Source organism: Haloechinothrix alba (genome assembly GCF_900188115.1).
GTDB lineage: Bacteria > Actinomycetota > Actinomycetes > Mycobacteriales > Pseudonocardiaceae > Haloechinothrix > Haloechinothrix alba.
In genome coordinates, this window is sequence record NZ_FZNW01000012.1 from 113,417 (window position 1) to 170,388 (window position 56,972).

53 protein-coding genes, 1 tRNA gene and 1 pseudogene (1 of these 55 cut by a window edge) are annotated in these 56,972 nt (G+C 68.8%); 20 read left to right on the top strand and 35 right to left on the bottom strand.

The window, feature by feature from the left end; translation table 11 throughout:
• Positions 1-36: 36 nt before the first annotated feature.
• Positions 37-1,125: a septum site-determining protein Ssd gene (gene ssd, locus CHB84_RS13245; RefSeq protein ID WP_089301902.1), complete on the bottom strand. Its 1,089-nt coding sequence runs from the start codon at positions 1,123-1,125 to the stop codon at positions 37-39.
• A 184-nt stretch (positions 1,126-1,309) separates the two neighbouring features.
• On the opposite strand from ssd, the gene CHB84_RS13250 reads away from it, so the two are divergent.
• Positions 1,310-2,143 (top strand): HAD family hydrolase, encoded by an 834-nt coding sequence (locus CHB84_RS13250; RefSeq protein ID WP_089301903.1) that lies wholly within the window; start codon positions 1,310-1,312, stop codon positions 2,141-2,143.
• A gap of 399 nt (positions 2,144-2,542) precedes the next feature.
• Here the strand turns inward: CHB84_RS13250 and CHB84_RS13255 are convergent, their stop codons facing one another.
• Positions 2,543-3,280: a Fic family protein gene (locus CHB84_RS13255; protein ID WP_089301904.1), complete on the bottom strand. Its 738-nt coding sequence runs from the start codon at positions 3,278-3,280 to the stop codon at positions 2,543-2,545.
• A 298-nt stretch (positions 3,281-3,578) separates the two neighbouring features.
• On the opposite strand from CHB84_RS13255, the gene acs reads away from it, so the two are divergent.
• On the top strand, positions 3,579-5,576 hold the full coding sequence (gene acs / locus CHB84_RS13260; protein ID WP_089301905.1) for an acetate--CoA ligase: 1,998 nt from the start codon (positions 3,579-3,581) through the stop codon (positions 5,574-5,576).
• A gap of 83 nt (positions 5,577-5,659) precedes the next feature.
• Here the strand turns inward: acs and mnhG are convergent, their stop codons facing one another.
• Genes mnhG through CHB84_RS13290 form a run of 6 tightly spaced genes read right to left on the bottom strand, consistent with a single transcriptional unit; the run spans position 5,660 to position 11,318 of the window.
• Positions 5,660-5,986, bottom strand: coding sequence for a monovalent cation/H(+) antiporter subunit G (gene mnhG, locus CHB84_RS13265; RefSeq protein ID WP_089301906.1), 327 nt, complete (start codon positions 5,984-5,986; stop codon positions 5,660-5,662).
• Positions 5,983-6,243: an MrpF/PhaF family protein gene (locus CHB84_RS13270; RefSeq protein ID WP_089301907.1), complete on the bottom strand. Its 261-nt coding sequence runs from the start codon at positions 6,241-6,243 to the stop codon at positions 5,983-5,985. The genes mnhG and CHB84_RS13270 overlap by 4 nt, the downstream gene beginning before the upstream one ends.
• Positions 6,240-6,635 (bottom strand): Na+/H+ antiporter subunit E, encoded by a 396-nt coding sequence (locus CHB84_RS13275; protein WP_089301908.1) that lies wholly within the window; start codon positions 6,633-6,635, stop codon positions 6,240-6,242. The genes CHB84_RS13270 and CHB84_RS13275 overlap by 4 nt, the downstream gene beginning before the upstream one ends.
• Positions 6,632-8,128, bottom strand: coding sequence for a monovalent cation/H+ antiporter subunit D family protein (locus CHB84_RS13280; protein ID WP_089301909.1), 1,497 nt, complete (start codon positions 8,126-8,128; stop codon positions 6,632-6,634). Before CHB84_RS13280 ends, CHB84_RS13275 begins: the two co-directional genes overlap by 4 nt.
• A complete protein-coding gene (locus tag CHB84_RS13285; RefSeq protein WP_089301910.1) occupies positions 8,125-8,436 on the bottom strand; it encodes a sodium:proton antiporter in 312 nt (103 codons plus the stop codon). The genes CHB84_RS13280 and CHB84_RS13285 overlap by 4 nt, the downstream gene beginning before the upstream one ends.
• Entirely contained in the window at positions 8,433-11,318 is a 2,886-nt protein-coding gene (locus tag CHB84_RS13290; protein ID WP_089301911.1) for a DUF4040 family protein, read from the bottom strand. The genes CHB84_RS13285 and CHB84_RS13290 overlap by 4 nt, the downstream gene beginning before the upstream one ends.
• Positions 11,319-11,850: 532 nt before the next feature.
• Between CHB84_RS13290 and CHB84_RS13295 the strand changes: the two genes are divergently transcribed.
• Both CHB84_RS13295 and CHB84_RS13300 read left to right on the top strand, forming a co-directional pair.
• Complete coding sequence (locus tag CHB84_RS13295) at positions 11,851-12,345, top strand: phage holin family protein (RefSeq protein ID WP_089301963.1); 495 nt, start codon at positions 11,851-11,853, stop codon at positions 12,343-12,345.
• Positions 12,346-12,370: 25 nt separating this feature from the next.
• Positions 12,371-13,315 (top strand): alpha/beta fold hydrolase, encoded by a 945-nt coding sequence (locus tag CHB84_RS13300; protein WP_089301964.1) that lies wholly within the window; start codon positions 12,371-12,373, stop codon positions 13,313-13,315.
• Positions 13,316-13,337: 22 nt separating this feature from the next.
• Here CHB84_RS13300 and CHB84_RS13305 read toward each other — a convergent pair whose 3' ends face one another.
• The 5 genes from CHB84_RS13305 to nth form a co-directional block, all read right to left on the bottom strand.
• Positions 13,338-14,375: a fatty acid desaturase family protein gene (locus CHB84_RS13305; RefSeq protein WP_089301912.1), complete on the bottom strand. Its 1,038-nt coding sequence runs from the start codon at positions 14,373-14,375 to the stop codon at positions 13,338-13,340.
• Between the two features lie 174 nt (positions 14,376-14,549).
• Positions 14,550-15,731, bottom strand: a complete 1,182-nt coding sequence (locus tag CHB84_RS13310; protein ID WP_089301913.1) for a MarP family serine protease — start codon at positions 15,729-15,731, stop codon at positions 14,550-14,552.
• A 173-nt stretch (positions 15,732-15,904) separates the two neighbouring features.
• Positions 15,905-16,636, bottom strand: a complete 732-nt coding sequence (locus CHB84_RS13315) for an NUDIX hydrolase (RefSeq protein WP_089301914.1) — start codon at positions 16,634-16,636, stop codon at positions 15,905-15,907.
• Positions 16,633-17,268, bottom strand: coding sequence for a TlpA family protein disulfide reductase (locus tag CHB84_RS13320; RefSeq protein ID WP_176439938.1), 636 nt, complete (start codon positions 17,266-17,268; stop codon positions 16,633-16,635). The genes CHB84_RS13315 and CHB84_RS13320 overlap by 4 nt, the downstream gene beginning before the upstream one ends.
• Positions 17,265-17,984 carry an endonuclease III gene (nth, locus tag CHB84_RS13325; RefSeq protein WP_245818727.1) on the bottom strand — a complete coding sequence of 240 codons (720 nt, stop codon included), beginning with the start codon at positions 17,982-17,984 and terminating at the stop codon, positions 17,265-17,267. The genes CHB84_RS13320 and nth overlap by 4 nt, the downstream gene beginning before the upstream one ends.
• Before the next feature lie 188 nt (positions 17,985-18,172).
• Between nth and CHB84_RS13330 the strand changes: the two genes are divergently transcribed.
• Entirely contained in the window at positions 18,173-18,424 is a 252-nt protein-coding gene (locus CHB84_RS13330; RefSeq protein ID WP_089301916.1) for a hypothetical protein, read from the top strand.
• A gap of 294 nt (positions 18,425-18,718) precedes the next feature.
• The gene (locus CHB84_RS13335; RefSeq protein ID WP_089301917.1) at positions 18,719-19,393 is read left to right on the top strand and encodes a Crp/Fnr family transcriptional regulator; all 675 of its coding nucleotides are present in this window, start codon (positions 18,719-18,721) and stop codon (positions 19,391-19,393) included.
• Between the two features lie 403 nt (positions 19,394-19,796).
• On the opposite strand, the gene CHB84_RS13340 is transcribed toward CHB84_RS13335, so the two are convergent.
• The 4 genes from CHB84_RS13340 to sp36 form a co-directional block, all read right to left on the bottom strand.
• Positions 19,797-20,591 (bottom strand): MBL fold metallo-hydrolase, encoded by a 795-nt coding sequence (locus CHB84_RS13340; RefSeq protein WP_245818721.1) that lies wholly within the window; start codon positions 20,589-20,591, stop codon positions 19,797-19,799.
• Positions 20,588-21,373, bottom strand: coding sequence for an NUDIX hydrolase (locus CHB84_RS13345; RefSeq protein WP_089301918.1), 786 nt, complete (start codon positions 21,371-21,373; stop codon positions 20,588-20,590). The genes CHB84_RS13340 and CHB84_RS13345 overlap by 4 nt, the downstream gene beginning before the upstream one ends.
• The gene (locus CHB84_RS13350; RefSeq protein ID WP_089301919.1) at positions 21,370-21,825 is read right to left on the bottom strand and encodes a RidA family protein; all 456 of its coding nucleotides are present in this window, start codon (positions 21,823-21,825) and stop codon (positions 21,370-21,372) included. Before CHB84_RS13350 ends, CHB84_RS13345 begins: the two co-directional genes overlap by 4 nt.
• Positions 21,826-21,911: 86 nt before the next feature.
• A complete protein-coding gene (sp36, locus tag CHB84_RS13355) occupies positions 21,912-22,076 on the bottom strand; it encodes a Sp36 family protein (protein WP_089301920.1) in 165 nt (54 codons plus the stop codon).
• 306 nt (positions 22,077-22,382) lie between these two features.
• Between sp36 and CHB84_RS13360 the strand changes: the two genes are divergently transcribed.
• Genes CHB84_RS13360 through bagB form a run of 3 tightly spaced genes read left to right on the top strand, consistent with a single transcriptional unit; the run spans position 22,383 to position 25,615 of the window.
• Positions 22,383-23,363 carry an esterase/lipase family protein gene (locus tag CHB84_RS13360; RefSeq protein ID WP_089301921.1) on the top strand — a complete coding sequence of 327 codons (981 nt, stop codon included), beginning with the start codon at positions 22,383-22,385 and terminating at the stop codon, positions 23,361-23,363.
• Between the two features lie 60 nt (positions 23,364-23,423).
• The gene (gene bagA / locus CHB84_RS13365) at positions 23,424-24,446 is read left to right on the top strand and encodes an ATPase BagA (protein ID WP_089301922.1); all 1,023 of its coding nucleotides are present in this window, start codon (positions 23,424-23,426) and stop codon (positions 24,444-24,446) included.
• A 2-nt stretch (positions 24,447-24,448) separates the two neighbouring features.
• Positions 24,449-25,615 carry an ATPase BagB gene (gene bagB / locus CHB84_RS13370; RefSeq protein ID WP_089301923.1) on the top strand — a complete coding sequence of 389 codons (1,167 nt, stop codon included), beginning with the start codon at positions 24,449-24,451 and terminating at the stop codon, positions 25,613-25,615.
• 27 nt (positions 25,616-25,642) lie between these two features.
• Here bagB and CHB84_RS13375 read toward each other — a convergent pair whose 3' ends face one another.
• On the bottom strand, positions 25,643-25,945 hold the full coding sequence (locus CHB84_RS13375; RefSeq protein ID WP_089301924.1) for a WhiB family transcriptional regulator: 303 nt from the start codon (positions 25,943-25,945) through the stop codon (positions 25,643-25,645).
• A gap of 378 nt (positions 25,946-26,323) precedes the next feature.
• On the opposite strand from CHB84_RS13375, the gene CHB84_RS13380 reads away from it, so the two are divergent.
• From CHB84_RS13380 to CHB84_RS13395, 4 genes are all read left to right on the top strand, one after another.
• A complete protein-coding gene (locus CHB84_RS13380; RefSeq protein ID WP_089301925.1) occupies positions 26,324-28,507 on the top strand; it encodes a transglycosylase domain-containing protein in 2,184 nt (727 codons plus the stop codon).
• A 26-nt stretch (positions 28,508-28,533) separates the two neighbouring features.
• The gene (locus CHB84_RS13385) at positions 28,534-29,505 is read left to right on the top strand and encodes a metallophosphoesterase (protein WP_176439940.1); all 972 of its coding nucleotides are present in this window, start codon (positions 28,534-28,536) and stop codon (positions 29,503-29,505) included.
• Between the two features lie 27 nt (positions 29,506-29,532).
• Positions 29,533-29,606: transfer RNA gene (locus CHB84_RS13390), tRNA-Pro, on the top strand.
• 84 nt (positions 29,607-29,690) lie between these two features.
• Positions 29,691-31,529, top strand: coding sequence for a S9 family peptidase (locus CHB84_RS13395; protein ID WP_089301926.1), 1,839 nt, complete (start codon positions 29,691-29,693; stop codon positions 31,527-31,529).
• A 7-nt stretch (positions 31,530-31,536) separates the two neighbouring features.
• Here CHB84_RS13395 and CHB84_RS13400 read toward each other — a convergent pair whose 3' ends face one another.
• From CHB84_RS13400 to CHB84_RS13435, 8 genes and pseudogenes are all read right to left on the bottom strand, one after another.
• Entirely contained in the window at positions 31,537-32,331 is a 795-nt protein-coding gene (locus CHB84_RS13400) for a DUF2470 domain-containing protein (RefSeq protein WP_089301927.1), read from the bottom strand.
• Between the two features lie 231 nt (positions 32,332-32,562).
• Positions 32,563-33,189, bottom strand: coding sequence for a vitamin K epoxide reductase family protein (locus CHB84_RS13405; protein ID WP_089301928.1), 627 nt, complete (start codon positions 33,187-33,189; stop codon positions 32,563-32,565).
• On the bottom strand, positions 33,186-33,899 hold the full coding sequence (locus tag CHB84_RS13410) for a DsbA family protein (RefSeq protein ID WP_245818722.1): 714 nt from the start codon (positions 33,897-33,899) through the stop codon (positions 33,186-33,188). Before CHB84_RS13410 ends, CHB84_RS13405 begins: the two co-directional genes overlap by 4 nt.
• Before the next feature lie 489 nt (positions 33,900-34,388).
• Complete coding sequence (locus CHB84_RS22915) at positions 34,389-35,303, bottom strand: TauD/TfdA family dioxygenase (RefSeq protein ID WP_176439941.1); 915 nt, start codon at positions 35,301-35,303, stop codon at positions 34,389-34,391.
• Between the two features lie 134 nt (positions 35,304-35,437).
• Positions 35,438-36,412 carry a ThiF family adenylyltransferase gene (locus tag CHB84_RS13420; protein ID WP_089301931.1) on the bottom strand — a complete coding sequence of 325 codons (975 nt, stop codon included), beginning with the start codon at positions 36,410-36,412 and terminating at the stop codon, positions 35,438-35,440.
• Entirely contained in the window at positions 36,397-37,233 is an 837-nt protein-coding gene (locus CHB84_RS13425; RefSeq protein ID WP_089301932.1) for a hypothetical protein, read from the bottom strand. The genes CHB84_RS13420 and CHB84_RS13425 overlap by 16 nt, the downstream gene beginning before the upstream one ends.
• Positions 37,230-38,439, bottom strand: a pseudogene (locus CHB84_RS13430) (acyl-CoA dehydrogenase family protein). Before CHB84_RS13430 ends, CHB84_RS13425 begins: the two are co-directional and overlap by 4 nt.
• Before the next feature lie 4 nt (positions 38,440-38,443).
• Complete coding sequence (locus CHB84_RS13435) at positions 38,444-38,782, bottom strand: SCP2 sterol-binding domain-containing protein (protein ID WP_176439942.1); 339 nt, start codon at positions 38,780-38,782, stop codon at positions 38,444-38,446.
• 219 nt (positions 38,783-39,001) lie between these two features.
• Between CHB84_RS13435 and CHB84_RS13440 the strand changes: the two genes are divergently transcribed.
• Positions 39,002-39,313, top strand: a complete 312-nt coding sequence (locus tag CHB84_RS13440) for a winged helix-turn-helix transcriptional regulator (protein ID WP_089301935.1) — start codon at positions 39,002-39,004, stop codon at positions 39,311-39,313.
• Between the two features lie 170 nt (positions 39,314-39,483).
• Here CHB84_RS13440 and CHB84_RS13445 read toward each other — a convergent pair whose 3' ends face one another.
• Positions 39,484-40,965: an MFS transporter gene (locus tag CHB84_RS13445; RefSeq protein WP_217898538.1), complete on the bottom strand. Its 1,482-nt coding sequence runs from the start codon at positions 40,963-40,965 to the stop codon at positions 39,484-39,486.
• Positions 40,966-41,129: 164 nt separating this feature from the next.
• On the opposite strand from CHB84_RS13445, the gene CHB84_RS13450 reads away from it, so the two are divergent.
• Positions 41,130-41,567: a MarR family winged helix-turn-helix transcriptional regulator gene (locus tag CHB84_RS13450; RefSeq protein ID WP_176439943.1), complete on the top strand. Its 438-nt coding sequence runs from the start codon at positions 41,130-41,132 to the stop codon at positions 41,565-41,567.
• A 68-nt stretch (positions 41,568-41,635) separates the two neighbouring features.
• Here CHB84_RS13450 and CHB84_RS13455 read toward each other — a convergent pair whose 3' ends face one another.
• Entirely contained in the window at positions 41,636-43,153 is a 1,518-nt protein-coding gene (locus CHB84_RS13455) for an MFS transporter (RefSeq protein ID WP_089301937.1), read from the bottom strand.
• A gap of 109 nt (positions 43,154-43,262) precedes the next feature.
• Here CHB84_RS13455 and CHB84_RS13460 point away from each other — a divergent pair, with 109 nt between their 5' ends.
• The gene (locus CHB84_RS13460; RefSeq protein WP_089301938.1) at positions 43,263-46,559 is read left to right on the top strand and encodes an ATP-binding protein; all 3,297 of its coding nucleotides are present in this window, start codon (positions 43,263-43,265) and stop codon (positions 46,557-46,559) included.
• 157 nt (positions 46,560-46,716) lie between these two features.
• Positions 46,717-47,322: an NADPH-dependent FMN reductase gene (locus CHB84_RS13465; RefSeq protein WP_089301939.1), complete on the top strand. Its 606-nt coding sequence runs from the start codon at positions 46,717-46,719 to the stop codon at positions 47,320-47,322.
• A gap of 85 nt (positions 47,323-47,407) precedes the next feature.
• On the opposite strand, the gene CHB84_RS13470 is transcribed toward CHB84_RS13465, so the two are convergent.
• From CHB84_RS13470 to CHB84_RS13490, 5 genes are all read right to left on the bottom strand, one after another.
• Complete coding sequence (locus tag CHB84_RS13470; protein ID WP_089301940.1) at positions 47,408-48,286, bottom strand: ThuA domain-containing protein; 879 nt, start codon at positions 48,284-48,286, stop codon at positions 47,408-47,410.
• A 1-nt stretch (position 48,287) separates the two neighbouring features.
• The gene (locus CHB84_RS13475; protein ID WP_089301941.1) at positions 48,288-50,009 is read right to left on the bottom strand and encodes a GMC family oxidoreductase; all 1,722 of its coding nucleotides are present in this window, start codon (positions 50,007-50,009) and stop codon (positions 48,288-48,290) included.
• Positions 49,999-50,958 carry a gluconate 2-dehydrogenase subunit 3 family protein gene (locus CHB84_RS13480; protein ID WP_089301942.1) on the bottom strand — a complete coding sequence of 320 codons (960 nt, stop codon included), beginning with the start codon at positions 50,956-50,958 and terminating at the stop codon, positions 49,999-50,001. Before CHB84_RS13480 ends, CHB84_RS13475 begins: the two co-directional genes overlap by 11 nt.
• A 165-nt stretch (positions 50,959-51,123) precedes the next feature.
• Complete coding sequence (locus CHB84_RS13485) at positions 51,124-51,546, bottom strand: Ohr family peroxiredoxin (RefSeq protein ID WP_089301943.1); 423 nt, start codon at positions 51,544-51,546, stop codon at positions 51,124-51,126.
• A gap of 272 nt (positions 51,547-51,818) precedes the next feature.
• Positions 51,819-52,385 (bottom strand): NADPH-dependent FMN reductase, encoded by a 567-nt coding sequence (locus tag CHB84_RS13490; protein WP_089301944.1) that lies wholly within the window; start codon positions 52,383-52,385, stop codon positions 51,819-51,821.
• Between the two features lie 238 nt (positions 52,386-52,623).
• Between CHB84_RS13490 and CHB84_RS13495 the strand changes: the two genes are divergently transcribed.
• Positions 52,624-53,691 carry an alpha/beta hydrolase gene (locus CHB84_RS13495; protein WP_089301945.1) on the top strand — a complete coding sequence of 356 codons (1,068 nt, stop codon included), beginning with the start codon at positions 52,624-52,626 and terminating at the stop codon, positions 53,689-53,691.
• Positions 53,692-53,840: 149 nt separating this feature from the next.
• On the opposite strand, the gene CHB84_RS13500 is transcribed toward CHB84_RS13495, so the two are convergent.
• Positions 53,841-54,452: a hypothetical protein gene (locus tag CHB84_RS13500; RefSeq protein WP_141134679.1), complete on the bottom strand. Its 612-nt coding sequence runs from the start codon at positions 54,450-54,452 to the stop codon at positions 53,841-53,843.
• Positions 54,453-55,077: 625 nt separating this feature from the next.
• On the opposite strand from CHB84_RS13500, the gene CHB84_RS13505 reads away from it, so the two are divergent.
• Both CHB84_RS13505 and CHB84_RS13510 read left to right on the top strand, forming a co-directional pair.
• Positions 55,078-55,962, top strand: a complete 885-nt coding sequence (locus tag CHB84_RS13505; RefSeq protein ID WP_089301947.1) for an alpha/beta hydrolase — start codon at positions 55,078-55,080, stop codon at positions 55,960-55,962.
• A 9-nt stretch (positions 55,963-55,971) separates the two neighbouring features.
• Entirely contained in the window at positions 55,972-56,856 is an 885-nt protein-coding gene (locus tag CHB84_RS13510) for a DUF2797 domain-containing protein (protein WP_089301948.1), read from the top strand.
• A gap of 26 nt (positions 56,857-56,882) precedes the next feature.
• Here CHB84_RS13510 and CHB84_RS22920 read toward each other — a convergent pair whose 3' ends face one another.
• Positions 56,883-56,972 carry the 3' portion of a hypothetical protein gene (locus CHB84_RS22920; protein WP_176439944.1) on the bottom strand. The gene runs 60 nt beyond the window's last position, so the window shows 90 of its 150 coding nt (coding positions 61-150); its start codon lies off the right edge, out of view; it ends in the stop codon at positions 56,883-56,885.

The window sequence follows — 56,972 nt, forward strand, 5'->3', positions numbered from 1 at the left end:
ACGCCGCTCCCGCGTTGCCGAGCCGTTCCCCACGCATCACGCCGCTCCCACCTGCTCGTCACACGCGCCCGACAACGCGCGCAGGACGTCCCGCGCGCCGGTGGCGAGCGGTCCGCGCTGCCGGGGATCGAACTGGCCCCGTTCGAGCGCGCTGCCCAACCGCGGTTCCGCCCGCATCACCGTGAGCACAGGCAGTCCGACCACCTCGGCGATCGCCTCTGCCGACAACGCTTCCGGCGCGGGCCCGCGCACCACGAGGGCGAGCCGATCGGACAGTGGCCGCAGCCGTTCGAGCACCCGCGTTGCCGCGGTACACGCGCGCACCTCAGCGGGAACCACGAGGCACACCAGGTCGGCCAGCTCGGCCGCGCGGCGATCGCACGGCGCGAGCTCGCGAGAGAGGTCACACGCAACGGTGGCGCCGGAACGCCTACCGGCGTCGACGACGGCGGCCACCCCGTCCGGCTCCGGTCTCGCGCCGTCCCTGGCGCAGGAGAGCACCGAGAGCTCGCCGCTACCGTAGGAAATCCGGGGTAGCGCATCACGCAGCGAGCTCATCGACACCCGACCCGAGCCGAGGCTCAGATCCGGCCACCGCGAACCGGCGTCGAACTCCGCGCCGAGCACCAGGTCGATCCCTCCGCCGAGCGGGTCACAGTCGACAAGCACGGCCTCCCCTCCCGAACGGCTGGCAGCCACGCCGATGCTGGCCGCGAACACCGAGGCGCCCGCGCCGCCGCGCCCGCCGACCACCGCGACCACGCGGCCGTCCCCGCCGCTCGGCCCCTCCGCCACATCGGCGAACACGGCGACTAGGGAGGACTCCTCGCCCGGCAACGTCAGCACGTGCTCGACCCCGGTACGGAAGACGAGCTGCCAGGTGTGCGCGGCGAGCTCGGCGGCGCACACCAGCACGACCGAGCTCGCCCGCGGCAGATCCCTGCCTGCACACTGCGTGAGAGCGGTCTCGTCGAGCACCACAAGCGGAGCCCGCGACCAGCCTCGTCGCACCGCCTCGGCGTCCGGCGCGCACTCCACCTCGCAACCGACCGACGCGGCGATCCGCAGGACGTGGTCGAGAAGGTCCTCGTCGTCGACCACGACCAGTGGCAGCTGTCCCGTCATGGCGTCCCCCGTTCTCCGGCTGTGCTCGGTTCGACCGAACGGACACCGCACACCGTCGCGCCTGCGCGGTCCCGCTCCCAACAGCCCGACACTCCGGTTGTGGACAACAGGGGTGTTGTGGACAACCTGTGGCCCGATCGCCGCCCCGAACGTCACACCCGACGCGAGAACCTATGCTGTTGACATGGGTCCCCTCCCCGACACGGCGGCCGCGGCCTCGGCGACCGAGCCTGCCGGCCGCATCGCGGCGTTCTTCGACCTCGACAAGACCGTCATCGCCTCGTCCAGCGCGCTCGCGTTCAGCAGGCCGTTGCTACGGCAAGGCCTGATCAACCGGCGTGCGGCTCTCAAGAGTGCCTACGCCCAACTGATGTTCTCGCTGTCCGGAGCGGACGCCGCCAAGACCGAACGGCTCCGCGAGCAGATCTCGGCGCTGTGCGCAGGCTGGGACGTCGCCCAGGTCAGCGCGATCGTGCACGAGACGCTGCACGACGTGGTCGATCCGCTGATCTACGCGGAGGCCGTCGAGATGATCGCAGGCCACAAGGCCGAGGGGCACGACGTCATCGTGCTGTCGGCGACCGGCGCGGAAGTGGTCGAACCGATCGCCGAGCTGCTCGGCGCGGACATGTGCGTCGGCACGCGCATGGAGATCTCCGACGGAAGGTATACCGGCGAGGTCGAGTTCTACTGTTACGGCGAGGAGAAAGCCACCGCCGCGCGCAGGCTGGCCGAGACACACGGCTACGACCTCGACCGCTGCTACGCCTACACCGACTCCAGCACCGACCTGCCGCTGCTCGAGGCCGTGGGGATCCCGTGCACGGTCAACCCGGACAAGGCACTACGCCGCACAGCCATCGCACGCGAGTGGCCCGTGCTGCTGTTCACGAAGCCGGTCTCGATGCGGACCAGGATCCCGAGCGCGACCACGGTGGCGCTGGGTGTGGGCGTGGGTGCGGTCGCCGCGGGAGCCACCTGGTACGGCTTCCGGCACCGCAGGAAGGGCACGTCCTGAGGATCCTGAGGGTGATACCTCCCCAGGCACATGAACAGCATCCTAGCAGGTCAGCAAGGTCGAGTCACGGGATCCGCGCACTGTACCGGTGCACCGCACCACGCCCTTGCAGTGGCAGAGATCACTGGGTAGAAAGAAGGTGCGGACTCCTGGAGGCCAGGGAGGAGACAAGGAGAAGTCTCATCCACCCCGAAGGGACTCCGTGCGCGGACTTCGGGCACCCACGCGGAGCACGCCGCGGGAGGCTTGTCGTGAAACGGACTGCGTACCGGGACGCCGGGCGCCGAGTCCTACTGAGTACGACACGAAACGCACGCATGGTAACCCGATAGCCTGCGCCACGCGGCGGCGTCAGCCGGTTCCGGCCGGCGGGCGCCGCCATCTTTTTGCGGCGCGAGGTCATTCCTCGGCCGCGGCATCGGCGATGCTGAGCCCTTCCTTCGCTCCGGCCTCGAAGGCCTCGCAGCACAGCAGCAGCCATGTCCCGACGCCCTCCGGCTCGCCACCCGCGAACCCCTGGGCGGCCTCGCGGTAACGACGCATCCGACGCAGGAAAGCGACCTCCGGGACGCACAGCCCCTTCGGGTCCAGCCCCGTCGCGATCATGGTCAGCCTGCCTGCCGCGCGGGCGACCACGCCGTCCGCCGTACCGAACGGCTCGAGCGCGAGAAGCTCACCGTGCACGACAGCGGCCAGTACCGGCCCCGGAACCGAGGTGCTCCCGCTGAGCAGCTGCGCCAGCATCTCGATACGTTCCGGGGCGTCACCGGACCGGCGCGGTCTGCCCAGCTGCTCCGAATCGGGCTGCAAGTCGGAGGCCGCCAGCACGTGCAGCCTGGCGAGGACCTGCAGCGGCGCTCGCTGCCAGGTGGGAAGCAGCGACCCGAGGGCCTCGCCCACCCGCAACGCCCCCGCCAGGATCGGCTCGTCCACCTCGCCGCCCTCCGGCAGCTCCACGTCGGCGCCCTCGATCGCCGCCGAGGCGCGGGCGGCGCGCACCGTGGCTTCCGCGGCGGTCGTCGGCCACCCCCGCCGGTTGACGGGATGGTTGTGCACCGCGTCCACCGCGTCGCGGGCCGCGCGCACCGCGTCGGGAACGTCCGGGAGGTCCAGGAGAGGGGCAAGTGGGTCGCTCACAGCGGTCAACGCTATCGGCCGCCCGGCACGCTCCGCGTATCAACCCCGTGCCGGCGCCGGTCAAGCCCCGGTCAACCACCACTCGCCGAGAAACCACCGGCCACGTTCCACCGGGCTGGCGATTCGGACCAGCCGTGCGGCGAGATCAACCGCTCGCATGCGATACGGGTGCAACCGTTCCGCTGGAGTACTAGCGTCAGTACTGTACCGGCATCACCGATGGCTTGTGTCACAGTGGCATTCCGGCATTCGGCCGACACGGTCACTGGCATCGAAGATCTCGAGGAGGCCCCGCACCATGGCAGAGCAATCCCCCGCGCTCGACAACCTGCTCAGCGAAAGCCGCACGTTCCCGCCGAGTGCCGAGTTCGCGGCGCAGGCGAACGCGACCACGGACGCTTATGCCAAGGCCGACGCCGACCGCGAAGGGTTCTGGGCGGAACAGGCCGAGCGGCTGCACTGGGACACCCGGTGGAGCCAGGTGCTCGACTGGTCCGGGGCACCGTTCGCGAAATGGTTCGTGGGCGGCAAGCTCAACGTCGCGTACAACTGCGTCGACCGGCACGTCGAGGCGGGACACGGCGACCAGGTGGCGATCCACTGGGTCGGCGAGCCCGGCGACACGCGCGACATCACCTACGCGCAACTGCAGCGCGAGGTCTGCCGGGCAGCCAACGCGTTGACCTCGCTCGGAGTGTCGGCTCACGACCGGGTCGCCATCCAGCTCCAGATGATCCCCGAGGCCATCATCGCGATGCTGGCCTGCGCCCGGATCGGCGCGATGCACAGCGTCGTCTTCGGTGGGTTCTCCCCGGCCGCACTGCGGACCAGGGTGGATGACGCCAGCGCCAAGGTCGTGATCACCTCGGACGGCCAGTACCGCAGGGGCAAGGCCGCTCCCATGAAGTCCGCCGTCGACGAGGCACTGGACGGTGCCGAGAGCGTGGAGAAACTCCTCGTCGTGCGCCGCACCGGCGACGAGATCGGCGAGATCCCGTGGCAGGAGGGCCGCGACCTCTGGTGGCACGAGCTGCTCGACTCGCAGCCCGACGAGCACACCCCGCAGCCGTTCGACTCCGAGCACCCGCTGTTCATCCTCTACACCTCGGGAACGACGGGCAAGCCGAAGGGAATCCTGCACACCTCCGGTGGGTACCTGACGCAGGCGGCCTACACCCATCACACGGTCTTCGACCACAAGGCAGGGGAGGACGTGTACTGGTGCACGGCCGACATCGGCTGGGTCACCGGGCACACCTACATCGTCTACGGTCCGCTGGCCAACCGGGCGAGGCAGGTGGTGTACGAGGGGACGCCCAACACCCCGCACGAGGGCAGGCACTGGGAGATCGTGCAGAACTACAGGGTCTCCCTGTACTACACCGCGCCGACCCTGATCCGCACGTTCATGAAGTGGGGGGACGACATCCCCGCCCGGTACGATCTGTCCTCGCTACGGTTGCTCGGCACCGTGGGCGAGCCGATCAACCCGGAAGCCTGGATGTGGTACCGCGAGCACATCGGCGGCGGGTCGGCACCGATCGTCGACACGTGGTGGCAGACCGAGACCGGCGCGATCATGATCTCCCCGCTACCCGGTGTCACGCATACCAAGCCCGGCTCGGCGCAGCGCCCGATTCCCGGCATCTCCGCGAAGGTCGTCGACGACTCCGGCACCGAGGTGCCGTTCGGCTCCGGTGGCTACCTGGTCATCGACAAGCCGTGGCCCGGTATGTTGCGCACGATCTGGGGCGACGACCAGCGTTACAAGGACACGTACTGGTCGACCTTCGCGGACGCGGGCTACTACTTCGCGGGCGACGGCGCGAAGTACGACGACGACGGCGACATCTGGCTGCTCGGCCGGGTCGACGACGTCATGAACGTCTCCGGGCACCGGATCTCCACCACGGAGGTGGAGTCGGCGCTGGTCTCCCACCCCGACGTGGCCGAGGCCGCCGTGGTGGGAGCGACCGACGAGACCACAGGGCAGGGCGTGGTCGCCTTCGTCATCCTGCGCGGCGGCACCGCGGGAGGGACCGCCTCGGACGCCGACAACAGCGAGACGGTGAACGCCCTCCGCCAGCACGTCGCGGGCGAGATCGGGCCGATCGCGAAACCGCGCCAGATCATGGTGGTACCGGAGCTTCCCAAGACCCGTTCCGGCAAGATCATGCGGCGCCTGCTGCGGGACGTGGCCGAGAACCGGGAGGTCGGCGACGTGACCACGCTCGCAGACTCCTCCGTGATGGATCTGATCTCCGCGGGCCTGCACAAGGGGTCCGACGAGGACTGATCCCTCGCCGTGCCGACCCGCTCAGCCCGCCGTGTCGGGTTCATGGCGCCCGACACGGTGGGCCGGCGGGCCCGGCACACGGGCTACTGGCTCAGGTGGTCGTAGCGGGTCCGGTCGCTGAGCCGGGCGCCGGTGAGGTAACCGGCCCTGCCGAGCGCGTGCCCGCCCACCGCGGCCGTGGCGAGGTTGACCACGATGGCCAGCAGCGCCTTGGCAGCATTGAGCGTGCTCGGCTCGTGCAGCAGCACGCCGAGCAGGATCAGTGCCAGTCCGAGCCCCGATGCCGTGGTGATCGCGCTGATGCGCGAGTACAGATCGGGCAGCCGCAGCAGCCCCACACCGGCAAGGGCGAACACCACGGCGCCGAGCACGATCAGGAAGGTGCCGGCGACGTTCAGCGCGAAACTCATCGGTACCCCCTGGTCACCAGGCGAGCGATGGACAGCGTCGCGAGGAACCCGACGATGGTGGCCACCAGCACGACGTCCAGCACGATGTCCGTTTCCATCCGCAGGCCGAGCAACGCGACGACCCCGATGAAGCCGAAGAACACCAGATCGGCCGACACCGCGCGGTCACTGTCGTTCGGACCGGTAATCATCCGGTAGCTCGCGGGCAGCAGTGTCAGCGCGACCACCACCAGCGCGATATCCAGCACGATGCTCATGACCCGCCTCCCATCCGGCCGCGCATCTCGGCCGGTAACTCGCCCACATCGCCGTACCGGCGCATCCCGATAAGCATCCGGGTCTCCAGCTCGTACAGCTGGGCGCGGAACTCGTCGACATCCGGGGCGTACATGCCGTGCACGTACAGCTCCGGCGGGTCGTTGGACACCGACAGGGTCAACGTCCCCGGAGTCAGGGAGATCATGTTGGCGAGCATGGTGATCTCCAGGTCCGACCGGCAGCGCAGTGGCAGCCGCGCAATCCCTGCCGACATGTTGCTGCGCGGGGTCACGATGTCCCAGGCCACAGCGATGTTCGAGCGCAGGAGCAACCAGATGAAGTACAGCAGGCAGCCCAGCGCCCGCATGGGCCAGCTCAGCAAACTGATCACGAACCGATCACCGCCTCGATGTAGCCACTGACGTCGAGCAGCCCGGCTGCGGCCTGCTCCGAAAGCACGAGCATGCCCTGGCCACCGAGCCCGATTCCCAACGTCACCACGGTCAGGACCAGGCCAGGCAGGGCAAGGGTCCGTGGGGCGTGGGTGAGCAGCGCGCCGGGACGGCGGGCACTCACCGCGTGCACCTCGTCCTCGTGTGCCCGGCCCCAGAAGACGCCCCGCCAGATCTTGAGTACGGACATCAAGCTGAACAGGCTGACCACGACGGCGACCACGGCGATCGCGATCTGCTGCTCGTCCACGGCCGCCTTCACGATGGCGACCTTGCCGACGAACCCGGAGAACGGCGGTATCCCCGCCAGCGACAGTGCCGACCCCATGAACGCGGCAGCGATCAGCGGTTCCGTCCGGGCGATACCGCTGACCGAGCCGAGCCGGTCCGTTCCGTAGCTGACCTCGATCGCGCCGGTCGACAGCAGCAGCGACGCCTTCACGATCATGTGGTGCACCAGGTAGAAGATGCCGGCCATCAGGCCGAGCGGCCCGAACAGCGCCACACCGAGCAGGATGTACCCGATACCGCTGACCATGTTGAACACCAGGATCGAGCGCATCGACTCCTGGCCGACGGCACCGAACACGCCCACCAGCATCGTCAACGACAACACCAGGAGGATGAGGCCGGTATAGGCAGTGCCGCCGTCGAACACGACGGCGTAGATGCGGTAGATGGCATAGACGGCGACCTTGGTGTGCAGCCCGGAGAACAGGGCCGTCAGCGCGGGTGAGGTCGCCGGGTACGTGCTGGTCAACCATCCGTGCACCGGCACGACCGCCGCCTTCACCGACAGCGCGATCAGCGGCACGGACGCGGCCGCCGCGACCGCGGACGACTCGGCGGCGGCCCCGGCCAGCTCGGCGATGTTGACGGTTCCCGCGGTGCCGTACACCAACCCGACACCGGCTACGAAGATCGTCGACGTGAGCAGGTTCATCGCGACGTACAGGCGACCGGCAGGCAACCGGTCCCTGCCCCCGAGCACGGCGATCAACCCGTACGAGGGAAGCAGCATGACCTCGATGAACACGAACAGGTTGAAGAGGTCCCCGGTGAGCAGCGCCCCGTACACCCCGGCGGAGAGCATGAGCACCAGGGCGGAGAAGTAGGGGCGCCGGTCGTCCCCGGAGACGATGGCGAACATCGAGCACAGCAACGTCAGCAGCGCCGTAACCGTGATCATCAGCGCGCTGAACATGTCCGCGACGAACGGGATCGCGATTCCGCTCGGCCACAGCCCCACCGCGTGGGCGATCACGACGCCGTCCCAGCTCGTGAAGCACAGCACGGTCCCGAACGCCAACGCGAAGGCGCTGACCCCGAGCAGCACCGCGCGCCGCAACACCTCGACGTGGCGCGCGACAGCCAGCAGCGCCGCGGACAGCAGCGGCACGATGACGACCAGCGGCAACAGTGCGGGACTCATCGACGGTCCTCCGTGTCATCGTCCCCTTCGCCCGCGCCGGCCAGGGTGAGCATGTAGATCGTGATCGCGAAGGCGATCACGATCGCGGTCAGGACGAACGCCTGTGGCAACGGATCCGCAGCCGTAGCCAGGTCCGCGATCGACAGCAACGGCTCACCACGCCGCGCAGCGCCGCCCGCCGACAGCAGCACGAGGTTCGCTGCGTGCCCGAGCAGCACGAACCCGAACGCGATACGCACCATGCCGCGTTGCAGCACCAGGAAGGTCCCGCCTGCGACAAGAACACCAACCACCAACGCCAAGCTCATCGGCGACCTCCCGATCCCGGAAGCGATTCCGTGGTCTCGTACCGCGAGTCCGGCTCGCGCACCTCATCCGGCTCGGCGGCGACGCTGCCATCGGGATCGCTGCGCCGGTCGCCTGCCTCCCTGCCAGGCGGAACGTCCTCCACACCCAGCCGGTTCAACGCCGTCACAGTCACGCCGATCACGGCGAGGTACACGCCGATGTCGAAGAGCAGCGCCGTACTGAAGTGGTAGTACCCGCCGCCGAACAGCGGGATATCGGCGTGCAACGGCCGCAGGAACCCGCCGTCGCCGAACCCGAGTACGCCGACGAGGGTCGCCACACCGACGCCGCCCGCGATCAACCCGACGTAGGGCCACCGGATCGGTGCGGCCTGCGCCGAGGATGCGCTCAGGTAGGCCAGCGCGAACCCGGCCCCACCGACGAGTGCGGCGATGAAGCCACCACCGGGTTCGCCGTGACCGCGCACCAGCAGGTACAGCGACAGCAGGACCAGCAGCGGGGCGAGCCAGCGGCCGACCGTGCGCGCCAGGATCGTGTTCCCGGTCGGCGAACCGATCGGGGTCCCGATGTACCGCGCCGCCTGCGGGCTACGGTCCCCACCCATCAGGCCGTTGACCTCGAGCACCGCGAGGATGACCACGCCGGCGAGGCCGAGGACCGTCAGCTCGCCGAGGGTGTCCAGCGCACGGAAGTCCACGAGGATCGTGTTGACCACGTTCGTGCCGCCGGTCTCCTCCTCGGCCTCCTGCAGGAAGTACTCGCCCGCGCCGGAGATCTCCCGCCGCCCGGTGAACGCGAACGTACCGACCGCGGCGGCGCCGCCCGCGAGCAGCGCGACCCCGGCGGCCACCGACTTCCGCAACGCACCCGTCGGGTGGAAGGACCTCGGCAGCCTGCGGAGGACGAGCACGGCCACCACGACCGTGAGCACCTCGACAAGCAGCTGTGTCAGCCCGACGTCCGGAGCGCCGAGGATGAAGAAGAACAGCGATATGACGAACCCGATCACGCCGAGCAGGGCCAGTCCCGCCAACCGTGACCGGGTGAGCACGATCCCGACGGTCCCCCCGGCGATGAGGGCCATCAGCAGCCAGTCGATCGGCCGGGTGACCGGCTCGGGAAACGCGGGGACGCGCACGCCCGTCAGCAACGCTCCCATCCCGAATGCGGTGAGCACCACGAACGGGACGGCCAGATGCCGAGCCGGTGAGAACGTCCTGGTGAGCTCGGCGACCCGCGCGCCGAAGGTGATCGCGGCGGCGTGGCACCGCTCGAAGACCTGCACTCCGGTCACCGGGAACAGCCGGCGGTCGAGCAACCGGTCGATGAACTCGCGACGCAGGAACAGCACCACACCGACGGCGATGGTGACCACCGACATGTACAGCTCAGGGGCGACGCCGTGCCACAGGCCCAGGTGAATCTCGCCCGGGGTGCCACGCGTGTCGAGGACGACGCGGTCGATGAGCGGGTCGAGCCAGCCCGCGAAGAACCCGAGCACGAGCCCGGCGATCGAGGAGACCGCGGCCGGTAGCAGGAACACCAGCGAGGGCTCCCGCAGCCTCGTCTGTGTGGTCGGCCCGCCGAAGGCGCCGTAGACGATCCGGAACGAGTACGCGAACGTCAGTATCGCGCCGACCACCGCGACGGCTCCGACGAGCGGGCCCACCATCGCGGGGCCGGGGGCCTCGAGGTAGCTCGCGAATAGCTTCTCCTTGGAGATGAAGCCCAGCAGCGGTGGCACACCGGCCATGGACAGCGCCGACAGCGCGGCAAGGCCCGCCGTGATCGGCATGACCCGGCGCAAGCCGGTCAGCCTACGGATATCCCTGCTTCCGACCTCCCGGTCGATCACGCCGACGAGCATGAACAGCGTCGCCTTGAACAGCGCGTGCGCCAGCGTGTGCACACCAGCGGCGGCCAGGGCCCCCGGCGTCCCGATGCCGATGACCGCGACGAGGAACCCGAGCTGGCTCACCGTGGAGTAGGCCAGCAGCTCCTTGAGGTCGTGACGCTGTAACGCGAACAACGCCGCCATGATCGCCGTCAGCAACCCGACGCCGATGAGCAGGACGTTCCAGGTGACGTTGTCCGCCAGCGCGGGCGAGAAACGCATCAGCAGGTAGATACCCGCCTTGACCATCGCCGCGGCGTGCAGGTACGCGCTGACCGGCGTACTCGCCGCCATCGCGTCCGGCAACCAGTAGTGGAACGGGAACTGCGCCGACTTGGTGAACGCGGCGACGATGACCAGCACACCGGCGGTGGTCGCGAACGCCGGATCCTCCTGCCACGCGGGATCGGCCAGGATCACGCTGAGCCGGGAGGTGCCGATGTGGACGATCATCGTGATGACGGCACCGAGCAACGCCAGTCCACCGGCGACGGTGAGCAGCAGCGTACGTATCGCGGGCTGGTTCGCGGAGTGTCCGGTTCGTCCGATCAGGAAGAACGAGCAGACGGTCGTCAGCTCCCAGAAGACGAACAGCAGCACCACGTCATCTGCGACGACGAGCCCGAACATGGCGGCTGCGAACAGCGCCATGAGGAAGTAGTAGTCGCCGTGTTTGCCCCGGCTGAAGTAGCGCGCCGAGTATCCCATGATCAGCGCGCCGACGCCGAGTACCAGGATGACGAACAGCAGGCCGGTGCCATCGAGACGGAAGTCGAACAGCACGTCGATGGCAGGCATCCACGGCGCGGAGAACTCGATCTCCTCGTCGTGGGTGATGATGCGTGGCGCTTCCACGGCCAGCACGGCACCGAGCGCGAGGAAGATCACGGCCAGCAGCCAGCCGGCTGCCCTCCCGACGAACCGATCGAGGACGGGCGCGGCCACCGCGACGAGAATGAGCAGGCTGAGAACCAATGGCAGTACCACGAAGCCGCCCTTTCAACGGATGCACGGCAGGGAAAGACTATCCGGCGACAGCATCCCGGAACGGTGTGCTGTCAGCACCTCGCCTTACCCGACGGGGGGCATCCGCTTCCGTGGTGGCCCCAAGTACTGCTGTATCCATTGGTGCCGGTCGAACGTGACGGTGCCGCGGAGGCGAGCTCACCGGCGGGCACCCCGGCCACGAAGCAGGGTCCGGACAGCCTCGGCCGCGGAAGGTACAGCTGCCGTATCATGACCGCTCGCACCTCGACTTCCCCGGCCTCGTCCGTTCGGTTGCGAGCAGCACGATATCAGCCCGACGGCTGATGGAAAGGAGATCAGCAACCGAGATCGTGTTCTCCGTCACAGGTCACAAGGGGTTCCGTCGCCGGACACGCGGCCGAGCGAACCTGCCCCCGCCGACGGGTGCGAGCAGGGGACACACGCGACAATCGAGGTCAGTGCATCAACCACAGTGTTCCATGGCACGATTGGCCCCGTGAATCAACGCAGCGAGAGCCACGACGCAGCGGGCATGCCCTACCTTCCCCTGTCGGAGGAGCAGGGCGGCAACGGCGCGGGTGGTGACCAGTCCATCGGCTCGCTGGTGCGAGACGCCTCCGAGCACGTGTCCACACTCGTCCGAGCCGAGTTCGAGCTGGCCAAGTCCGAGGTCGTCGGCGAGGTCAAGAAGGGCGTCAGGGGCAGCGTCTACTTCATCATCGCCGGGGTCGTAGCGCTGTACAGCTCGTTCTTCTTCTTTTTCTTCCTCGGCGAGCTGCTGTCCGAATGGCTGATGCGCTGGGCGTCCTTCGGCATCGTCTTCCTGCTCATGCTCGTCACCGCCGGGGTCTTCGCCTACCTCGGGTACCGGAAGGTGCGCAGGTTGCGAGCGCCGGAACGCACCATCACCAGCGTCAAGGACACCGCGGCGAGCCTCCGGCGCGGACACGAGGCGGACGTCCCCAGCACGCCCGCCGAGCACGAAGGTGGTGTCGGCGCGCCGCACGGCAGCCAAGGCCGCCCGTGAGCGACTCGGCACCGGCCCGATCGCGGTGACACCGACCCCCGACCCGTCCAGCATCCGCGTTCCCGGCCCGTGGACGCACAGGGACATCTCCGCCAACGGCATCTCGCTGCACGTCGCCGAGCTCGGTTCGGGCCCGGTCGTCGTCCTGTTGCACGGCTTCGCGGAGTGCTGGTGGGTCTGGCACCGGCAGCTCGTCGACCTCGCCGAGGCCGGTTACCACGCGGTCGCCGTCGACCTGCGCGGTTACGGGGACTCGGACAAGACCCCGCGCGGCTACGACGCGTGGACCCTGGCCGGGGACATCTCAGGGCTGGTACGGGCGCTCGGGACCCGCAGCGCGCACCTGGTCGGGCACGCCTGGGGTGGGATGCTCGCCTGGACGGTCGCCGAGCTGCACCCGCGCGTCGTCGACTCGATCGGCGCTGTCGGCGCCGCGCACCCGCTGGCGTACCGGCGCGCGATCGCTCGCGGCCTTGTCCGGCCGCACCGCCCGAGCCAGCTCCGGGCTGCCGCGCACGTCTTCCGGGCCCAGCTGCCGATACTTGCCGAACGCGCGCTGATGCGTCACGGGGCCGCGGCTGTGGAGACCCTGCTGCGTTCCTGGTCGGGACCGGCCTGGCGGGAGAGCCCGGACCTGCCCGCTGTGGCGTCCCGCCTGCGCCAGGCGATGCTCGTGCCCGGAGCGGCGCATTGCGCTCTCGAGTACTACCGGTGGGCGCTGCGCGCGCAGCTGCGCGCGGAAGGCAGGCGCTTCGCCGCCGCCGTCGGCCGGCCTTGCGTACGTCCCGTGCTCCAGCTGCACGGCACCGAGGACGGCTGCATCCTGCCCGAGACGGCGCGCTCCTGTGCCCCGTGGTCCGGCCCGGGATCCCGCTTCGAGCGGCTGCCCGGCATCGGCCACTACCCCCACCTCGAAGCCCCGGAACGCACATCTCAGCTGCTCGTCGAGTGGTTGGATGAGATGCGCTGAGCGGCGCCACAGCTCGCGGCCGTCAGAGTCGCTCCGCGCGCAGCGGCGCACCGAGCTCGTGCAGGTACCGCAGCACGTGCCCGTAAGACCGCAGCAGCCCGCACTGGCTGTAGCTGATGCCGTGCTCCGCGCAGAACTGCTGCACCATGATCTGCGCGGAGCGTAGATTCGGGCGCGGCATCGTCGGGAACAGGTGATGCTCGATCTGGTAGTTGAGACCACCCAGCACTGCGTCGACCCACGGGCCGCCACGCACGTTACGCGCGGTCAGGACCTGCTTTCGCAGGAAGTCCAGGGAGTCGTCCGCGGACAGCGTCGGCATGCCCTTGTGGTTCGGGGCGAACGCACATCCCATGTACAGGCCGAACAACCCCTGGTGCACCGCGATGAACACCACCGCTATCGGCGGCGACAGGACCACGAACACCAGCGCGAGGTAGCAGCCGAGATGCGCGATCAGCAACCCCGCTTCGAGCTTGCGCAACGCCACCTCACCGCGCCACACGGCACGGAGGCCGGTCCAGTGCAGGTTCAGCCCTTCGAGCAGCAGTACCGGGAAGAACAGGATGGCCTGGTACTTCGCCATCCATCGCAGGAACCCGCGCTTCACGGTCGACTGGCCCTGGGTGAAGGCGAACATCGGGATGTGGATATCGGGATCGTCGTCCTCGTGGTTCGGGTTCGCGTGGTGGCGGTTGTGCTTACCGACCCACCACCCGTAGCTCATCCCGACGATCCCACCATGGGCGTAGCCGATCACGTCGTTGGCCAGCTTGCTCCGGAAGATCTGGCGGTGCCCTGCGTCATGACCGACAAAGGCCAGCTGCGTGAACGTGATCGCGAACAACACCGCCGTGAACAGCTGCCACCACGAGTCGCCGATGAGCACGAAGAGCACGCAGGCACCTGCCAGTACCGCCAGGTTCACGGCGATGCGCGCGATGTAATAGCCGCGCCGCCGTTCGAACAGCCCGGCCCGCTTGACACGACGAGCCAGCTCGGCGAACTCGGTCGGCTTCCTCGGCCCGACGGGTGGGGCGTTGCCGACTGATGACCACATGAAGACTCCCGGCTCTGCTCGGCGAGCCGCCGGGGTCCGGGACGGAACATTCGCGGATGTCACGCATCTCCCGGTGCGCCGGAAAGATGCGGCTAGTACGTTCCAGTATGACACCAACCCCCCGGCACCGGCCAGCATTCTCGGGCAGCCGCACCGTCCCCGTACACGCTCTCGTCACACGCAGGGGCCGGTGCCGACCTCCTGGGTCATGCCGGGTGCGGCCTGGACCTCGGATTCGACCTGGTCCGCGGTGAGGGTGAAACCGGTGTCCGGATCCTGCACCGACGCGCCGAAGACCACTCCGAGGACATTGCCCTGCGGGTCGATCATCGGCCCGCCGGAGTTGCCGCTTTGCACCTCGGCGCGCACGGTAAACACGTCACGCTGCACCGTCGCGCGGTCATAGATGTCCGGCCCCCGCAGGTTGGTGCGGTCCCGGATACGCCCCGACGTCGCGGTGTACGGGCCGTCCAGCGGGTAGCCGAGCACGATGGCGTTGTCGCCGGGGCGGCCGGCTTGCGGCGCGAAGTCCATCACAGGGGCCTGCAACTGCGGGACCGCCAGGACCGCGACATCCGTGCCGGGGTCGAAGTGCACAACCGTGGCTGGGAGCGCACCGGCGCCGGTCTCCACGCTGACCGCCTCGGTACCGGCCACCACGTGCGCATTGGTCATCACCCGCTGCGGGGAGATCACGAAACCGGTGCCTTCCAGCGCACGACCGCAGGACGGCGCGTCACCGCGAATCTTGAGCACGCTCGGCCGCACCTCCTGCACGACGGGGCTGGACTGCAGCTGCGGGTCCGGCGGCTCCACGTCCGGTGCGGGCGGTTGCGCGAACGGCTGCTCGAAGGTGGGGAAGCCGGATACGTCCAGCAGGTTACGTAGGTCGTTCGGTAGCCGCTGGGCCTGCGGCGGCATCACGTCGTTGACGCCACCGAGCACCACCGAGTTGTTGATCGCTGAGGTCAACCCCGGAAGCCCGCTGACGCTTGTCAGCGGGACGGCGATGAGCCACGCCACGACGAAGACCACGGCGCCCTGCACCACTGCACCGAGCGTGTGGTCCACCCCGGCCAGCTTCGGCGACGCGAGGCGTTCCTTGATCGTGCGACCGATCCACACGCCGAAGGTCTCGCCGAGCGCGATGAGGAAGACTACCGTCGCCATCGCCAAGGCGACCTTGGCGACGGGATCGTCGAAGAAATCGACAATACTCGGCGCCACCCGGATACCGAGGACAGCACCGGCGAGCACACCGAGGAACGCCGGTAGTGCCACGACCAAGCCCTGCCGGCCACCGGAAACGGCCGCCAGCAAGGCCAGCAACACGACCAGCAGATCAACCCAGTTCACTCGTTCTCCTCACCACCGATCCACGTGACCGTACACACCGCGGGCAGGGCCGCATGCGGGCCCCGGCGGAGCCGCTGCCGGGCCGCTACCGGGCCGCTGCCGGGCCGCCGCGATGCCGCCGCCTGTATGTTGCCGAGCCGTCGCTCGCCCTGAGTGCTCAACACGGCGCTCGCCTAACGGATGTGCTGACCGTATTCCCGTAACGCTACGTCAAGCGGGCGGACGTCCGACGTGTCCCACTCCCGCTCCCAACCACCGAGCCAGAGCAGCACGCTGAGCAACCCTGCGGTGAAACCCCACACGAAGAGGCCGTCGACGGCGAAGGCCGGTCCCTGCCATCCCGCGTCCTCCCGGCGCACCTGGAACCGGTTGGCAGGCTCGGCCAGCCTGGACAGCCGCACCCGCGCCACGGCTGCCGTCTCCCGGGGATCGGCGGCATGTACGGGCGTCGGGCGATGCCAGTGCGCGAGGACCGGCGTGACAGCGAACGCGGACACCGGTACGTACAGCTCGGGAAGCAGCGCCACCGGTCGCACACCCAACGGGTCGAGACCGGTCTCCTCGCGCGCCTCCCGCAGGGCCGTGCCGACCGGCCCGCTGTCGGTCATCTCGGCGGCACCGCCGGGAAAGGCCACCTGGCCGGCGTGCGCGCCCATATCCTCGGCACGGCGCAGCAGCAGCACGTCCGGGTCCGGCGTGACGCCGTCCCCCGCGTCACCGAGCAGCATCAGCACCGCAGCCGACCGGGTCGAGGAATCCCGCGGGGGCGTGAACCGGGTGAACAGCCCGGCATCGAGGTCACCGGCGATCTCGACCAGGCCCCGTAGCCAGGAGGGAACCTCACGCGGGTCGACGAGCGACCCGTGTTGCCCGCCCGCGCTGTTCGTTCGGCTTGCTTCCGTCACGTGCCACCTCCGTGCGCTTCTACGCCCTCCCGCACATCATCGACGCTGTAGAACACCCGCGGGTCCGTGATGAAGGTCACGTCCCCGCCCGGGGAGACGAAGTAGGACGCGGGCAGGGCACGTGGCACGCCGAGAGCGTCACGCACCGCCCCTGTCGAGCCCGTACCGTCGTGCACCGAAGGGAACCGGACACCGAGCTCGGTGAGCATCTCGAGGCCGTCGACGGGGTCGCTTTCCACCTGCACTCCGAGCACGTTCACCCGGTCCTGCGACCGCGCGTACTCCTGCAGGACCGGAAGCTCTTCCCGGCACGGGCCACACCAGGTGGCCCATACGTTGATCAGGGTCGCCTCACCCGCCAAGGCGGCGCCGAGCGCCACCCGCTCACCGTCGCCGAGACACGTGGCGCGCACTCCCGCGAGATCGTCGACCTCGGCAGTGGCGCGCCCCCCGGTGGGGCACGGCCGCAGGTCGGCGTCCTGCCGCGCCCGCTCGAGCCCGGACTCATCGGGCGGATCGGGCCGCGTGTCGTCGCCGGCACCGGAGTCCTCTCCGACCAGCGGCAGCAACGCGACCACGGCTGCCAGCACGAGAGCCCCGCACGCCAATGCCCACCGGGCAGCGGTACTCACCGCGCGCCCCCGGCCGGTTCGCAAGCCAGCTCGAGCAGCCGTTCCCGTTCCGGACCGCGCACCAGCTCGGCCGCCTCCGCGAAGTCGGTCGGGCCGGCACCGAACGACGGGCATTGGTCGGCGAGCAGGCACGCCCCGCAGGCAGGCTTGCGGGCGTGGCACACCCGGCGCCCGTGGAAGATCACGTAGTGGGACAGCTGGGTCCAGTCACGGCGCGGGATGAGCTCCCCGACGGCGTGCTCGACCTTGGTGGGGTCCTCCAGGTCGGTCCAGCCCCATCTGCGCACCAGCCTGCCGAAGTGCGTGTCCACCGTGATGCCCGGTATGCCGAACGCGTTGCCCAGCACCACGTTGGCCGTCTTGCGCCCCACACCGGGCAGGCTGACCAGCTCGTCCAGCGTGTCCGGAACCTCGCCGTCGAACCGCTCCACCAGGGCAGCCCCCAGCCCCATCAGCGAGCTCGCCTTGTTCCGGTAGAAGCCGGTGGACCTGATGCACTCCTCGAGCTCGCTGCGGTCGGCCCCGGCATAGTCGGCCGCGGTGCGGTAGCGGTCGAACAGTGCGGGTGTCACCTCGTTGACCCGCTTGTCCGTGCACTGGGCGGAGAGGATGACCGCGACCAACAGCTCGAGCGGGTTGGAGAAGTCGAGCTCGCACTCGGCATCGGGGTAGGCGCGCTGCAGCCGGCGCAGGATCCGGCGAGCCCGCCGGACCAGGGCGAGCCTGCTCTCCTCCCCCGCCTGCCGCCTGCGCGCGACCGCGTTCGCCCGCCCGGCGGTTCGGCTACCCGTCCCGGTATCCGGATCGATGGAGGATGGCACGTATCCAGAGTACGGGCGGGCGCTGTCGACCGATTGTGCTACCCCGGTCACCGCCGAAGCCACGGATGGGCGAGGATGGGGGCATGACGGTGTGGTTCGTAGTCGCAGTCCCGCTGATCGTCATGGGCTTCGCGCTGTTCATGGAACGCGTGGAGGATCGTCTTCGCCATGTCTCGGTGCGCGGTGAGGAGGTCGAGGAGTTCCTCGAGCAGGCCCGCCCCAACGAGGTGCGCGCGCTGTACGGGTACGGGATCGGACGCGCTCTCGAGCTGTTCCGGCTCCGCAGGGTGGGCCGTGCGGGAGCCAAGTCACACCCCCGCCAGGCACAGGAGTAGACTTCCCCGCCGGCGTGAGACTGACCGCATCCTGTACTCACCCAACCGGGTCGGACTCGCCCGAGAACGGCGGGTCTGCTTTGCCAGTATGCGGTACGGCTTACACTTCACAACGTAATGAGGACGTCTTTCGGCTTGTCGAGGATGGTTCGAAAGGCGACTACACCGAGCACAACATACTGTGCCGAACCTACCGGCCGCAGATGGCCGGGAACGTTAGATTGGGCACAGTGATTCGGCGGCACGCATCCTCACGCCGAGGACGGCGGTCGCGTGTCAACAGGAGGCACTGAGGTGGATGAGACCCTCGCCCGCGCGGGCATTTTCCAGGGCGTGGAGCCAGCAGCGGCTGAGGCGCTCGTACAGACCCTGGAGAGCGTGGACTTCCCGCGCGGCCACGTCATCTTCAACGAGGGTGAACCGGGCGACAAGCTGTACATCATCCAGTCGGGCAAGGTGAAGATCGGGCGCAAGTCGGCCGACGGCCGGGAGAACCTCCTGGGCATCTTCGGGCCCTCCGATATGTTCGGTGAGCTGTCGATCTTCGATCCCGGCCCGCGGACGTCAACCGCGACGACCGTGACCGAGGTCCGCGCGGTGGTGATGGACCGGGCCGCACTGCGGCAGTGGATCTCGACGCGCCCGGAGATCTCCGAGCAGCTGCTGCGTGTCGTCGCCCGCAGGCTGCGCCGTACGAACAACATGGTCGCGGAGCTCATCTTCACCGATGTTCCCGGCCGTGTCGCCAAGGCACTGCTGCAGCTGGCGCAACGCTTCGGCAGCCAGGAAGCCGGGCTGCTGCGGGTCACCCACGACCTCACGCAGGAGGAGATCGCCCAGTACGTGGGAGCGTCGCGCGAGACCGTCAACAAGGCCCTCGCGGACTTCGCGCACCGTGGCTGGCTGCGCCTGGAGGGCAAGAGCGTGCTCATCCTCGACCCCGAACGGCTCGCCCGCAGGGCACGGTGACCGAGGCGACCGCAGCTCCCCGCGCCGACGTCGGCACACGATCCGCGTCGGCAACCGCAACAACGAGTCCAGACACATCAACAAGGGCCGGGCGCCACCCCCGACGTGGCGCACCGGCCCCTGTTGCGCGCGGTCCATCCCCCGACGTACCGCGTCTCCCCGCCCTCCGGTCGAAGGCCCCGACCCGATACCGGAGGGAGATCATCCACTTTCGGTTGTACTGCTCAGCACCCTGTACGCCGTCTCGTACTCATCTGCGAAGTGCTGCGACTTACTACGGTCCACGATGCCTACGGCTCGTCTCAAGCCGATTCACCCTGTAGGACGTATAGCCGGGGCGATTCGTTGCCAAACAGCGACCCTGCTGGGTGAAGTCGTTACCGAGACGTGATACTGGAGCCGGTCACTCGCCCCGCTGCCGGAGGTAGTCGAGCTGCGCCCGCACGCTCATCTCAGCGGCTCCCCACAACGCCGGATCGACATCCGCGTAGACGAACTCGACCACTCGCCGGGCGTCGGCATCCCGTCCCAGCTCGCGCAGCGCGCCGCGCACCTGGTCGAGGCGCTGCTCACGATGAGCGAGGTACTCGCGAACCGTCGCGCGCAGGTCGGCGAGCTCCGCACCGTGTCCAGGCAGGCCCAGCGCGCCGTCCGGTAGCTCGGCGAGCTTGCGCAACGAGTCCAGGTAGTCGCCGAGATCCGACAGCACGGTCGTGCCGTGGCCCAGAATGGTGTCGCCGGTGAGCACGTGTGCGCGTTGCGGGTGCTCCACCACGAACGTCACCGAGTCAGCCGTGTGCCCCGGGGTGTGCAGCACAGCGATATCCAACCCGGCGAGGTGGAACGACTCCCCGTCGGACAGCGCGGGAGCGGAACGGCACAGCTGGGGATCGAAAGCCCGAACCGGCGCCCCCACCCGCTCGGCAAGCCAGCCGGCACCCTCGACGTGATCGGGGTGGTGGTGGGTGACCAGAATGGCGGCCACCCTTCCGGCCGCTTCACCGATCGCCTCCAGATGCTCGGTGTCGTGGTGCCCAGGGTCGACAACCACGCACGGCTCCTCCGGGGCCGCACGCAACAGCCAGCTGTTGGTCCCCTCCAAGGTCATCGAGGACGGGTTGTTCTCAAGCAGCACCGCGGCCACCGGGCTGACCGCACGCAACCGGCCGTAGGCCGGATGTTCGAGCTCGCCCCTCACGACCACTCCTGTCCGTCGATTACGAGCCGTATTCCCTCGTCGTCGCGCACCAGCCGGGGCGTGACCCGTTCGACCCTGCGCCGCGCGGCCAGCGCGTCGGCCACAGACGGCACATCGACAAGATCGGCCAGGTTCGACCACGTCGGCGGCAACATCATGGTGCGCCCGTCCCGTGCATCGTCCAAGGCGTCGGCGGGGCGCTGCCACCCCGAACCCGCTGCTTCCGACGTCGCACCGTCGGCCAGCTGCCCCTCCGGTAGCGCGGCGAGGAAGAATCGGGTGTCGTAACGCCTCGACTCACCCTCCGGGGTCAGCCAGTGCGACCAGGGGCGCAACAGGTCGGCACGCAGCACAAGCCCCGTCTCGGCGAGGAAGGCCGCCAGCGACAGCTCCCGGGTGACCAGTGCCTGACGCGCTGCCGCGTACGGGCCGGTGTCGGTGACCACCGTCCCGTCCGCGTGGCCGGCAAGCAACACCCCGGACTCCTCGAAGGTCTCCCGCACCGCCGCGCAGACCAGCGCCCTGGCCAGCGAGGCGTCACAGTCGAGCTCGGCGCCCCACTCCACCGGTTCCGGCCCCTGCCAGGCGACAGACGACTCGGAGTCACGCTGATCGACGCCGCCGCCAGGGAAAACGGTCATCCCGCCTGCGAAGTCCATACTCGCCACCCGATGCTGGAGGAAGACCTCGACGCCCGAGTCGCCGTCGCGCAGCAGGATGACGGTCGCGGCAGGCCTGATCGGCACGCCGCCACCGTGGTCCCGCCCGCGCTCACCGGTCATGCGACCTCGACGATCATCTCGACCTCCACGGGCGCGCCCATCGGTAGCTCGGCAACCCCGACCGCTGAGCGGGCGTGCACCCCCGCCTCGGCGAACACCTCGCCGAGCAGCTCGGAGGCACCGTTGAGTACACCTGGCTGACCGGTGAAACCTTCGGCGGAGGCCACGAACCCCACCACCTTCACGACACGCACGACCGCGTCGATGCCGACCAGGTCGTGCACCGCCGCGAGCGCGTTGAGCGCACAGGTACGTGCGAGGTCCTGTGCCTGCTCCGCGGTGACCTCGGCACCGACCTTGCCGGTGGCCGGTAGCGAGCCCGCCACCATCGGCACCTGACCCGCGGTGTAGACATGCGACCCGGTGCGCACCGCGGGCGCGTACGCGGCGACCGGGGCGACAACCGGTGGAAGCGAGATATCGAGCTCGGCCAGTCGCGCACTCCAGCTCATCCCTTACCCCTTTCTCCGTGCCACTCCTGGCGGGCCTTACCGGTGGCCCGGGTGAAGCACTCCGGCCACGTAACCAACCGTGCCGGTCAGCTTTCCAGTGGCCGCTTGAGGTAGGCGACGTGCTGCTCACCGGTCGGGTTCGGCAGCACGGTGACCAGCTCCCAACCGTCCTGCCCCCACTGGTCCAGGATCTGCTTGGTCGCGTGGATCAACAACGGAACGGTGGCGTACTCCCACTGGGTCGCGCTCACGGCAACATCCTCATCTCGCAAATCGGTGCTGGTCCTACTGTGCCTGTCTCACCGTGGTTATCCCACGATCGCTAGCTCCCGTAGCTATCTCCCGGGAGCCTAGTGCCTCGCGGTTCCACTCCTACTACGCGTCTCCGACATCCCCGCACCAGCATCACAGGGCCCGGCCGATGCGGCCACCGTCCATCCGCCCCTGACGACTTGTGACGCCCGCCCCGCACGGATAGCCTCGTGCGCATTCTCACGGGGCGGCTCGCCTCGCTGGGGTGCTGATCGGCCGGTCCCTCCCGCGGCGAAAGGTGGACCATGCGCGCGTTCCGAACGGTGCTCACCGGGTTGCTCGTCATGCTGCTCGGCCTCGCGGCCCCAGCCGTCGCCCACCCCACGGCGGGGCCTGCCGGAGGGGCCCAGGCGCAGGCTCCGGTAACGGCCGCGGGGGAGCGCCAGACCCGGTCGGACGTGCTCGACATCGGCGACCCGGACACCTCCCCGCCCGGCTCGAACGACTGGTCCTGCACACCGGACGAGGAGCACCCCGACCCGGTCGTGCTGGTCCACGGCCTCGCTGCCACACAGGCGGCGAACTGGCAGATGTTCGCACCCCGGCTGGCCGAGGAGGGCTACTGTGTGTTCTCCCTCACATACGGGGTGAAGGACGGGGTGAGCACGCCGCTCTACACACCGGGCGGGATGACGACGATGGAGGCCAGTGCCGAGGAACTGGCCGCGTTCGTGGACGAGGTGCGCGCCGAGACCGGGGCGGAACAGGTGGACCTGGTGGGGCATTCCCAAGGCACCCTCATGCCCAGCTACTACGTTCACTTCCTCGACGGGGCCGACCATGTCGACAGCTACATCAGCCTCACACCGCTGTGGGAGGGCACCGCGCTGCTCGGACTGGACTCGCTCTACGCCTACGCGGAGGTGCTCGGCCTGCATCCCGTCGTCGACCTCGCGCTCGACCAGGTCTGCGAGTCCTGCTCGCAGTTCCTGCGCGGCTCGGACTTCCTCAAGCGGCTGCACGCGAAGGGCACCTTCGACCCGGACGTCCGCTACACCAACATCGTCACCCGCTACGACGAGCTGGTCGTGCCGTACACCAGCGGCATCGCGCACGGCGAGAACATCACCAACATCGTGTTGCAGGACGAGTGCGCACGCGACCTCAGCGGGCACGCCGGAGTCGCGTTCAACCCCAACGCGCTCGACCACGTGTTGAACGCGCTGGACCCGGAGCACGCCGAACCGGTCCCGTGCCGGTTCGTCAGCCCCATCGGGGCGCCGTAACCGCCCGGCGGCACGAAGCCTGCTTCGCCCGATCCACCGGACCCCTTAGGCTTGCCCGTGATGACTTCCTTCAGTGGCCCGGCGACGGCGGGCATCGGCTGGACCGAGGAGCTCACCCGAGCACGCCTGCATTTCGTCACCGGCAAGGGCGGAACCGGCAAGACCACCCTGGCCACCTCGCTCGGCCTGGCGCTGGCCAGCGGCGGTCGCCGGGTGCTCCTTGTCGAGGTGGAGGGACGCCAGGGCATCGCGCAGGTGACCGAGAGCGAGCCGCTGCCGTACGGGGAACGGCATATCGCCTCCGCACGGGGTGGCGGTGACCTGCGGGCGCTACACATCGACGCGGAAGCGGCGTTGCTGGAGTACTTCGAGATGTTCTACAACCTCGGGTTCGCAGGCCGCACGCTGCGCAGGATGGGTGCCGTCGAGTTCGCGACCACACTCGCGCCCGGGCTCCGCGACGTCCTGCTCACCGGAAAGATCAAGGAGTGCGTCACGCGCACCGACTCGGACGGCAGGTACACCTACGACTACGTCATCGTCGACGCGCCGCCGACCGGGCGAGTGGTGAAGTTCCTCGATGTGACAAGGGCACTGACCGACATCGCCAAGACCGGACCGATCCGTGGGCAGGCGGAGGCCGTCGTCAAGCTGGTCCACTCGGACAACACGGTCGTGCACATCACGACGCTGCTCGAGGAGATGCCGGTCCGCGAGACCCTCGAGGCCGTGAACGAACTCGATGAGGCGGACCTGCGGCCCGGCGCCGTTCTGATCAACCGGATGCGTCCCGTGCGGCTGCCGAAGGACACGTTGGCCGACGCGACCGAGGGCCGTATCGACGTCGAGCGGCTCCGCGACGATCTGGACACCGTCGGCTACTCCTTCGGCCAGGATGCTCTCAAAGGGCTGATCGACGAGGCGACCGAGCACGCGATCCGGGTCACCGCCGAGCAGTCGGCGCTGAACCAGCTCGCCGAAGGCGACCTGCCTGCGCTCGAGCTGCCGGAGCTGACCTCGGGAGTCGACGTGGCGGCGCTGTACGAGTTCGCCGATCTACTCGTCGAACAGGGGGTGCGGTGACCATGACGGGCGCGGCAGCGGAGTACACCGGCATCGACGTCGACGGTCTGATCGACGACCCGGAAACCAAGGTGGTGGTCTGCTGTGGTTCCGGCGGCGTCGGCAAGACGACCACAGCCGCGGCGCTCGCGCTGCGCGCCGCCGAACGTGGCAGGCAGACGGTCGTGCTGACCATCGACCCGGCGCGCAGGCTCGCGCAGTCGCTCGGCCTTCGCGAGCTCGGCAACCACCCGAAGAAGATCACGGTGGAGGGTTTCGACCCGAAGGGTGAGCTGTGGGCGATGATGCTCGACATGCGCCGCACCTTCGACGACATGGTGCTCACGCACGCCGGGCCGGAGCGGGCCGAGCAGCTGCTGGCGAACCCCTTCTACCAGACCATCTCGTCGTCGTTCTCCGGAACGCAGGAGTACATGGCGATGGAGAAGCTGGGGCAGCTGGTCGCCTCGGACGAGTGGGACCTGATCATCGTCGACACACCACCGAGCCGCTCCGCACTGGACTTTCTCGACGCGCCGGGCAGGCTGTCCACCGCGTTGGACGGCCGCATGATCAAGATGCTCGCCGGTCCCGCTCGCGCGGGCGGCTGGGGGATCCGCAAGGTCGTCTCCGCGGGATTCTCCATGTTCTCCAAGGCGGTCTCGACGGTGGTCGGTGGCCAGTTCCTCGCCGACGCCTCCGCGTTCATGCAGGCCTTCGACACGATGTTCGGGGGGTTCCGGGAACGGGCGACGAAAACCGCGGAGCTGCTGCGCTCCGCGGACACCGCGTTCCTGGTGGTCGCCGCGCCCGAGCCGGACGCGCTGCGGGAGGCAAGCTACTTCGTGGAGCGGCTTTCCGAGGAGTCCATGCCGCTGACCGGGCTGATCGCGAACCGTACCCACCCGGTACTGGCCGATGTGTCCGCGAACAAGGCCCTGGCCGCCGCCGACGCGCTCGCGGGCAACGGGGAGGGCGGCTCGGTCACCGAGGCCGTGCTGCGCCTGCACGCCGACCGGGTCGCACTCGCCGAGCGGGAGCAGCGCCTGCTCGCCCGGTTCACGAAAGCGCACCCGTCTGTCGAGGTCGCAGGCGTCCCCGCGCTGCCGACCGACGTGCACGACATCGACGGTCTCCGCGCGATCGGCGACCGGCTGGCCTCGGCTGCGACCGCACGCGACCGCGCGTGAACCGCGCGCGGCACCACGTGGCCTTGCTCACGAGGCCACGTGGTGCCGTTTGGCCTGATCGAGCAGCTCGTGCCAGGAGACCACATCCGGACGGCGGCGCAGCAGCGCGCGGCGCTCCCGTTCGGTCATGCCACCCCAGACACCGAAGCTGATCCTGTTGTCCAGCGCCTCGGCGAGGCACTCGGCACGCACCGGGCAGCCCATGCAGACCGTCTTGGCGCGGTGCTGCTCAGCGCCTTGCACAAAGAGCCCATCGGGGTCGCTGTCCCTGCACGAGGCCCAGGTACGCCAATCGGACCGAAGATATCCCTCAGTACTCGCGTCGTTCATGCCCCCAGCTCCCTCAACTGGTCTCCGCGACCAGCGCATCACTCCAGGAGACATACCCCACAGTCATGCTCTGGTCTCCTTGCGCCTTACCCTATCGGACGACCCCTGGCCTACCTGACGGTCGGGTGGCCCGCCCGGTGGCGGAGAGCGTCTGTCGTCCGGTTGCCGAGCCCTCCGCAATGGTTGACGCGCGGCAGCGCCGATCGGTTCCGCCGGTACCCGGTTCCCACGGGTCGTACACACCTCGGACCGTTCCTCGGTCCGCACGGCGGCAGCGGTATCGTCCCGCCGCGCCGCGGCCGTGGCCGATCCGTCTCACCCGGTTGGAGCAGATCCTGACTGCCAACGATCGACCGTCGCATTGAGTACCCTCATGGTGTGCGGAAGACGGACGGATTGCTGAAACTCATCGGGTTGTGCCTGCTCGCCGGCGGCCTTGTCGCGGGCCTGCTCTTCCCGGTCGTCGGTGGCCTGGGGGTGATGTCCAACGAAGCCAGCGCCACTGTGGACGACATGTCCGCCGAGCTGGCGAACGATCCGCCGCCGCTGGTCACCACCATCACCGACGCGGACGACGAACCCATCGCGACGCTGTACGACCAGTACCGCATCCCGAAGGCGAACGACCAGATCTCCGACGCGATGAAGTGGGCGCTGATCTCGGTGGAGGACCGCCGCTTCTACGAGCACCACGGCGTGGACTGGAAGGCCACCATGCGCGCCGCCATCACCAACCAGACGGGCGGCGACACGCAGGGTGCGTCGACCCTGACCCAGCAGTACGTGAAGAACTACCTGATCAACGTCGTGCACGGCGGGGACGACCCGGAGGACCGGGTCGGGCAGCAACGTGCCCAGGAACAGACCATCGCGCGCAAGCTGCAGGAAGCCCGGATCGCCATCCAGCTCGAGAACCGGATGAGCAAGGAGCAGATCCTCACCGGCTACCTGAACGTCGTCGAGTTCACCCACGAGATCTACGGCGTCGGCGCTGCCGCGCGCTCGTACTTCGACACCGAAGCCGAGGACCTCACGGTCCCGGAGTCGGCGCTACTGGCCGCCATGGTGATCAACCCGGCGATGCTCGACCCCTGGAAGTACCCGGAACGTGCCAAGGAACGGCGCGACCTGGTGATCGACCTGATGGTGCGGAACCGCAAGCTGTCCGAGGAAGACGCCGAGGAGGCCAAGGACGAGTCGCTCGGGGTCGTCGCGGACGGGCCGAACAGGCCGCCTGCCAACTGTACCGGCGCCGGACCCGAGCACGGCTTCTTCTGCCAATACGTGGAGGACTACCTGATCGAGTCCGGCATCGACAGGGAGGACCTCTACCAGGGCGGCTACACGATCAAGACCACCCTCGAACGAGACGTCAACCGGCGTGCCAAGGAATCCGCCGAGGAGCAGGTCGACAAGACCGAGGACAACGTGGCGAACACGCTCTCGCTGGTACGTCCCGGCACGGAGCGGCGGGAGGTCGTCGCGCTCGCTGCCAACAAGGACTACGGCACCGACCCCGAGAAGGGGCAAACCAGCTGGGCGCTGCCATCGGCGGTCACCAACGTCACCGGGGCCGGATCCGCATACAAGATCTTCACCGCGGCCGCCGCTCTCCGTGAGCGCATCACCGGGGTCTACGATGAGATCGACGTCCCGGACCGGCACGTCTCCGAGGTGTTCGTCAGCCAGCAGTCCCAATGCCCGCCGCTGAACCAGTACGGCGACAAGAAGTACTGCGTGACCAACGCGGAGGGCGCCGACTTCCCGTCGAAGCTGTCGCTGCAGGACGCGCTCGCCCAGTCACCGAACACCGCCTTCGTGATCCTCGCCGAGCAGGCGGGTATGGACAACATCGTGGAGCTGGCAAGCAAGCTCGGCATGCGCCGATCCATGGCCAAGAACGGCACGGGCTCGGAGCCCGACCCGGAGTCGGACAACCAAGCCGTGGCGCTGAGCCAGAAGGAGCTCTACGGCCCGTCCGGCAACTCCCCCGGCCTCGGTTCCTTCACGCTGGGTCCCGCCGCGCTGAGCGGGCTCGAGCTCGCCAACGTCGGCGCCACGATCCTCAGCGACGGGGTGTGGTGCCCGCCGACCCCGATCCGCGAGGTCGTCGACCGGAACGGCGACACCGTGGACATCGAGGAACAGGAGTGCGAGCAGGCGGTTGACGAGGATGTCGCGGACGCCCTCGCCGACGGGCTCAGCAAGGACCACCTGCCGGGCGGTACGGCGCACCGGGCCGCTTCCGAGGTCGACTGGGGCGAGCGTCCCATGATCGGCAAGACCGGCACGACGCAGAACAACAGCTCGGGTGCGTTCCTCGGTGCCACCCCGCAGCTGTCCGGCGGCGCGATGGTGTTCCGGCCGGACCGTCCCAACGGTGGGTTGTGCTACAACGGGCCGGGCAACGTGCACGCCTGCGATGCCGACGACGGCACGATGTTCGGTGGGCGCACCCCGGCCCAGACCTGGTTCGGCGCGATGAGCGAGATCCTCGACGGCGAGGACGAGGAGCCGATCCCCGAGGCACCGGACGCGTACCGGAATGTCAAGGACGAGTGAGCCCACCAGGGACGTATGCTCGGACCGTGACCACCCCAGCTCCGGAAAGCCCGCACGGTTCGACACTGCGCGCGGCGGCGGCGACGGCCGCCGCGGGCGCGGTGGGCCTGACCTACGCCTCCGTGATCGAGCGCAGGCTCTGGACGCTGCGCACGGCCGAGCTCCCCGTCCTCGCGGAGTCCGCGCGTCCGCTACGCATCCTGCACGTGTCGGACCTGCACATGCTTCCCGGTCAACGGTCCAAGCAGCGCTGGGTCGCCGCGCTACGCGCGCTGGAGCCCGACCTGGTCGTCAACACCGGGGACAACCTGTCACACCGCCAGGCTGTTCCTGCCGTGCTCCGCGCCCTCGACCCGCTCCTCGAGCTGCCGGGCATGTTCGTCTTCGGTAGCAACGACTACTACGCGCCCAAACCGAAGAACCCCGCCCGCTACCTCATGCCGGAAGGTCGCAAGAAGCGCATTCACGGCCCGGAACTGCCGTGGGAGGACCTCCGTGCGGTGTTCCTGGAACGTGGCTGGCACGACTTGACGCACACCACGAACCGGGTGCGAGTAGGCGGCCGGACCGTGCACGCCGCGGGGGTGGACGACCCGCACCTCGGTTACGACCGCTACAGCGCCATCGCAGGCAAGCCGGACAGCGCGGCGACGCTGCGGCTCGGTCTGACCCACTCCCCGGAACCCCGGGTGCTGGACCGGTTCGCCGACGACGGCTACGACCTGGTACTGGCCGGGCACACGCACGGCGGTCAGCTGCGCGTCCCCGGTGTCGGCGCGCTGGTCACCAACTGCGCGCTCGACCGCTCCCGGGCGCGCGGCGCGTCCCGGTGGGGAGCTCACATGTGGCTGCACGTCTCCGCGGGGCTCGGCACCTCGCCGTTCGCGCCGGTGCGGTTCGCCTGCCGGCCGGAGGCCAGCCTGCTCACGTTGGTCCCGCGACCAGCGGCAGGCCATCACAACCGATCCCGCTGCAACGCCGGCAGCGACGTCGGCTAGACTTACCCGCGGCCCGTTCAGCCATACCGGGGTGTAGCGCAGCTTGGGAGCGCGCCTCGTTCGGGTCGAGGAGGTCGTGGGTTCAAATCCCGCCACCCCGACGGCAAGGAAAGCCGAAGGCGGACTTGCGGTGCCAGGACGGTACCGGTCACCGCCTTCGGCTTTTCTTTTGGCACGATCGTGGGGTGACTCGCAGCCATCCCGCTCCCCGTGTGCCCGATCGACTCATCGGTGACGCCGAGGCCGACGCTCGCTGGCGCGCCCGGTTCACCGCGGCGCGCATATCCACCCCCGACTGGGCCTTGGACGCGCCGGAAGCCAACATCTACGTCTCCAACGCCAGCGGGGTGTGGGAGGTCTACGCCTGGGACCGCACCACAGACGAGCACCGCAAGGTCACCGACCGGCCGAACGGCACGGTCATAGCCACCCTCACACCGGACGGTAAGTCGATCTGGTGGTTCGACGACACCGACGGCGACGAGTTCGGCTCATGGGTGCGCGAGCCGTTCCACTCCTCGGGCAGCACGGCCGAGCGCGCGCTGCCGGACGTTCCCGATGGTTACCCGGCCGGGCTGGAGATCGGTCGCGGCCTCACGGCGGTCGGGGTGTCCACCGACGCCGGAAGCACCCTGTACGCCCACACCGGTGATGGCACGACGGAGTTCTACCGCAGCGACGACGACGCGGGGGTGTCCGCGCTGTCCCGCGACGAGCGGCTGCTGGCGATCGCGCACTCCGAGCACGGAGACTCCCGTCACCCCGCGCTGCGGGTCGTGCACACCGACGGGTTCGGCACCGTTGCCGACAAGTGGGACGGTGCGGGTAAGGGTTTGGGCGCCCTGGAGTTCTCCCCGGTGTCGGGCGACTCGCGGCTGCTCGTCTCGCACGAGCGCAGGGGCAAGGACGAGCTGCTGATCTGGGATCCCGAGACCGGCCGGGAGACCGAGATCGCGCTCGACCTGCCGGGGGACGTCCTGGCGACCTGGTACCCGGACGCCTCGGCGCTGCTCGTGCTGCATTTCCGGTCCGGCCGGAGCTCGCTGCACCGCTACGACGTCACCACGGGAGCGCTGACCGACCTGGGCACTCCCGCCGGACGGATCGGCGGGGCAGGGGTACGGCCGGACGGCACGGTGGAGTACTCCTGGTCGGCCGCGCACACCCCTCCGGTGATCCGGGCTCAGGCCCCGGACGGCACGGACGGGGTGCTGCTGAACCCACCGGGGGAACGCGCGCCGGAGTCCGAGCCGGTCACCGACGCGTTCGTGCCCGGCCCCGCCGGTCAGGTGCACGCGCTGGTGTCCCGGCCGTCCGGTGCGGCTCCGGATGCGCGGCTCCCCACGGCGTTCGTGCTGCACGGCGGCCCGCACGCCGCCGACGAGGACCGATTCTCCGCCTACCGGGCTACCTGGCTGGACGCGGGTTTCGCGGTAGTGGAGGTCAACTACAGGGGGTCGACGGGCTACGGGTCGGCCTGGCGGGACGCCATCGAGGGGCGGCCAGGGCTCACCGAGCTGGAGGACGTCGCCTCGGTACACGACTGGGCCGTGGGCAGCGGGCTGGCCGATCCCGACCGGTGCGTGGTGGCAGGGGCGTCCTGGGGCGGGTACCTGACCCTGCTCGCGCTCGGCACCCAGCCGCAGCGGTGGGCTGCCGGCGTGGCCGGCGTGCCGGTCGCGGACTACGTGGCGGCCTACGCCGACGAGATGGAGCAGCTGCGCTCGTTCGACAATGCGCTCTTCGGCGGTTCCCCCGAGGAGGTGCCGCAGGTCTACACGGACTGCTCGCCGATCACGTACGTGGATGCCGTTCGCGCCCCGGTACTGGTGGTCGCCGGGGACAACGATCCACGCTGCCCGATCAGACAGATCGAGAACTACCTCGACCGCCTGGCCGAGCGGGGCGCGCCGTACGAGTTCTACCGGTACGACGCAGGGCACGGCTCGCTCGTGGTCGCCGAGACGCTGAGCCAGGTCGCCATCGAGGTGCACTTCGCGATGCGTGCTGTCGGGCTGGCCTGAGGCCCGCTCAACCGCTCACCGGCCAACCTGACGTCGCCGCGCGCGGGGAGGTGCACGGACAGCCGACGAGCCTGCGTACCTCGCGCTCCACGTCACGCAGGTTCCGGGCGGGCCGCGAGAAGGCCATGCGGATGTCGTGGTCGCCTGCCGGGGACTCCACTCGCAGGCGCAGTCCGAAGCGGTCGAGCCCGAGCGGGCGGAGCGGCCCCGCGGGCACGCACGGAGGAACGTGCCGCGTCAGCTCGCACAGCACCTCCGGATGGCCGGACTCCAGGTGCGCCAGCCACCGGGACTCCCAGCGGCTGAACGGGTCCGGCAGTGCCGCGCCGAACTCCTGGAGGCGAACCGATTCGGTTCCCTCGCCGTCGGACAGCACGACCGAGACCGGGCGCACGCAGAGCACGGCCGCGCCGTGCCCGACATCCAGCAAGCTCGGATGCGGGGTGCGCTCGGCGATGCGGAGCGCCCGGTTGTGTGCCTCGGTGGCATCGAGCCGATGCACGTCCCCTGTGATCCACAGCAGCCCCCTTGCCGGTTCACGCAGCCCCACCGGTGCGACGTCGACGAGCTCGACCACGCTCGTACCACGCCGGCTACCGTCCTCCGTGGCCACCTGATCGGCCTTGTCACTGCCGAACACCAGGCTGAGCGTGCCGTCCGGGTGCAGGTGATGCAGTTCAGCGGCCACCGGTGCCGGGTCGGGGCCGCCTGCTGACTGCGCGACGAGCGTCACCGGCCCACGGCGGACCACGATGGACTTGGCCCGTTCCGCCGGTTCCGGGGTCGGCGGGCGTCGAGTCACGGCGTGCCTCCTCCCTCTGGGTTAATAAGGTTAGCCTAACCAATATTGCCGGCGCGGGAAAGGGGCTCCTCGAACGGAGGACGCGATCCGGCGCGCGACGAGGGAGCCGAAGGTGACCTCGGTTCCGTAGAAGGAGCCGAGGGTCACATTGGGCTCCCCTCTACACGCCGACGGGACGGCGATATGCGGAGGGCGGGCGGACTTGGCGGTCGCTGACCTCGTGGGGACCGCCTACAGCAGGGTGGACCAGTAGTCCCAGAACACCCACACGATCAGGGCAGCGATACCGAGGAACCACAAGGTGAGCACGAACGTGTGCAGCCGCGCCACGCGGTCGACCAGCCACGCGACGGGAGCAGGCAGCCAGAGCTCGTTGCGCAGCACTCGCAGCAGCGTGTACCAGAAGATCGGCACGGTCACCGCCCACACGACCATGCAGTACGGGCAGAGGGCCTCGATCGTGTACAGGCTGTGGTAGATCAGCCAGTGCACGAACAGCAAGCCGAACATCGAGCCTGCCAGCATCCCCAGCCAGTACCACCGGGGCGGTCGGAACGCCGCCAGCAACCCCACACCGGACGTGACGACCACCGCGAACCCCGCGATCCCCAGCAGCGGGTTGGGGAAGCCGAATGCCTCTGCCTGCGGGCTGTCCATGACCGACCCGCAGGCAACCACCGGGTTGATGCTGCAACTGACGACGTATTCGGGGGCGCGCAGCGACGCCACCCGCTCGATCATGAGCGTGGCCGAGGCCACGAACCCGGCGGCGCCCGCCACGAGGTAGAGCCAGCCGAGCGCGTGGATCCCGGGGCCGCCCCGCTCACGCGCACTGCTCGTGATCGCCGGGACGGTCACCGGCCCAGCTCCTCGTCGATCGTCTCGCGCAGCTCCGTGTCGATCGCCTGGAAGCCACTACCCTCCGGCTCGAACTTCACGCCGTTGACGAAGAACGTCGGCGTACCGCTCGCGCCGGCATCCTCGGCGTCGGCGCGGTCCCTGTCGACCCGCTCGCGCACTACACGCGAGTCCATGTCCTCCCGGAAGCGCTCGACGTCGAGGCCGATGTCCTCGGCGTAGCCCGCGAACAGCTCGCGGGCGCGCTCCGCGTCGTCGCTGGGCCGCTGGCCGCTGTCGTCGCGCGCCCATTCCGTGTAGTTGTCGAACAGCGCGTGGTACATCTGGGAATACGAGTCCTGCAGCGCCGCCGCCTCAGCGGCATACGCCGCGGGCTCCGCGAGTGGGTGCATGTCGAGCGGGAGGTTGCGTACCACGAACGTGATCTCGCCTTCGTAGTCACGCTCGAGATCCCGGGTGATGTTCTGGTAGAAGCCCGCGCAGGCACCACACTGGAAGTCCAGGAACTCCACCACGGTGACCTCGCCGTCCTCGGCCTCGGTCAGGGTGTGGCTGCCCTCTGGGTGCAGCACCTCCGCCGGCACCACCTCGTCGTCCGACCCGCCGCCGAACAGCAGCACACCACCGATCACCAGCACCGCGACCACCACGACGGCGGCGGTCAGCACGACGTTGAGGGAGAGCCCGCCACCGCGCGGTTCCTTGGCCACATTCGACATCGTCTTCTACACGCCTTCCCACCCGACTGTGTGCGCGTACCCGTAACTGGTCATCGCCCCTCTGCGCCGACCTCTACGCGGGGCGGCGTCGCGAGCAGCAACGGGTTCCAGCCCTCCCACAACGTACCTGAGGACGATTTCGTAACCTCTGGCACGTCACACAGGGCCCGACGCTGCCACTAGGCACCTGTGCATCATGACAGCACCGGACACGACGAGCTCGAACAGCTGCCCCGGTGGGTGCTCGCTCCTCAGTACGACCGACCACCCGCACGTGCCGACAGCACGGTAGATGGCAAGCGCCGGTCACGTGGCCGTTCCTGAGTCGTCGCAGGGTGCGGTACAGGGTCAGACGGGATCAGGCGACCGGTTCGGTGTGGCCCGCGATGGTGTAGTGGTCGGAGCCCCGCACCGTTTGCGCCCGAGGTCTCGGACCGGCGCTGGGGTCAAGCGCCGCTGTGTAGGTGGCCTACCGTTGCGTTACCCAGGCACTGCGACACGTTCCCGGCTCCGCAACATGCGCCCCTGAATGATGTCGCCCCGGACACGGCGCAGGTTCTTGGTGACGAAGGCGCGTCGCAGCCACCGGTCCGATCCGTCGTATCGGGGCGTGAAGCCGGTGCGGCCGTGCACGGCGCTGTTGTTGTCGACGATCAGCAGTGATCCTTGCCGGAGCACCCCGCCGACAAGGTTGCTCTCCATCAGGTCCTTCAGCACGCCGAGTGCTGACTCGGCTCGGTCGTCCAGACCGATCATCCCGTGCAGGTCCACGCACACGTCAGGGTCGTCAGACGGACCCGTGAGCGCCGGCACTGGCCGGGTCCAGCGCGATTCCCCGTCGGCGACGAACGAACTGCTGAACGCGATCTTGAACCGTGCCTGCCGGAGAACCGCCTGCGTCTCCTCTGGAATGTCGGCGAGTATCCGGCGGATACCGCAAGCGACCGTGGCCGCACGGAAATCATGGTCCGGCCGCAGACACAACAACGACAGGTAGTCGGGCGGGGTCATCAAGAACCCGTCCTCCGTATGCAGTTCGAGTAACACCGAACCGGAGTTCTCCTGCAGTTCCTCGGCACCGACTTTCGGGTACACGTCCTGGATGAGCTGTCCGGACTTCTCCTCGGCATAGCTGATCGGCGCTCCGAGTAGCGACATGACCGACAGCTGCACCAACGATGCCACGAACACGTCCCACCAGCGTGGTTCTTCGACCACCTTCCTCGGGGTGTCGCCGACCTCGCCGACCGGCAATCCCTCGATCAGCAGGACTCCGTCGACGCTGCCGCGATCACGCAACGCCTGAATCCCGGTGCGCAGTCGGCCGGGGAGGTATGCGGCGAGGTTCTCCGCGGCGTGCATCAGCTCGTCGTCATGTAGCTCGGTGCCTGCCATCCGTGTGACAATCGATCGGCACCGCTGCCGGATGGTCTCCGACTCGGGAACCGTCAATCGGACGGTGTCACCGATTGGCGCGTAATGAACGGTCCTCATGCCGTCGCGTCCACTGTGTGCGTGATCGGTCATCGCTACGTTTCTCTCCTCGGGATGATTCTTCCCACCCAGGAAGGGGCGGGCGTGAGCGAGATCAAGCTTCGGCTCAGGCCCAAGGCATGGAGCAATGTGACGTGGCCCAGCGGCTTCTTGACCAGATGTTCCATTCGTTCCTCGAGCGTGCTGGCCTTCCAGTGCACATCCACCGGCACGTTGCGTGGGATCTTCTTGCCGCTGATCACGCGGAGCGCCATGTAACAGGCGAGCGACCCGAACTGCCACGCAGCCTCGGGGAGCTGCGGCACGCTGTATTCGGGATCGGATATGTTCTTGCTCAGCTCGAACAGCATCGAGCCCGGCATGTGCCGCATTGGAGCGATACGGAACACCGCTTCCCATATAGCCAAGGAGTCCAGTTCTGCGCGGTCAATGGCTCCGTCGAAGATCGTGCGGACCTGCCGGTAGTCGAAGTACTGAGCGCACATCACTCCAGCGAGATCCCACCCGGTGATGAGAGGCTTGCGCCGAGCCAGCGCCACCTCGTGCAGGGCGATCTTCGCCGCGAATCCGGCATTCGTGGTGACGTCGACACCGTCGACGATGACGTCGACACCGTCGACCAGTGCGTCTGCGTTGCCCTGGGTCACTCCGGTGTCGAACACCGCGATGTCGGCGTAAGGATTGATGCCTCTGACGGCCTCGGCAGCAGCCGTGGCCTTGTTCTTGCCCAAGTCGTCGAGGAATGCGGCCTGGCGGTTGAGGTTGTTCAGTTCGTAGGAGCCCGAGTCGGCCAGGCGGAAGTCGCGGAAGCCGATCCGGGTCAACGGCTGAACGGCCGCACCGCCAACGGATCCGCATCCGGCCACCAGAACCTTTGCGTCGTGAATGCGCCGTTGCACATCCGAGGGCACGAGCCCCTTGTTGCGATCGACGAGGTGTCGATAATACGCGCTAGCATCCAGCTCGCGCGCCTCGTCGACGGTCGACACGTCCATCACGACCACCCCCATCGACTCAGCTGCTTTCGCACTGAGCCGTCCCGATTCCGTTGCAGGAACTCCTCGACCTTACGCAGGTGGCCTACCTGATGGGGGGACACCGTTGCGATATAGGGGACCGGGGTGGTTTCCTGCAGCCACATCGGCCCGTAGCGACCGTCGACATTGGCCGGTTTCGGCTTCTCGTCGGAGCGCGTGACGGTGAAGCCGAGCAGCTCGAACGTGCTCGGGCTTCCCGCTGGATCGCCGTCCGCGACGAATCCCACGAGCTCCCCCCGCTCGTGCAGGTCGGTCGCGACGTGCGACAGCCCCAACATCGCCCACCAGGGCGCGTTGCGTGCCAGGTTCGACCACGGCATACCCACGCGCCGGACTTGCCGTTTGGCTTCCCACACATGGGACCGCGGCAACCCGTACCCGATCGTCGTGCCGACTGTGACGTCGTACTCCTGCTCCAGGGTGAACGAGTCGCCGGTCCCGGCGGCATCCGGAAGCACCAGGTAGACGTAGGCGACTGCGCGGCCGGTCCGTCGATCCAGGACGAGCGAATGGTACTCCCGGTGCGGAATGTGTCCGCGGAGCTCCTCGGCGTATACGTCTAGATCTACCTGACCCGGATCGAGGAAACCGAGTCGCCAGTACTGGACGAACCGGAACGCGTGCATCGCACGCCGATACCGAGCAGGAATGTGGTCGCCGCGCGCGGTGACGGTGAGACTGCGATCGATTCCTGTCGAGATGAATGTCGGCGGCGCGGTCAGGCTCGCATCCAGCGAGGCGAACGAGAACGCTGTGGCGCTGGACGAGACATCTTCAAGAACGTGTTGATTCATCGCAGGCCTGCCGCCATCCCCTTGGTGATCGACATTGCCAACGCCTCGGGCGAGCCCTCATAGATCCGTGGTCCCATGGAATCTCGCACGATGCGCTCGATGTCGTCGGTGCGCTGGAACCCCTGCGCTCCCAGCAGCGACATCGCCATATTGGCGTTGTGCACGGCGGCCTCGTCGGCGACGAGCTTGGCCACCGCCGGTTCCAGTTCCGGGACCGGGAGCGTGAGGTCGGCTTTTCGCGCTGCTTCGATCCACAGCGCGCGCAGACGACACGCGCGCAGCCATATCGGCGAACTTGCGAGCCGACATCTGATGCTCCACAAGCAACTTGCCGGTCTGCCGGCGCTCGGTCGCCCATTCCAAGGCGTGATCGAGGGCATGCCGGGCGATCCCGGTCGCGATTGACGCGCAGGTGATACGGCAAAGATTGCCTTGGGTGACGTTCAAGTCCCAACCGCCGAGCACATCGCCGATGACATTGCTCTTGGGCACGCGCACGTCGTTGAAGATCAGCTCGCCGGCAGCGGCGGCGCGGTAACCAGCTTTGTCAGCTGTCTCCCCGCGGATGACGCCGTCCCAGTCGAGGTCGACGACCATGCATGTCATACCGGTCGAACCCGGGTAACCGTCGACGTTGACCATCACCGTAGCGAAGCGGGCCACCGGAGCATTGGTGATGTACTTCTTCTTGCCACTGACGATGAAGGCATCGCCGTCCGCGCGGGCAGTGGTCATGTTCACCGCATACTCCGCATGCTCACGCCGCACCACGTCCATACCGTTGCACTCTTCGGCTACGGCGTTGCAGCCGATCAAGGGTACGTCGCCGGTGAATGGCATCAGATAGGTCTCAACCAGCCGGTCGTCGTTGCTGAGCAGCAGCGGAATATGAAAGAGCCCTGTCGCTCCGAGGATCAGGGCGAATCCCGGGTCCGCGGCGGCGAACTCCTCCATGACGTGACCCAGTGCCTGGTTGGAAAGCCCGAGCCCCCCGAGCTCCTCCGGAATGCCCATCCGCAGTCCACCCAGCTGCTGCGCCTCGCGGACCATCTCCCAATCAACCTGGCCCAGCGGTGCGCTGTCCCGTCGCCGCGCAGTCGATGCCACCTCCTCGCGTGCGAACTCACCGAACGCCATCACGGCCCTATGGTGCGCCGGATCAAGACCTTCGAGGGCGTTCAGATCAGGTCGACAGATCGGATTCATCAGATCACTCCCCCTCGTCGCTCAGCCGACCGATAGCGCGGACGACACCAATCGACTGAAAAATCGGACCTTCCGCCACCAGGCGTCCAGAAGTCACCATCCTTGTAAGTGAGAGATCGCCTGCAACGAGCGCGATCACATCCGTACTGGAGAGCCGAACCGTAATATCTGGATCGCCACTTCGGCCCGTTTCGACGACCTCTCCATCATGGTCGATCAACACTTCCTGACGGTCGTCGATGACAAATCGTGTAACCGCGCCGACGGTCCGGTAGTCGTCGACCGCCACGGACGTTTCGGGCAGCCTACTGATCAGCTTGTATACCTTTTCGGCGGTTCCCACGCAGCCCCCTTCACTCTTGGTAACGATCACATGCAAATCTATGCGAGACAATACAAATCATCAAATATAGCCCGACTACCAGGCATCCTCACTTCTCCCTGTCTCTATCATCAGTGATACTCTTTCGTGTGACAGGACGCAACGCCAGCAGCTACCCTGGCAACATGAAGTGTTCGGCATGACACTACGTGCTCGCCGAATCCGTGGAATGGGGGAGATGTGACCGACGAAAACGAGTGGGATCACGTTCATGCGCTATTCACGCTGCTTTCGAAGAAGTGGGCAACCGGTGTACTCATCAATCTATTTCCCGGACCGTTACGTTTCACCGAAGTTCAACGGGAAATGAGCTGCACGAACTCCAAGACGTTGACGAACACCTTGAAAATCCTCGAGGAGGAAGGCCTGGTCCGCCGCGAGATCGTCGACGGTCGGCCGCCGGGCGTGCGCTACGACCTCACAGCCTCTGGCCGGAGTCTTGCGGAACGCATCTACCCGTTGTGGAAGTGGTCCAGCGACCGAGCCGGGTGACGAGCGCGTCCGCATTCGCCAGGGGTGCGGCACATCAGACGCCCGGCAATCCGCCGCCCGCCTCCGCGTCTCGGCATGAATAGGTCGGGCGTCCACTCGTTACCTCGAACGAGCGGACGCCCGACCTACGGCACACACCCGGGGCCGCGGCATACCCGGGGCGGTGCGGGTCACGTCCCGGCGGTCTCGGCTATCCGGAAGGCCCGGACGATCGCGACGGCGATGAGGCCAGCGATGAGCGAGCACGCGCCGGCCACGGTGAATCCGGCCGCGATGCCATGAGCTTCGGCCGATGGCGCGGGAGTTCCGCCGGAAGCCTGTGTGCCGGCGATGTAAGCGGCGACCGGCGCGACGATCGCCAACCCTATGCCGGCACCGGCCTCGTTGAACGTGTTCAGCAGTCCGGACCCGGTTCCGCTGTGCCGCTCGGGAATCTCGGCCGCGCCGAACGTGTACAGCGGCACGAACATGGTGGGAAGACCCAGGCCGTACACCCCAAGCAGGGCGATCACCACACCCGTCGGAACGGACGAACCGACGTTCCAGATGACCGCGGCCAGGGCCACTACGGCCAGGAACTGCACCAGCACGCCGCCGAGGTAGACCCTCGGCATTCCGATCTTCTCGGCGACGCTCGGGATGCCGAAGGCCGCGACCAGAGAGCCTGCGCACAGCGGCAGCAGGGCGAACCCCGTCTCCAACGGGGTCAATCCGCCAGCCTTCTGGAAGTAGTTACTCCCCAGATACAACGACCCGAGCAGCAGTGTCGCAGCCATCACCATGCCTGCACAGGCAAGCGAGAACGTCTTGATCCGCATCAAGAACAGCGGCAGCAACGGATCCGTCGAGCGGCGTTCGTACTCCACAATGGCCGCCAAAACGACGGCGCCGACCACAAGAAAGCCCCACGGCCGCGACCGATCTGCACCGTCCTGCAGGTCGATGAAGGCATAGGACATACAGCACAGCGCGAACGTCACCGCCACCGCGCTCGGCAGCCGCAACGGAAGCCGCCGGGAACCCGGCTCGCGGCGCATCGGTGCCACGGCCTGTAGCGCGGCCAGAGCAAGCACCACACCGATCGGCACATTGGCCAGAAACACCCAGCGCCACGAGACGTACTCCACCACGAGGCCGCCGAAGATGACCCCGATGGTGGCGCCAATGACGCCGAGACCACTCCACACCGTCAGAGCGATGTTGCGCTGCCGGTCCGACCGGTACGTCGCGATGATGATCGACAACGCCGACGCGGACAACACCGCGGCGCCGACCCCCTGCACCACCCGGGACGTGACCAGCACAGCGCCGGTTGAGGCCAATCCCGCCCCGACCGAGGCCACCACGAACAGCGAGACCCCGAGCAGGAACACCAGCCGTCGCCCCAGCGCATCCGCTAGCCGGCCGCCGAACAGCAGCAGGGAACCGTACGTGAGGACGTAACCGCTGATCGTCCATTGAAGTGCCTGGGAACTCACGCTGAGGTCATCGCCGATCGACGGCAGCGCCACGTTCACCACCGTCGAGTCGAGCATGGCCAGCATCTGCGCGATACCGACGACCGCCAGGATGCTCCACGGTCGGTGGCCGTCCTCCACACTGACCACTGCCCCCTTTCCAGTCTCCTGCGCGCTCTCGTGCTCGAGCGACATCACATCCCCCCACCTGCCCGTACGGGCTCTCGTCCAGGATCAATATGCCTGCTTATGGAAATATATGCCCGAGCATATTACACCCCTCAACTGGGATGGCAAGAGCCGGAAGAGGTACCCTCAACACAGCCGCGCATACGTCGCGCAAGCGCGAGGAGGATAAGATGAGCACGCATGACCAGGCGTTTCAGGCGCTCCAGAAATGGCGCGCGTTCGTCAAACCGATCGAACAACTCAACGCAACCATCGAATCCGAGCTCAGCACCCGTCACGCGCTGTGCATAAGCGGTTATGAAGTCCTTCATTTCCTCGCCACACACCGGGGAAAGACGGCCCTCACTGAGGTCTGCAAGCATATCGACCGATCACAGCCGCGCGTTTCCCGACTGATCAGCCAGCTCGAGGACCGCGGCATGCTGGACCGCTACCGCGCCGACGCCGACGGCCGCGCCTACCAGGTCGCGATCACCCGCAAGGGCCGGCGGGTCCTGCAAGCCTCAGCCGTGACCATCCTCAACGTCCTGCGCACATCCGACCAGTCCTGGCTGTGGGAAGCCACCTTGGAGTCCGACGAGGAAGGACCCGTGAACGCCGGCGTCTAACCATCGATCTGTCAGGCACCTGTCCGCAGCCGGTGTGCGCGCACGGCTGACTCATCGCTGGCTCACCCTCACTCAGGCACACCCGACCGGGCCAACAGCGCCGGAACAGCCGCGAACAGCACGAGAAAGACCACCACGCCGACCGACATCGCCGCGACCAACCCGTGGCCGAACGCCTCGCGCAGGACGTCGAGCAGCCTCGCTCCGGTCTCGGCAGGCAGCCGTTCGGCAGCGCCGAAGCCTTCGGCCGGACCGCCGCGCGCGGCGGCGGCCGCGTCCTCGGGCACCCCTGCTGGCAGGTGGTCCAGCACGCTCCGCCCGTACACCAGCAGTCCCAGGCTGCCGAGCATCGCGGTACCGAGCGCCTGTCCCATCTCACCGGCGACCTCCTGCACCGACGCGGCCGAACCCGCGCGCTCCGGAGGGGCCGTGCCGATGATCAAGTCACTGCCCAGCGTCACCACGACACCCGCTCCGACGCCCGCGACCCCCACCCCGGCCATCAGCGCGGCGAAGGCAAGGCCGAGCGCGCCGAGCAGCGAGCCTGTTCCCATCGCGTACGCGTGCCGCATCCATCGCGCGAACAGCGGCGCGAGCAGCGCACCGACCAGGTTCGCGCCCGCGAACGGCAGCATCCACACACCCGCACTCAGCGGGGACAGCCCGGCCGCCCATTGCAGGTACTGCGTGAGCAGGAACAGCAGTCCCCCGAGCGCGAACACGGTGAGCAGGACGGCCCCCACGGACGCGCTGAATCTACGGTCGGCGAACAGGCTCAGGTCCAGCAACGGATCGGCCAGCCGTAGCTGCCTGCGTACGAACACCACCGCGAACACCAGTCCGGCCACGACAGGAACCAGGTAGGCCGGCCGGAACCCGTGTTCGACCATCTCCTGCAACCCGTAGATCACCCCGAGTACCGCGCCGAGCGACAGGCCCACGCTGATGACGTCGAGCGGCAGCGAGTGCGGGTCGCGGTACTCCGGTAGCACGAACGGTCCCACCGCCACCAGCAACACGAGGGCAGGCAGGTTGACCAGGAACACCGAACCCCACCAGAACAACTCCAGCAGGGCCCCGCCCAGCACCGGCCCCAGCGCACCCCCTGCCGTGAACGCGCCCGTCAGCAACGAGATCGCGAACCTGCGCTGCCCGCCATCGTGGAACATGTTGCGCAGCAGGGCGAAGGACGAGGGCATCAGCGTCGCACCGGCCACGCCGAGCAGTGCGCGCGCCCCGATGAGCATCTGCGCGCTGGTGGAGTACGCCGCGACGACCACGAGTGCCGCGAAGACGGCCGCGCCGACCAGCAACAGCCTGCGGCGGCCGACGCGATCACCCAACCTGCCCATGGTGATCAGGAAACCGCCGACGAGGAAGCCGTAGACGTGCAGGATCCACAGCATCTGTGCCGTGCCGGGCTGCAGATCGGTCGCGATCGAAGGCATGGCGAGGAACAGCACGGTCAGGTCCGTGGCCAGCACCAGTACCGGCAACGTCAGGACCGCCAGCCCCAGCCACTCGCGCCACGTGGCGCGGCCCACGCCTCCGGACGGTGCGGATCCTGCCGCGTGCGTCGTAGCCATGGAGTCCCTTCGGTAGCGTTGAGTCATCACCACATCAGGCGCGAGACTCGATCTCGCAGCGCGAGACACCGTCCGCCACACGGCACACCCCCGGGGAGGCGATCACGTCGTGACGGCATCTCGGCTGGTCGGCCGCGACCATCCGCGCACCGTGCTGCGTGCCGAGCTCGACCGGACGGTGCACAGCCACGGCGGCCTCGTACTGGTGGCCGGAGAGGCCGGCATCGGCAAGACCTCCCTGGTCATCGAGGCCGCAAGGGAAGCAGGCGCGCAAGGCGCCCTCGTGCTCAACGCCGCCACCTGGGACCGGGAAGGTGCACCCGACTACTGGCCATGGGTGCAGGTAGTCCGCGGTCTGCGCCGGACATCCACCCCCGATGAGTGGCGGGCCGTGGAGTCGGTGGCTGGGCGGGGCCTGGCATACCTGCTCGGGGAGGCCGGCGACGCGCCGGACAGTGCCGAGGCGGCCGGGGACGCCACGTTCCGCGTCCAGGACACGGTGACCAGCGCGCTCGTCATGATCTCGCAGCACAGGCCACTCGTCGTGGTACTCGACGACCTGCACTGGGCGGACCCCGCGTCGGTCAGGTTGCTCGAGTTCGTCGCGCGGCACACCTGGTTCGAGCGGCTGCTACTCATCGGCACCTACCGGGACGTCGAGGTCGACTCCGCCGAGCACCCGTTGCGGGAGACATTCCCTCCGCTACTGACGAAGGCCACCACCATCACCCTGACGGGACTCGACGTCGAGCAGGTGCGCGAGGTCGTCGCCCGCACCGTAGGCGAGATGCCCAGCGAGGACACCGCGGCCGCGGTGCACCGCCGCACCGGCGGCAACCCGTTCTTCGTCGAGCAGGCGGTCCGGCTGTGGCACAGCGGTGGCTCGACGGAGGCGATCACGCCCGGCATCCGGGAAACCCTGGACGCCCGGCTGGCACACCTTCCTGCCGAGGTTGTGGACCTGCTGTCCACGGCAGCGATCCTCGGTCGCGAGTTCGACAGGGAGGCACTCGCCGCCGCTGCCGGAACCGGAACCACCGAGCTCGACGGGCTGCTCGGCCGGGCCGCCTCCGCACGGTTGGTGACCACCGTCGACCCGGGCTGCTACGCGTTCGTCCACGACCTCGTACGCGAGGCGCTGCATGCGCGCATGGACCGCGTCGAGGCACGACGGAGGCACGCTGCCGTGGTGCGCGGCATGCGACGCGCGAAGGTCTATCCCGGAACGTTCGGGCCCGGCGACCTGGCCCACCACGCCTACCTCGCCGTTCCCGAGATCGCACCCGAGGACGCCAGAGAGTACCTGCTGGCGGCCGCGACCGACGCCTGCGGCAGGCTCGCCCCGGAGGAGCTCACCGGCCACTACGAACGCGCGCTCGAGCTGGTCCCCGACGACGATCCGGCACTGTACGCGCGGATCGCGCTGGAGCTGGGTTCGGCGCAGCACTGCGCGGGCCTGCTCACGCAGGCACGGGCCACCTTCGACGAGGTCGTGCTGGTCGCGCGCGAGCTCGACGACCCGCGCCCGCTCGCGCGTGCAGCGCTGGGACGGCACGGCCTCGGACTCGCCGAACCGGATACGGACGGAAGGCGCGAGATCGACCTTCTCGACGAGGCACTGGCTCGGCTGGCCGAACACGACCTCGCCAAGGACGACCCCCTGATCGTGCGCACGCTGGCCGCGGCGGGCAGGACACGCGCGCACGCGACGCCGGGGGACCGGCAGGCCACGGATCTCAGCGCCCGCGCCGTCGACCTCGCACGCACCTGCGGTGACGACGAGGCGGTCGGTTTCAGCCTGCTGGCACGGCACGACACGATCTGGAAGCCGGGGACCGCGCCCGAACGGGTGGCGCTGGCCGAGGAAATGATCACGGTCGGGCTGCGTAACCACGACATCGAGCTGGAGATGCACGGGACGCTGCTGCGCATGGTCGCCCTGCTCGAGCAGGGCGACCCGCGCGCACTCGACGCGCACAGCTCGTTCGTGACGATCGCCGAGCGCTCGCAGCTGCCCCGGTTCCGCTTCCTGGCTCGTTCCAGGACAGGGGCGATCGCCACCCTGCAGGGCCGGTTCGACGAGGCCCGCGAGGCCATCGACAGCGCCTTCGCGATCGGTGAGCACCTCGAGGAAGCGGACCGGTTCCGCCTGTGGCAGGAGCAGCGCTGGGCCCTGTCGCTGATGGAGGGTGACTTCGACACGGCCGACCGGGTGATCGAGAAGTATCGCGGTGACGGCTCGGAGTACGCGCTGATCCCGGAAGTCGTCACCGCCGCGCAGCGTGGTGACGCCGAGAGCGTCCGGCACCGCCTGCCCGGCATGATCGCACTCCGCGACGAGTACCCGGGAATGTTCACTCCCGTCGTGCTACGCGCCCAGGCGCAGGTCGCGGCGGGTACGGCTGACGCCGAGCTGTGCGAGCAGGCGCGTGCGTCGATTGCCCCGTACCGGGACCTGTGGGCCGTGGTCGCCGGTGGCGGGACGTGCTACGGGCCGTACAGCTTCTGGCTCGCCCAGCTCGACGCGGCCGAGATGCGCTGGGACGAGGCCATCGAGGGGTTCACGACCGCGCGGGACGCCGCCGACGCCCTCGACGCCCGCCCGTGGTCGATCGACGCGCGCCTGCACCTGGCTCGCGCGCTACTGGGTCGCGGGGCACCCGGCGATGCCGCGGCCGCCGCGGAGTTGTTGTCCGAAGTGGATCGTGCGGCCACCGAGATCGGCATGCGCGACACAGCCGAACGCGCCAGGAGCGTCACGGCCGCACCGGCCGAGTCGGACGGCATCGCCGCCGCGCCGGAGTCGCCGGGCGCGGCGGAAGGACCCCCCGCGACGGGTACGCCGGGCGCGGAGCGCTCGCGCGACGAGTTCCGCCACGACGGTCGGGTGTGGAACCTGACATTCGCGGGACGGACCGTCCACCTGCCGGACGCCAAGGGCCTGCGTGACCTGCACGCGCTGCTCAGCAGGCCGGGGACCGAGATCCCCGCGATCGAACTGGTCAAGCCGGACGGCGGGGACACCATGCGTGCCGAGCGGGTCCTCGGCGCCGACCCGGTTCTCGACGAGCGTGCGAAGGCGGAGTACCAGCTGCGGCTGACCGAGCTCGGCGAGGAGATCGATCGCGCGCTCGACCGGCACGACGACACGCGGGCGGCGGCTCTGGACCAGGAGCGACAGGCCCTGCTGGACGAGATGCGTACCGCGAGCGGGCTGGCCGGGCGCGCGCGGAAGCTCGGCGACAGCGGCGAACGCGCGCGCAAGACGGTCACGGCGCGCATCCGGGACTCGCTGCGCAGGCTCGACGAGCACCACCCCCAGCTCGCCGAGCACCTGCGCGCGACCGTGTCCACCGGTGTCACGTGCCGTTACCAGCCCTCCCGGGCGATGTCCTGGTCGCTCTGACCGACCGGCAGGTGGGAGCCCAAGGTGACATCGGGTTCTTCTAGGGAACCGAACGTGACATCGGGCTCCCCTCCGGGCGCCGCCTCGCGTCGCCAGATCCGATCTCGCGCCTTCGGTGTGCGACGCGCCGAAGGCATACCAGACGCAGGAGGAACGAATGTCCAGCAGCACAGCGCCCACCACGACCATCGACCGGCTCCGTATCGCCGTCATCATCGGAAGCACCCGCCCGGGCCGCGCCGGTAAGCCGATCGCGGACTGGTTCCTGACCCAGACCCGGTCCCGCACGGACATCGAGGTCGACCTGATCGATCTCGCCGACGCCCGGCTGCCGGTCGTACTGGCGGACAATGACGACGGATCCCTCCCGGCCGAGGTGACCGCGGTGGGCGAGCGACTGGCCGCCGCGGACGGCTTCGTCGTCGTCACGCCCGAGTACAACCACGGCTACCCGGCCGCGCTGAAGAACGCCATCGACTGGTTCTACGACGAGTGGTCCGCCAAGCCCGTCGCCTTCGTCTCCTATGGCGGCGCGGCCAAAGGCATCCGCGCCGTGGAGCAGCTGCGCCAGGTGTTCGCCGAGGTGCACGCAACCACGACCCGCGACGGCGTGAGCATCGACCTCGGGCACACCGACCGGCTCGGCTGGCCGAGCTCACCCGGCGTGGACGGCGCGGCGAAGCTCATGCTGGACCAGCTGACATGGTGGTCGCGTGCACTGCGCACGGCACGCGCCGAACACCCGTACGTCGCCGCGGCGTGACCGGCCCCGCCATTCCGGAGGCAGGTGGGAGCCGGAGGTGACAGCGGTTCCATAGAAGGAGCCCAATGTCACCTTCGGCTCCCACCTAGCCGGGGCTGTGTGCTCGCAGCCGGCCCGCGGCGAGGAGGATGCCGCCGAGCAGGTGCTGGCGGAACCACTCGGTGCGGTACAGGTAGCTCTCGTCGCCGAGCGCGGTGTAGAACGACGTCCCGCCGAGGTTGCTGTGGCACCAGCTCATCGGGTGGTCGCCCATGCGGCCACTCTCGCCCGGCAGGAAGTCCTCATTGAACTCCCCGCCGCCGTCGAAGGGGATGTTGCTGGTGTTCGGGTCCGGCAGGTAGGTACGCTCGTCGATCGTCAGTAGCACATGCACCTCCGGTCGCGGGTTGTGGTCGAACGAGTAGAACTCGTCGAACACGGTGAACCGGTCAGGCAGGTGCGCGGTCGCGGGATGCTCCGGAGCCTCGTTGTCGAAACGCGCCGCCTGCTGGATCGGGTGCGTGTGGAAGTAGGCACCGACGAGCCGTCCGTAGAACGGCCAGTCGTACTCGGTGTCCGATGCGGAATGCACGCCGACATACCCGCCGCCCGCGCTGATGTAGCGTTCGAGAGCCCGTCGCTGCTCCGCGGTGTCCAGGACGGTTCCCGTGGTGTTCAGAAAGATCACGGCGCTGTAGCGGCTGAGCTCGCCTGCGTCGAACACGGCCGGGTCCTCCGTGGCATCGACACCGAAGCCGTTGCTCGCCCCCAGCTCCTCGATCGCAGCGATTCCGTCCGGAATGGACGTGTGCCGGAAGCCTGCGGTGCGGGAGAACACCAGAACCCGGAACGGCCGGGAACCGGACCGTCGCCCGGGGCTCGCCGCGGCGACCCCGGACGCGCCGAGCACCGGTACCGACAGCGCCAGCGCCCCCGCCCGCAGCGCCGTACGCCTCGTCCGCGGTGATATCGGACCGTCCGGCATGTCAGCTCCTTCCCTGCCGCGCGCCGCCCGCGATGCCGCGCGCGATCCGCAGCGCGTTGGCCATGATCGTCAGAGTCGGGTTGAAACCGGGAAACGTCGGGAAGGTGGAGGCGTCGGCGACGTAGACGTTGTCGAGCTCGTGCATCCGCCCGCTCGCGTCACACACCGAGGTCGCCGGGTCCTCACCCATACGTGCGGTACCACCGAGGTGCGCGCTGTATGTCGCACCGTCGCGGATCACCGGGTACGGCACGAACGCCGACGCGATCGCGCCGGGCGCCAGCTGGTGGAACGCCTGCATGCGCGGCCCGAGCAGCATCGCTGCCGCCTTCTCGTGCCGGTGGGGGCTGTAGGTGATGCGCGCGGACGGCACGCCGAGGAAGTCCGTCACCTCCGGGTCGAGATCCACCCGGTTGTCCGCCTGCGGCAGGTCCTCGTGCCACAAGGCCGAACCGCCGATCCTGGTGTAGGTCAGCGCCGCCTTCATCAGCTCCTTGTGCGCCCGCCCGTAGCCGACCAGTCCGGCATACAGCTCCGCGCTCTCCAGCAACGGCATACCACCGCCCACCTGGACCATGGCGCCCTTGACGTACGGCACTCCGAGGGCCCGGACCTCGGGGCCGGTGAACGGGCCCACCAGATCGTCCAGCTGCAACGCGTTGCTCTGCGAGCGCAGCGGGTGCACGTCCTGGCCGAACACCGCAACAGCGAGCGTGAGGTTGTGGAACATCATGTTCCTGCCGAGCTGGCCGGAGCCGTTGCCCAGCCCGTCCGGGTGCGCTGCGGTCGCCGAGAGCAGCAACAGGCGCGCCGTGTTGATCGGGCTGCCTGCCACCACGACGATGTCACCGGAGACCGCGTGCTCGCGCCCCGACATGTCCATGTACCCCACCCGCCGCGCGCGGTGGCCCTTCCGGGTGGTGTCGATGCGGTGCACGAACGCCCTGTCGATGACGCGCACCTGTCCCGTTCCCACCGCGGGGTTGAGCCAGGACACCAGGGCATCGCCGCGCGCGTTGATCGGGCAGCCGTACCCCGAGCACAGCCCGCAGGAGTTGCACGCGGGCCTGCCGCCGAACCCGGTCGAGTTCACCGCGGCCGGTTGCGGGTACGTCGAGTAACTCGCCCGCCGTGCCCCTTCTGCCAGCAGCGAGCGCACGTAAGGCACCGGGTTCGGCGGCATCTCGAACCCCGCGCTGCGCGGAGACTGCTCGAGGGTGCGGGAGGGCATCGCATCGATGTCTCCCTGGACTCCGACGCGCCGCTCGACCTCGTCGTAGTACGGCTCGAGGTCGTCGTAACCGATCGGCCAGTCGGCCACCTGCGCACCCTCCACGGGGCCGAGGTCGGACACCTGCGTGAAGTCCTGCTTCCAGAACCGCGGTGTCTTCGCGTTGTAGTGCAGCGTCGTACCCCCGACGGCCGCGCCCAGCTGGCCGAGCGCGCCGCGTGCCGAGCGCGCCGTGCCCCCCGCCGCCTCGGCCTGGGTACGGGTGGTGTACGGCTCGAGCAGCCCGTCCGGGAACCCCATCGCACGGGAGACGTTCTTGATCTCGTCGCTGCCGTACCGCGTGCCCAGCTCGCCGCTGGGACGCTCGCCGAGTCCTTCCCGCAGGTGCCTGCCCCGTTCCAGCACGGTCACCGACCAACCGTTGCGCGCGAGCTCCCAGGCCACGACGCTGCCCGCGGCCCCCGAACCGACGACCACGGCCTCACCAGCCATCAGTGGACCCTCCCTCCTTGCCGTCCCCGGCCCCGTGTCGCTTGGCCGCGGCGACGGCCGAGCCGACCTCGCTGCGCAACCCGCTCAGCAGCCCGCCGCTGCGGGCGAGCACGCCACGAACAGCGTCGGGATGGGCCAGCGCGAGAGCAGCCACCAGCTCGTCCCCCGGGACCACGCCCGGCAGCGGCGCCACGGGCCCCGCGTGCCGGTCGGGTTCCTCGACCTCCTCGCGTGTCCAGCCTCGTGGCTGCACGTCACCCGGATACCCCGTGTAGTCCCAGCCGGCGAGGTCGACGTTTCCGCCGTACTCGGGCGCGCCGTACTGGAACTCGAAGGTGTGCGGCACCGCCACATCCATCAGGGCGGTCACAGCGGGGTCCCGCGAGGTGGCCAGCAACAGGTCCTGTTCCGGCGCGGTCAGGCCGGCGAACCGGCGCCCGCCGACGGCTGCCTCGTCCAGCGCGGCAAGGCCGTCCCTGTAGATGGTTTGAAATCCCGTGACAGGTCCGTTGAAGGCCCGTTCCGGCCGGTCACCCGAGCCCTCGATCCGTAGCCGCCAGGCCGTCTCCTCGTAGGAGTCCAGCGGGAGGAACTCGGCGAAGTGGTTCACGGGACTGCCGGCCCTGTCGGAGAACGGTGCGCCTGCGAAGATCAGTGGCGGGTCCTCGCGGAACGCGCCGAGCAGCCCGTCGATGGCCTCCGCGCACCCGGATCGGGCACCACCCGGCGTGGCATGGTCCTCGGGCACGATCCGATCGACAAGCGCGCGCATGGTATCCAGCTCGGCACGCGTCAGGTAGCGCGGCTGCTCGGCCGAACCCCGCGGTACCGCAACGGCCTGCCGCATGCCACCGCCGGTCAGCGGCGCGAAGACCGCGATCGCGACCGCGCCGGTTCCGCGCAGGAGCGTTCTGCGCGGAACCCCATGATCCCCTCCTCCGCTCGCCATTCGTCGCCTCCACTCGCGTCCACGGGCGGCCCCGCTCCCGCCGAGCGGAACCGGGGCCGTGTCGTCGCGGGGAGTTTAGGCATCACACCGATCAAATGAGAACATGTTTCATCAAAATGGCGCAGTGGGTTCGTCCGGCACCGAGCGTCAGTAGCGTCCCGCGGCTCAGGTGGACGCGGATACCTCGACTTCGATGTTGCCCTCGGTAGCGCGCGAGTAGGGGCACGCCTTGTGAGCCTGCGCGACCAGCTCGTTGGCCCGCCCTTCCTCGAGACCTGGCAGTGCCGCCGTCAGCCGTACGACCAGCGTGTACGTGTCGGTGACGTCCGCACCGATATCCACCTGTGCCGTTACGGCTGTCTCCGGCAGCTCCACGCCGGCCTCGTCGGCGAGCCTGCGCAAGGCACCGTGGAAGCTGACAGCGTGGCCGGCCGCGAACAGCTGTTCCGGGTTGATGCTCTGACCTCCGGGCCCGCCCAGCTCGGCAGGCACAGCCAGCGTCTCGTCGATCAGCCCGTCCGAGGTGACCACCTCTCCGTTCCTGCCGTCGCCTCTGGCAGTGGCTTCCGCCGTGTACAGCGCATCCATGCCTCGCTCCGTTCCCGGTCGACTGCGATAGGTCTGCGGGGCTGCCTGTCCACAACGTGACGGGCGGGACCACCCCGGCCGGCTCGGCCCGGTTGGCACCGGCGAGCAGCGACGCCTGGAGGCACGCCCGGGACGCACAACCCGTCCTGTGAACGAGCCCGCCTGTCACCACGCAACCACGTGCCGAGCGCGAACGCACACCACCCGCCGTGCGGCCCGGCCCGATTCCGTATCCGCGGAATCACCGGGAAGGGCCGGTCCGGTACCCGGCGTCAGGCCCCTCCGGTTTCGCCACGCGCGAAGTCGACGACCTGCTCGCCGATCGCGCGCAGGGTCGCCTCCACCCTCGGCTCGTTGGCGCCGCCTGCCTCGTCGAACTTCGTCTCGACCGAGTTCACCGCGCCACCCAGGGGCGTCGGCCAGCCGCGTAGCGCGTGCACGGTCGTGCGCAGCTGGTTCAGCGTGGTCACAGCGGCCTGCCACCCGAAGGCGACGGCGACCGACCCCACCGCGCGCCCGTGCAGGTACGGACGTTCGTCCGCGTGCAAGTCCTCGATGTAGTCCAGCGCGTTCTTGACCAGCCCGGAAAGCCCACCGTGATAGCCAGGGGACGCGATCACCACACCGTCGGCGGCGCGGACCGCATCGAGCAGCTGCTCGGCCTCGGCGGTGCGCTCGCTCAACGCGATGTCGTAGAACGGCAGGACGAGGTCCTCACCGGTGATCACGCTCGTCGCTGCCCCCGCATCGGCCGCCCCGTCCAGCGCGATGCGCAGCGCGCGTTCGGACTGCGACCCCGCGCGCAACGAGCCGCCGATACCAACAACTGTGATCGCCATGACGTGACTTCTCCAGGCATACGGGCACGGATACGCCGACCACCGTACGACCTCGACAGCACTTCAGGTCCAGTCTTACCCGAACAGTTGACGCGCGCCACACACCACGCCGTCGGTTCCCGCGCAGCCCACCAGCCATTCCGGTGGCGTGCGAGCCGGACTGTGCCGTAGGCCACCATCCCCACGACCGAGAGCACATGACAAACTCCGGGTATCCGAACTCCCAGGAGGACGTCTCATGACCACGTTGGCCCAGCGCGTACCCCAGGGCGCGCAAGCAGCCGGTCTTCGCGCTGCCTTCGCCCTCCCGCGCGCCGTGCGGCGGCGCATAGCAGGCAAGCCGGTCCGTGTCGACAGCCAGGAGCTCGCCCTCGACGCCCAGCTGCTGCTGCGACTGCTCGACCTCTCCGGGATCAGTCTCAGCGGCGCGAACGATCCCGTCGCGGCGCGCGCGCAGCTGGACGCGTCCTCGTCGATGACGGCCGGGCCCACCATCCAGCCGGTGATCACCCGAGAGCTGCGCATCCCCACACCGGATGGCGCCATCGCCGCTCGCCTGTACAGTCCCGCCGGTGTCACAGCCCCCGCCCCCTTGCTGGTCTTCTACCACGGCGGCGGGTGGGTCATCGGCAATGTGGACAGCCACGACAACGTCGCTCGCCTGCTGGCCAGGCAGGGTGGCGCGCGCGTGCTGTCGGTGGACTACCGGCTCGCCCCGGAGAACCCGTTCCCCGCTGCGGTCGACGACGCCCTCACCGCGTTCGAGTACGCGCACAGCCACGCCGCGGAGCTGGAGATCGACCCGGCCCGCATCGCCGTCGGCGGGGACAGCGCGGGCGGCAACCTCGCGGCCGTGGTCGCCCACCACACGACTCGCCGGAACGGCCCGGCGCCCGCCTTCCAGCTCCTGATCTACCCGGCGGTCGACTTCACCACCAGAGCCCCGTCCCGCGACCTGTTCGCCGACGGGTTCTTCCTTACCCGCGAGGACATGGACTGGTTCGAGGACCTCTACCTCCCCGCCGGTACCGACAAGGCCGATGAGCGCCTGTCCGTGCTGCGGGCGGCCGACCTGTCCGGCCTGCCACCCGCCTACGTGGTCACCGCAGGCTTCGACCCGCTCCGCGATGAGGGCGAGGCCTACGCCGAGGCCCTGCACAAGGCGAACGTTCCGGTCGCCCTGAGCAGGCAACCGGACCTGATCCACGGGTTCGTCAACTTCATCGGGCTCGGCGGCCGGTTCCGCGAGGCGACCTCCGAGATCTCCGCGGCCCTGCGCACCGGCCTCACCCTGGCCGGTCACTAGCGCCGCCGCCACGGCCACGTGCTGGTGGCGAGGCCCCGTCGCGCACATGCCGGGGTCCGGCGGGCTCTGCCCGCCGGACCCCGGCTGGAATGTGAATCCTCAGAAATACCCGTTCCGGTAGGAATGACCGGACCGGAGGACGCGCACCGTCACGGGAGGCCGACCTCCGATTCGTCGCCTTCTTCCTCCGCTTCACCGGAATCGTCCCCTGATTCGTCACCGGACTCTCCGGCGGAATCTTCGCCCGGCAATTCGGGCAGATCACCGCCGGGCAAATCAGCCCCACCACCGCCGGGCAAATCCGCTCCGATACCGCCGCCGAGGACGCTGTCGACCAGGTCGGCGATCGTCATCAGCAAGCCTTGCACGAGGTTGTTCAGCGTGCCGAGAACGCGAGGCTCCGTCCCGTCGAGCTCCTCGAGGCCCGCAGCGACCTGGTCAGCCTCCGTCCGGGCAGCCGCGGCCTTCTCGCTCACCTCGCTCGGCAGATTGTACCGCTCGCCACCAGCGATTTCCCCGAGCAACGACTGAGCACGGTCGACCCCGGCGGCCGTGCCGTCGACATCTCCGGCCTCGGCCGCCTCGGAGATCTCGGCGTGCGTCTCACTGAGCTGCGACGCTGCGCTCGCCGTGCTCGACGAACCCGCCGACTCGTCGACAGCGCTTTCCGCTGCACTCGCCGCTGCGATACTCGAACCACCCAATGATAAAAGGCTACCGACCGCCACCACGGCAATCGAGCGAGCGAATTTCCTTCTCATCAGCTACTCCTCTCGAGGATTGCGTTCCCGCCAGATTCCATGCGTACTCGCCGAGTCGATCACGCACCAGGCGAAGAATGAGGAGCAAGCTTCGGCCGATGATCACATAGCGAATACCGGATCGCATAAGTCCCCGGAAATGATGATCAACCCACGCGGTCGTGCGAGCGCTGTCGTCGGCGCTGCGTCATGACAGGCCGCGCTGTGGCACTTCCGTCACTCTGTGGCGCGGGAATGTAACCCACACGGTTCTCACCGCACAGCACACCCCTGAACGGGGGAGATGGCACTCCATAGGGCTACCCACAGCGCCCGTTACCGCACTTCCCCAAGGTCGAGAAGGTGAGCCGCGCCCCGTGTGGGCGCATGGCGGGCGAGGCGGGTAACCGACCGCGGGTCGTAACCCGCCTCGCGGACGAACTCGCGGAAAGTGTATCCGCGCAGCCTCCGAACGCCGTCCGACACGCCGGAACGACGAACAGCTCGCTCGCCCACGACTCGACCTCCGCGGCCTCGGCCCCGGCCATGGCATGCGGATGCTCCGCGAGCCGGTCGTGCACGGCACCACGGCGCGCCGGCGACCCTGCGTTGACGGGGGAGTGGGGTGCCCCGCGAGGATGGGGACATGCAGACCCGAGACTTCCCCTTCACGTCCCGCGGCACGGAATGCGCCGCCTGGCTCTACCGTCCGGACGGCGACGGCCCGCACCCGGTCGTGGTGATGGCGCACGGCTTCACCGGCACGCGCGAGCTCGCGCTGACCTCCTACGCCGAGCGGTTCGCCTCCGCGGGCATCGGCGTGCTGCTGTTCGACTACCGGTACTTCGGCGTCAGCGGCGGCCAGCCGCGCCAGCTGCTGGACATCGGCAGCCAGCTCGACGACTGGCGGGCCGCGATCGCCGCGGCACGTGGCATCTCGTGGGCCGACCCTGGCCGGATCGCACTGTTCGGCTCGTCGTACTCGGGTGGTCACGTGGTACGCCTTGCCTCCGAGGACCGCAGGATCGCGGCGATGGTCGCGCAGTGCCCGTTCTCCGACGGCGCAGCCACGATGCGCGTGCTACCTCCCGTCCACGCTATGCGGATCTCCGCGCATGCGCTGCGTGACCAGGCGCGCGCACTGCTCGGCAAGGCGCCGCACTACATTCCCGCCGTGGCCGAGCCGGGGCAGCTCGGCATGATGAACACCCCGGATGCCAAGGCGGGCATGGAGGCCCTCGTCCCGGCCGGGTCGACGTGGCAGAACAGGGTCGCCGCGCGGATCGGGCTGCGCGTACCGCTGTACCGGCCTGGCAGGCTGGCCAAGAACGTGGAGTGCCCAGCGCTGTGGTGCGTGACCGACAAGGACACGCTCTGCCCGGCAGACAACACCGTGAAGTGGGCAAGCACGGCCCCCCGTGCCGAGATCAAGCGTTACCCGATCGGGCACTTCGACATCTACCTCGGCGAGGACTTCGAGCGCGCCGTCGCCGACCAGACAGAGTTCCTCACACGACACCTACTCGATTGATATATCGCTATGTCGACTTATTCAGTGCCCGCAGGGTTGTGTGGAGGGATCAGGTGGCGAGGCGCGAACGCCACGCTCACCGTCGCCGACGAGAGCGGCTACGAACACGAGAGCGCGCTCGAGGAAGGCAGGCCGCTCCGGGTGCGGCTGGGCTCCTCCCGGTTCTGCGTCGGAGTCCGGCAGGACGACAGGCGCCGGTGCCCGCACGGCAACCACATCAGCAGGAACACCTCGGAGACCCAATGCCGGTCGTGCGCGGCCACCGACCCCGGTAGGGCCATCGCGCGGGACGCGGTGGTCGACCCGAGGCCCTTCCACCTCTACCTCGCATGGTTCGGCCCCGGCCTGCTCAAAGTCGGTATCACCACCGTCGGCAGGGGCCACAACCGGCTCGCCGAGCAAGGTGCTCTGGCATTCACCTGGCTGGCGCAGGGACCGCACGAGGTCATCCGCGAGGCCGAACGCGCGATCGCGGCGGCCCGCCTGGCGCCCGAACGGCGCAAGCGCACGACCAAGCTGGCCGGGTTGTGGGACCTCCCACCGGCGGCGAGACGCCGCGCGGAGCTCGAAGCCGCCTATCAGCAAGCGGTACGGTGCGGCGGATGGCCGAGCGCGCTCGAACCGCTGCCTTTCCATGAGGTCGAGCACACCGAGATGTTCGGGCTCGACCGGCTGCCGAGCACCGTTGCCGACATCACCACGCTCACGCCCACCTGCGTGCTCGCCGGCTCGGTCCGCACGGTCGTCGGCACCGAGCTGGTACTCGACACCGACGACGGCCCGACCATGCTCAGCGGCCGCCTGCTCGCCGGCTGGCCCCTGCAGCCCACCGACGCCGCGCCCGTCGGCTACCGCACCACCCCGCGCGGCCCCGGCGAGCACGTACTGTTCTGAACTCACGTCCCGGGCCGCAGACCCGGTCACCCCTTCACGCGCACGACCTGCTCGAGCCGTGTCACCACCTCGACCACCGAAGCGGGGTCGGCCCACACCCTGATGAGTGCACCCGT

What these genes read in the sequence shown, in the direction of transcription:
- ssd (WP_089301902.1), bottom strand. Translation starts at nt 1,125, where the DNA reads ATGACGGGACAGCTGCCACTGGTCGTGGTCGACGACGAGGACCTTCTC.
- CHB84_RS13250 (WP_089301903.1), top strand. Translation starts at nt 1,310, where the DNA reads ATGGGTCCCCTCCCCGACACGGCGGCCGCGGCCTCGGCGACCGAGCCT.
- acs (WP_089301905.1), top strand. Translation starts at nt 3,579, where the DNA reads ATGGCAGAGCAATCCCCCGCGCTCGACAACCTGCTCAGCGAAAGCCGC.
- mnhG (WP_089301906.1), bottom strand. Translation starts at nt 5,986, where the DNA reads ATGAGTTTCGCGCTGAACGTCGCCGGCACCTTCCTGATCGTGCTCGGC.
- CHB84_RS13270 (WP_089301907.1), bottom strand. Translation starts at nt 6,243, where the DNA reads ATGAGCATCGTGCTGGATATCGCGCTGGTGGTGGTCGCGCTGACACTG.
- CHB84_RS13280 (WP_089301909.1), bottom strand. Translation starts at nt 8,128, where the DNA reads ATGAGTCCCGCACTGTTGCCGCTGGTCGTCATCGTGCCGCTGCTGTCC.
- CHB84_RS13285 (WP_089301910.1), bottom strand. Translation starts at nt 8,436, where the DNA reads ATGAGCTTGGCGTTGGTGGTTGGTGTTCTTGTCGCAGGCGGGACCTTC.
- CHB84_RS13295 (WP_089301963.1), top strand. Translation starts at nt 11,851, where the DNA reads ATGCCCTACCTTCCCCTGTCGGAGGAGCAGGGCGGCAACGGCGCGGGT.
- CHB84_RS13305 (WP_089301912.1), bottom strand. Translation starts at nt 14,375, where the DNA reads ATGTGGTCATCAGTCGGCAACGCCCCACCCGTCGGGCCGAGGAAGCCG.
- CHB84_RS13330 (WP_089301916.1), top strand. Translation starts at nt 18,173, where the DNA reads ATGACGGTGTGGTTCGTAGTCGCAGTCCCGCTGATCGTCATGGGCTTC.
- CHB84_RS13345 (WP_089301918.1), bottom strand. Translation starts at nt 21,373, where the DNA reads ATGACCGGTGAGCGCGGGCGGGACCACGGTGGCGGCGTGCCGATCAGG.
- CHB84_RS13350 (WP_089301919.1), bottom strand. Translation starts at nt 21,825, where the DNA reads ATGAGCTGGAGTGCGCGACTGGCCGAGCTCGATATCTCGCTTCCACCG.
- CHB84_RS13360 (WP_089301921.1), top strand. Translation starts at nt 22,383, where the DNA reads ATGCGCGCGTTCCGAACGGTGCTCACCGGGTTGCTCGTCATGCTGCTC.
- bagA (WP_089301922.1), top strand. Translation starts at nt 23,424, where the DNA reads ATGACTTCCTTCAGTGGCCCGGCGACGGCGGGCATCGGCTGGACCGAG.
- bagB (WP_089301923.1), top strand. Translation starts at nt 24,449, where the DNA reads ATGACGGGCGCGGCAGCGGAGTACACCGGCATCGACGTCGACGGTCTG.
- CHB84_RS13375 (WP_089301924.1), bottom strand. Translation starts at nt 25,945, where the DNA reads ATGAACGACGCGAGTACTGAGGGATATCTTCGGTCCGATTGGCGTACC.
- CHB84_RS22915 (WP_176439941.1), bottom strand. Translation starts at nt 35,303, where the DNA reads ATGGCAGGCACCGAGCTACATGACGACGAGCTGATGCACGCCGCGGAG.
- CHB84_RS13420 (WP_089301931.1), bottom strand. Translation starts at nt 36,412, where the DNA reads ATGGGGGTGGTCGTGATGGACGTGTCGACCGTCGACGAGGCGCGCGAG.
- CHB84_RS13425 (WP_089301932.1), bottom strand. Translation starts at nt 37,233, where the DNA reads ATGAATCAACACGTTCTTGAAGATGTCTCGTCCAGCGCCACAGCGTTC.
- CHB84_RS13445 (WP_217898538.1), bottom strand. Translation starts at nt 40,965, where the DNA reads ATGTCGCTCGAGCACGAGAGCGCGCAGGAGACTGGAAAGGGGGCAGTG.
- CHB84_RS13450 (WP_176439943.1), top strand. Translation starts at nt 41,130, where the DNA reads ATGAGCACGCATGACCAGGCGTTTCAGGCGCTCCAGAAATGGCGCGCG.
- CHB84_RS13455 (WP_089301937.1), bottom strand. Translation starts at nt 43,153, where the DNA reads ATGGCTACGACGCACGCGGCAGGATCCGCACCGTCCGGAGGCGTGGGC.
- CHB84_RS13465 (WP_089301939.1), top strand. Translation starts at nt 46,717, where the DNA reads ATGTCCAGCAGCACAGCGCCCACCACGACCATCGACCGGCTCCGTATC.
- CHB84_RS13470 (WP_089301940.1), bottom strand. Translation starts at nt 48,286, where the DNA reads ATGCCGGACGGTCCGATATCACCGCGGACGAGGCGTACGGCGCTGCGG.
- CHB84_RS13475 (WP_089301941.1), bottom strand. Translation starts at nt 50,009, where the DNA reads ATGGCTGGTGAGGCCGTGGTCGTCGGTTCGGGGGCCGCGGGCAGCGTC.
- CHB84_RS13480 (WP_089301942.1), bottom strand. Translation starts at nt 50,958, where the DNA reads ATGGCGAGCGGAGGAGGGGATCATGGGGTTCCGCGCAGAACGCTCCTG.
- CHB84_RS13485 (WP_089301943.1), bottom strand. Translation starts at nt 51,546, where the DNA reads ATGGATGCGCTGTACACGGCGGAAGCCACTGCCAGAGGCGACGGCAGG.
- CHB84_RS13490 (WP_089301944.1), bottom strand. Translation starts at nt 52,385, where the DNA reads ATGGCGATCACAGTTGTTGGTATCGGCGGCTCGTTGCGCGCGGGGTCG.
- CHB84_RS13495 (WP_089301945.1), top strand. Translation starts at nt 52,624, where the DNA reads ATGACCACGTTGGCCCAGCGCGTACCCCAGGGCGCGCAAGCAGCCGGT.
- CHB84_RS13500 (WP_141134679.1), bottom strand. Translation starts at nt 54,452, where the DNA reads ATGAGAAGGAAATTCGCTCGCTCGATTGCCGTGGTGGCGGTCGGTAGC.
- CHB84_RS13505 (WP_089301947.1), top strand. Translation starts at nt 55,078, where the DNA reads ATGCAGACCCGAGACTTCCCCTTCACGTCCCGCGGCACGGAATGCGCC.
- CHB84_RS13510 (WP_089301948.1), top strand. Translation starts at nt 55,972, where the DNA reads ATGTCGACTTATTCAGTGCCCGCAGGGTTGTGTGGAGGGATCAGGTGG.